This window comes from Enterobacter sp., from assembly GCF_977039595.1.
In genome coordinates this window covers 1-44,479 of sequence record NZ_CDRQYH010000032.1, presented here as the reverse complement: position 1 = coordinate 44,479, position 44,479 = coordinate 1, and the positions used below count along the sequence as shown (strand labels likewise).

The window sequence follows — 44,479 nt, the reverse complement described above, 5'->3', positions numbered from 1 at the left end:
GGTTGACATCACCATGTCCCAGAACCAGCTGACCTATAACCGTCTGAACGTCACCCTGACCCGCGATGACGTAATGGGTGAAAGCCTGTACAACCCAATGCTGCCCGGCATTGTGGCTGACCTGAAAGCGAAAAACCTGGCGGTGGAGAGCGAAGGCGCAACGGTTGTGTTCCTTGATGAGTACAAAAACAAGGAAGGCGAACCGATGGGCGTGATCATCCAGAAAAAGGATGGCGGCTATCTCTACACCACGACCGACATTGCCTGCGCGAAATACCGTTACGAAACGCTGCATGCCGACCGCGTGCTGTACTACATCGACTCCCGTCAGCACCAGCACCTGATGCAGGCGTGGACCATCGTGCGTAAAGCCGGTTACGTGCCGGACAGCGTTCCGCTGGAACACCACATGTTCGGCATGATGCTGGGTAAAGACGGCAAGCCGTTCAAAACCCGTGCGGGCGGTACGGTGAAGCTGTCCGACCTGCTGGACGAAGCGCTGGAACGCGCCCGTCGTCTGGTGGCCGAGAAGAACCCGGACATGCCGGCCGACGAGCTGGAAAAACTGGCCAACGCCGTGGGTATCGGTGCGGTGAAATACGCGGATCTCTCCAAAAACCGTACCACCGACTATATCTTCGACTGGGATAACATGCTGGCGTTTGAAGGTAACACGGCGCCATACATGCAGTACGCCTATACCCGCGTGCTCTCGGTATTCCGTAAAGCCAATATCGACGAAAGCGTGCTGGCGAATGCCACCGTGACCATCACCGAAGATCGTGAAGCACAGCTGGCGGCGCGTCTGCTGCAGTTCGAAGAGACGCTGACGGTTGTCGCGCGTGACGGCACGCCGCACGTAATGTGTGCTTACCTGTACGACCTGGCGGGTCTGTTCTCCGGCTTCTACGAGCACTGCCCTATTCTGTCTGCGGAAAACGAATCGGTTCGCAACAGCCGCCTGAAGCTGGCGCAGCTGACGGCGAAGACCCTGAAGCTGGGTCTGGATACCCTGGGTATCGAAACCGTAGAACGCATGTAATACAAAAAACCCGGCAATCGCCGGGTTTTTTTTTTGCAGTCCTGGTAATCCAACCGTCAGCGATAGTTCACGATGACGGAATTGCTTTGCACCTTCAGCGCCGGAATCAAACGCCCCCCACCCGGCACTTCCCAGATGAAACGCAAAGGTTCAATAGCCGGTACGCCGTTGAACGCCTGCGTTGTCCCATTTTCGCCGTCGATTTCGGTACAGCGCGTCTGAGAGCAGAGGCGCACCCGCAAGCCCGCTGGCGTAGGGCCAATCAGCCGATAGTTCCAGACCACAAGGCCCATCTGACCGGAGACCTCTTCTGAAGGCGCCAGCGGGTTAGACGACATAGCAACACCGCGATTGCTGAGGGTCACCCCCATGCTGCTCGCCTGCCAGGTGCCTCCCCCGGCAGCCTGCGCCGCCAGCGGGAAGAGCAACATCCAAAGCCATTTACGCATTATTTTCCTCCAATCGTCGCGGTCATGCGGATATGACGGTTATCCGACAGCTCCAGATTCGACAGCACGACCAGCTGGTTCAGGCTACGACGCAGGAAGCGGGACAGCAGCGGACGCAGCGCGTGGTTCACCAACAGCACCGGCGGCGCGCCGAGCATCTCCTGACGCGCCAGCGCCTCCTGCGTTTGCGCAAGCAGACGGTCCGCCAGGCCCGGCTCCAGACCGCCTCCGCCCTGCAGAGCCTGCAGCAGCAGACGCTCAAGCGGCGTATCGAGTCCGATCACCTGCACTTCCCCGGTTCCCGGGAACCACTGCTGGGTAATGGCGCGTCCCAGCGCCACGCGCACCACCGCCGTCAGCTCGTGCGGATCGCTTTGTATCGGCGCGTGTTCGGCAAGGGTTTCCAGAATGGTGCGCATATCGCGGATCGGCACCTTCTCGTCGAGCAGGTTTTGCAGCACCTTGTGCAGCGTGGTTAAGGTCAGCACGCCCGGGACCAGATCTTCCGTCAGCTTCGGCATCTCCTGCGTGACGCGGTCCAGCAGCTGCTGCGCTTCCTGACGGCCAAACAGCTCCGCCGAGAATTGCCCAATCAGGTGATTAAGATGGGTCGCCACCACGGTACTGGCTTCAACAACCGTATACCCTTGGATCTGCGCCTGCTCTTTCAGGGCGCTTTCAATCCAGATAGCGGCCAGGCCAAAGGCCGGATCGATAGTTTGCTCGCCCGGCAGCGTGCCTGCGGCGGTGCCGGGGTTAATCGCCAGCCAGCGGCCCGGATAGGCATCACCGCTGCCAATTTCGACACCTTTCATCAGGATGCGATAGCGCGCGGGCGGCAGGTCCATATTGTCGCGGATGTGTACCACCGGCGGCAGGAAGCCCATATCCTGCGCGAATTTTTTACGGATACTGCGGATACGGCCGAGCAGCTCGCCGTCCTGCTGGAAATCGACCATCGGGATCAGGCGATACCCGACTTCCATTCCCAGGGAATCTTCCAGCTGAACGTCGTTCCAGGTCGCTTCGACGGCCTGGGTATTCTCCGGCATTTTGACCTGAACAGGTTCCGCTGCCGGTTTGGTTTCACGGCCACGCATCCACCAGGCAAGCCCCAGCAGCCCCGCCGTAAACAGCAGGAAGACGAGGTTTGGCATCCCCGGCACCAGGCCGAGCAACCCGAGAACCGCAGCGGCCAGCAGCATCACGCGCGGGTTGCTGAACAGCTGGCCCACCATCTGCTCGCCAACGTCCTGATCGGTGCTCACGCGGGTCACAATCACACCCGCCGCAGTGGAGATAACCAGAGCCGGGATCTGCGCGACCAGACCGTCACCGATAGTCAGCAGCGTATAGCTTTCCGCCGCGTGGCCCATGTCCATCCCATGCTGCAGCACGCCCACCAGCAGGCCGCCGACCACGTTAATCACCATGATCAGAATGCCCGCGATGGCGTCACCGCGCACAAACTTACTCGCACCGTCCATTGAGCCGTAGAAGTCCGCCTCCTGCGTCACCTCCGCACGGCGTTTTTTGGCTTCATCTTCGGCGATAAGACCGGCATTCAGGTCGGCGTCGATCGCCATCTGCTTGCCCGGCATTCCGTCGAGCACAAAGCGCGCGCCCACTTCCGCAATACGCCCTGCACCTTTGGTGATGACCATAAAGTTGATGATCACGAGGATGACGAACACCACGATACCGATAGCGAAATTGCCACCCACCAGGAAGTGGCCGAACGCCTCCACCACTTTACCTGCTGCTGCCGCCCCGGTGTGACCTTCCATCAGGATGATACGCGTGGACGCCACGTTCAGCGCCAGTCGCAGCAGGGTGGTAAACAGCAGAATGGTCGGGAACGCGGCGAACTCCAGGGTACGCTGGGTGAACATCGCCACCAGCAGCACCATAATGGACAGCGCAATATTGAAAGTGAAAAGCAGATCGAGTATGAACGCCGGAAGCGGCAGTACCATCATCGACAGAATTAGCAGGATCAGAATCGGCCCGGCCAGAATCTGCCATTGGGTCGATTTCAGGTTGCCGGGCAGGCGCAACATTGCCACCAGATTAGCCATCAGTGTCCTTCTCGTTCATAAAATCCAGCGCGGCAGGCACCGGAAGGTTCTCAGGTTTCACAGGCCGTTGACCGCCGGCCAGACGCCAGCGCTTCAACTGCCATACCCAGGCCAGCACTTCCGCCACGGCGGCGTAGAGTTGTCCCGGGATCTGTTGTCCAATATCCGCATGGCGGTAAAGGGCACGCGCCAGCGGAGGGGCTTCCAGGATCGGCACGCGGTGTTCCGTGCCAATTTCCCGGATGCGCAGCGCGATCAGCCCTGCCCCTTTTGCCACCACTTTCGGCGCGCTCATTTTGTTTTCGTCATAGCGCAGGGCAACGGAATAGTGCGTCGGGTTGGTGACGATGACGTCGGCCTTCGGCACATCTTCCATCATGCGGCGACGGGCGGCGGCACGCTGCATCTGGCGGATACGCCCCTTCACGTGCGGGTCACCTTCCATCTGCTTATATTCGTCACGGATGTCCTGACGTGACATGCGCAGCTTTTTGAAGTGGGTATAAAGCTGGAAGATCACGTCAAAACCCACCATCGGGATAATGCTGAGCACCACCAGCAGTGCGCAAAGCCCGACAAGATTCAGCGCGTTGCTCATCGCGGTGAGAGGCGATTCGCTGATGAGACGCATCATTTCCGGCCAGTGGTACCAGAGGTAAAACCCCGCGGAACTGCCCATCAGCACCGATTTGAGAATGGCTTTGAGCAGCTCCGCCCCGGTCTGAGCAGAGAACATTTTCGCAATGCCCGGCAGCGGGTTGAGTTTGGAAAATTTCGGCTGCAGCGATTTGGCACTAAAAACCAGACCGCCGAGCATCACCGGCGAGACCAGCGCGACCAGCACGACCCCGGTAATCAGCGGCAGCAACGCGACCATCGCCCCTTTTATCAGCTGAATAATCTGGCTGAGGATCAGATTCGGATCGTTGACCATGCTGTGGTCAAAACGCAAGCCGGTTGACAGCATTCCCGCCAGCTTGCGGGCGAGCGACTCCCCGCCCCACCAGATAATGCACACGCCTACGATAAGGATCAGCAGGGAGGTCAATTCTCGGGATCGGGGGATTTGCCCTTCCTCACGCGCCTTTTCTAGTCGGTGGGGTGTGGGGGCTTCCGTTTTGTCGTCGTTCTCTTCTGCCACAGTGCATGCTCAGCCCATTACGTCACGGGTATCATGCCAGCGCAGCGGAAATCCAATGGCGGGAAAAGCCCGTTTATTCGGGCTCTTTTCGGTGATTTTGTCGCAAACCGCCTCAGGCGGCGTAACCTCCTGAGGCGGAAAGGACTATCAGAAGCCGAGGCTGTCCAGCAGGTCGTCTACCTGATCCTGGCTTGCCACAACGCCTGCCTTGGTGGCGTCGAGCTGTGGACCATTGAGCAGGCTTTCGTTCTCGCGTTTTGGACGGGCTGCCGGTTCCGGAATGTTCTCCAGCAGAACCATCAGCAGCTGGCGCTCAATCTCCTGGATAACATCCATCATGCGCTTGATGACCTGACCGGTCAGGTCCTGGAAATCCTGCGCCATCATGATGTCCAGTAGCTGGGCGTTGGTGAAGCTGGTGTGGCCCGGCACATCGCCAAGATACTGACGAGTATCCGTTACCAGCTCGCGGGCATCAGCCAGCTCGATAGGGTTTTCAAACCACTCGTCCCAGCGTTTGCTCAGGGCTTTCGCCCCCTTTTCCATCGCATCCTGGTGCGGCTGTGATGCTTCAACGCTGTTCAGCGCACGTTCCGCAGCCTGAGCGGTCATCTGCACGACATAGTCCAGACGATCGCGGGCATCAGGAATAGCTTCCGCCGCTTCGGCAATCGCCTGATCCAGACCCAGCTCGCGCAGGCTGTCACGCAGCATGCGCGTCAGGCTGCCGATGCGGACGATGATATCGCTCGGCGAGTGTTCTTCAACGGGTTTCATAGCAGGTTGCAACATTTCCATCACCTCACATGCCGAGTTTCTCGAAGATCTTACCGAGCTTCTCTTCCAGGGTTGCCGCGGTGAATGGCTTCACCACATAGCCGCTTGCGCCCGCCTGTGCAGCGGCAATGATGTTCTCTTTTTTCGCTTCTGCAGTGACCATCAGAACCGGCATAGAGGCCATTCCCGCATCGGCACGAATAGTTTTCAGCAGTTCCAGACCGTCCATGTTTGGCATGTTCCAGTCGGAGATAACAAAACCAAACCCGCCAGCCTGCAGTTTGTTCAGCGCATCAACGCCATCTTCTGCTTCTTCAACGTTGTTGAAGCCCAGCTCTTTCAGCAGGTTGCGTACGATGCGACGCATGGTGGAAAAGTCATCCACAACCAAAAACTTAAGCTCTTTATCCGCCATAAAATAATACTCCTGAGTCAAATACGTATTGCCTGTCCGGCACTGATTTTCGCCAGCATCTGCTGGCTTACCTGGCTAAGATCGACCACTTCGCTCACGCCACCCATATTGATGGCCTCGCGCGGCATGCCGAACACCACACAACTTGCTTCATTCTGCGCAATCGTCCAGGCGCCAGCCTGGTGCATTGCAAGCATTCCGGCGGCACCGTCGTTGCCCATCCCCGTCAGGATCACCCCTACGGCGTTGCGCCCCGCATGTTTCGCCACCGAATGAAACAGCACATCCACCGACGGACGGTGCCGGTTGACCGGCGGTCCGTCATGAATTTTGATTTGATAGTTAGCGCCGCTGCGCGCTAGCTCCATATGCTTGTCGCCCGGCGCGATATAGGCATGCCCCGGGAGCACGCGCTCGCCGTCTTCCGCCTCTTTCACGCTGATCTGGCACAGCTTGTTCAGGCGTTCGGCGAACGAACGGGTAAAGCCTGGCGGCATATGCTGAGTGATCAGAATACCCGGACTTGAAAGCGGCAATGGCTGGAGTACATGACGAATTGCCTCTGTTCCTCCGGTTGACGCCCCAATGACCAGCAGTTTTTCCGAGCTGAGTAATGGACCGGCCTTCAGGGTCGCCGGCGCGGCCATCGGCGTGTGCGCGGCAAGCTTCGCACGCGACGCGGTGCGGATCTTCTCGGCGATCATCTCGCTGTAGGCCAGCATCCCTTCGCGAATGCCAAGCTGCGGCTTGGTGACAAAATCCACCGCCCCCAGCTCCAGCGCGCGCAGGGTGATTTCAGATCCTTTCCCGGTCAGGGAGGAGACCATCACCACCGGCATAGGCCGCAGCCGCATTAATTTTTCGAGGAAATCGATGCCATCCATGCGCGGCATCTCGACATCCAGCGTTAGCACATCGGGGTTATATTTTTTAATTAAATCCCGCGCTACCAGCGGATCGGGCGCGGTTGCCACCATCTCCATGTCGCTGTGGCTATTGATAATTTCAGTCATGATCTGACGCATCAGCGCTGAATCATCGACAGACAACACCCTGATTTTACTCATGCTTTTTCCTTACTCAGCGCATATACCGTTTGCCCACGCAGGCTAAACTCACGCACGAGGTTGCTGAAGTTTTCCGAGTGCCCGGCAAACAGTAAACCGTCAGGCTTGAGCAACGGAACAAACCGACGCAGAATGTCCTGTTGCGTCGTTTTATCAAAATAGATCATGACGTTACGGCAAAAAATGGCGTCGAACGGCCCCGGCACGTTGTACTGCTTATCCAGCAGGTTAACGGGCGCGAATTCGACGCAGTTCGCCAGCTCCTGGCGTACGCGCACCAGGCCTTCATGCGGGCCTGTCCCGCGCATGAAATAACGCTGCAGCTGCTGCGGCGACAGCGTTTTCAGTTCATCCTGGCGATAAACGCCGTTACGCGCCTTCTCCAGCACTTCAGTATCGATATCGCTGGCGTAGACCTTCCAGCGTCCCGGCGTCATTCCCAGCGTATCGGCAAGGGTGATCGCCAGCGAGTATGGCTCTTCACCCGTCGAGGCGGCCGCACTCCAGACGCGATACTCCCCGGTGCGACGGCGCGCATGCTCGGCCAGAACCGGGAAGTGGTGAGCTTCACGGAAAAACGCCGTCAGGTTGGTGGTTAACGAGTTAATAAAAGCCTGCCACTCGGCGCTGTTCTGGTTCGCCTCGAGCATGCTCAGATAGCGGCCAAAATCATCCAACCCCAGCGTACGCAAGCGCCGCACCAGACGGTTGTAGACCATGTCCCGCTTATGATCCGCAAGCACGATCCCCGCACGCTGGTAGATTAACTGACATATCCGACGAAAATGCGCGTCGGACAGCGCGAGGCGCTGTGTCATCTGCAACAATAATGACGTTTGCCCAGGGGGCATTGGTGATGTCATAGCGCCTTCTTAATTACATTCAGGATACAACTGGCACGGCCTGCGACCGCCCGACTTCTGTTACTGCTTCAACGTGCTCTTTCACATTAAATACCGCGACCAGTCCGGTAAGACGATCCGCCTGGCTGGCCAGCTGATCGGTTGCCGCTGCCGCTTCCTCAACTAACGAGGCGTTCTGTTGCGTCACCTGATCCATCTGGCTGACCGCCTGGGCAACCTGCTCAATGCCGCGACGCTGTTCATCCGACGCCGAGGCAATTTCGCCCATAATGTCGTTAACCCGCGTCACGGAGGTGACGATCTCGTGCATGGTTTTCGCCGCCGTATCCACAAGCGTTGAGCCCTGCTGAACGCGCGAGACCGACTCTTCGATCAGGACCTTGATTTCTTTCGCCGCGTTGGCGCTGCGGCTCGCCAGGTTACGTACTTCCCCCGCCACCACCGCAAACCCGCGCCCCTGCTCCCCGGCTCGCGCCGCTTCCACGGCGGCATTCAGCGCCAGAATGTTGGTCTGGAACGCGATACCGTCAATCACGCTGATGATGTCACCAATTTTCTGCGAGCTGGTGGCAATCTCCTGCATGGTGCTGGCGACATGGGACGCCTGGTCACCGCCTTTCTTCGCCGTCATCGCCGCCTGTTTTGACAGGTCAGACGCCTGACGCGCGTTATCCGCGTTCTGGCTTACCGTCGCCGTCAGCTGCTCCATGCTGGCCGCCGTCTGCGCCAGCGAGGCCGCCTGCTGCTCTGTGCGGGATGAGAGATCGTTGTTACCCGCAGCAATCTCTGAGATCCCGGTGTGCATGGCATAGCTGCCCTGCCGCACGTCGCTCACCGTTTCCCGCAGCGATCCCTGCATCGCCTTCAGGCTGGCAAAAATCGCCGAAATTTCGTTTTTGCCGAACACCGCCACCGGACGCGCCAGGTCGCCTTTTGCAATACTGTCGAAATGGCTGCTGACGATCGCCAGCGGCTGCACAATCATTCTGCGCGACCAGAGCAGCGCCCCGCCGGTCAGCAACCCTGCCAGAATCACCACCACGGCGAAGATGACGCCCGACATGTGATAGCTTTGACGGCTCTGGTCACCGGCACGCTGTACAGACTGGTTGATATCCTGCTGCCAGGCGTTAAAGCTGCCGTCAAACGCTGCCTGAGACGCCTGGACCGGTGCGGTCATAAAGTCCGACAGCTGGTTGTTCTCAAGCCACGTCGCCTGGTGGTCCAGATCGCTGTACCACTGCTCAAAGTTCGTCTTCATGGCGGCCTTCAGCGCTTTCTCTTTCTCGCTGTCGGCGGCCTGCGCCGTAAAGGCTTTAAACTGTGCGTCAGCCTGTTTCAGGCTGTCGCGCGCGGTTGCCATCAGCGCTTTAATGTCATCCGGCGGATAGCTCAGCGCGGTTAAGGTTCCCGCCTTGTTCAGCGCAGTGCTTGCCTGCAACAGCACGGCACGCGTTTGTGCCAGTGCGGAGCGCTGCTGATTACTCGCCTCAACTTCCTGCAAATTCTGATAGCCATCGCGAAACGCCCAAAAAGACAACCCGTTACTGCCAACCTGCAACACACCGCAAAGGATCAGAATCAAAAACAGTGTGGTCGAGATACGAATACGATTTAACATCCACGCTCCCATCAAGCGGCAAGCAGCCGCGGTTTAATTGTCAGTCAAAATGTTTCCCAGTTTTCATCTTGTCCGGTCGTCGCGGTACGCGTACGGAGTGCAGCCTGTTCAGCGGCTGGCGCGCGGTACGTCGCCTGCGGAGTGACCGTGTTTCCAGCGAGTGAAGCGAGACGAAACGCCGAGACGGCCATCTTCAGACGGCTCGCCTGGTCTTCCAGGGCAGCGGCCGCCGCAGCGGACTCCTGCACCAGCGCGGCGTTTTGCTGTGTCACGCGATCCATTTCCGATACCGCCAGGGCAACCTGGTCGATACCACGACTCTGCTCATCAGACGCAGAGGCGATTTCCCCCATGATGTCCGTCACGCGGGTAACGGCATTCACGATGTCATTCATGGTCTCCCCGGCGCTTTCCACCAGCACGGAGCCGGTATCCACGCGGGAGACAGAGTCTTCAATCAGCGACTTGATCTCTTTTGCCGCGTTGGCGCTGCGGCTTGCCAGGTTGCGCACTTCCCCGGCCACCACGGCAAAACCGCGTCCCTGTTCGCCCGCTCGTGCCGCTTCCACGGCGGCGTTCAGCGCCAGAATGTTAGTCTGGAAGGCAATGCCGTCGATGACGCTGATGATGTCGGCGATTTTCTTCGAGCTGTCGGCGATTTCGTGCATGGTTTTCACTACGCCATCCACCACGCGTCCGCCGCGCTGCGCCGTCTCGGAGGCGCTTTCTGCCAGCTGAGACGCCTGGCGGGCGTTATCGGCGTTCTGCTTCACGGTCGCGGTGAGCTGCTCCATGCTGGCGGCCGTCTCTTCCAGGGCGGAAGCCTGCTGTTCGGTACGGGATGAGAGATCGTTATTCCCCATCGCAATTTCGCTGGTGCCGGTATAGATAGCCTCCGACCCGTTACGCACGTTGGCGACGGTTTCGATTAACGAACGCTGCATATGGTCAACGCTGTTTGCCAGCTCGGTGATCTCATTGCGCCCGGAAACGGTCAGCGTTTTAGTCAGATCGCCTCCGGCAATTTCACGAATGTGGGCAATGACGCGCCCAAGAGGATTCAGCAGGATATGGCGAATGCCGTACCAGACCGCGACCAGCACGATGACCAGCGCCAGCGCCATTACGGCCATCTGCCATTTCGCAAAGCGGTAGTCATTCTGACTTGCCGTAAAGGCCGAGTGATAGAGATCGCCACTGGCCTTCGCGTATTCCCCCCGCGCCGCGCCGAGTGCGTTTTGCATCCCCTGCGTCGGCTGCGCGAAATAGGCGTCCATATTTCCGCTCTCCAGGAACTGAATGAGCTTTGTCAGACCGGTATGGTAGGCATTGTATTTTTCATCGATATTCTGGCTCACCTGCTCCATAGCAGGCTGCGGGGCGATCTTTTTGAAGGCGTCGTAATGTTTCGCGGCGTCAGCGAGGGTGGCACGGGCATTTTTCAACAGATCGGTTTTCGCGCTGCTCTGCTGATTATTAGGGTCCATCATCATGCGCGCGGACGAGCGGCTCAGGTTGATACGCGTTTGCAGCATCAGATCCCACGTCGACGTGAGTTCACTCTGCTGCAGGCGGAGATCGTTCGAGGCCGCGAAGCTGTCCTGGTTCTGTTTTAATGACGAGAAAAAAAGCCCGCCGGAGATGAGCTGAAGAAGTGCGAAAATGACCAGCACCATCATGAGCATTGTGACAACGCGGATACGGTTCAACATACAACACCTTCTCATAGATTTATTAACGGTGTTATCGGCACAGCCCACAGGAACTTTACATTTGCGAAAGGGAAAAGCGCGGGGTTAAAACGCCACGTCGACAATAAGCGTGTCGGTGTAGGTTCCGGCAGGAGGCGTGGCCTGACTGGTCAGGACTTTCGCGGTGTAGTTGTAGGTGCGCAGTAAACCGTCGGCACTTACCTGCGACGACGTCGCGCTGGACCAGCGCTCGCTGCCGCTGCCGCCCCAGCGGTTACCGGTGGCTTCCTTATAGATGTCGTAGCTCATGGCGTTACTGCCGCTCACCATGCGCCGCACGTTGTTCAGCGCGTTGGCACCGTTATTAATGCCGATGGTATACGTACTGCCTTTGGTACAGGTGACGGCAATCGCCTGCGAGACGGTAGGGAAACTTTGCACCAGCGGCGCGCTGTTGAAGTTGACGTCCGGCGTGGTCATGGCGCTGCAGTCGTTGGTGACGGTCATATCTAACAGGATGGTGGTTGTCGCGGTACCCGTCTGATTGATTGAGCAAAGGCCGAGTGCGCCCACGGAGCAGACGCTGTAGTTAACGCTGAAGGTTAACTGCACCTGATATGGCCCGGCAGTCACGTTTTGCCCGGCGACGGTGCGGAAATAAAGCGGAATGTTGTACTGCTTTGATCCCAGTAACCCCAGCAGGGTATTCCCGCTCCAGGTATACGATTTACTTATCTGTACCTCGCTGCTGCTCGCGCACCCCGATAGCCCGCACAGCCGGGTGGGGATCACGTCGGTGATGGCCGCATTATCCGTGCGTTTCATCGTGGCCCGGCTGCTGCCCGAAACCGATGCCGCGGTGTAGGTCAGCGTTACCGAGTCGCTGGTCAGCAGATTCAACACGGCATCGCAGGCCACCACCAGCGTGCCGGTGGTTTGAACTTCCCCGGTTCCGCTGAGCGCGAACGAAGTGACGCTGCCAAACGACGCATTAACCGTACTGACGGTACACGCCGCCCAGCCGCCGCCGGAAAAAAGCAGCAGGATCAACAGCAGCAGGCGCGTCATGGCTCCTCCCGACAAATCAGCGGCCCGTAGGTTTTTAGCTTGTGCTCCGGATTGGCCCCCACGGTCAGAGTGGCCTTGCAGCGTTTTCCGTCAGGTGCGATCACCTCGAGCGGGTTCACATCGCTGAGATTTTCCAGCCATGCGATGCCGTCATACCCCACCACCGCATTGCTGCGCGAGACCTGTCGGACCTGGCTTCCCACCGGCAGCGCCTGGCCGCGCGCATCATGCAAAATGACGCTTGCCACCCGCTCCTGCTCCATCGGGAAATCGACCAGATAGCCGCTGTGGCGGCGGATCGCTATCCGCCGTTCGGTCTCTTTCAGACGGGTATCCGCCGGCAGATTCAGGGTATCAATCCGGTAGCTTGCCGGATAATACGCCGACACCCCGCTGATCAGCAGGTAGCCATTATTATTGGTTTTACCGACGGGCTGGTTCTCATAGCTGACGGGCACGTCTGGATGGCCGTCGGTACTGATAACCACAAATGCATCGTTGATCTTATTCGCCGCAAACAGCTCGCCGTCCATCAGCACAATTGCGCCCATCGCCTCGCCCCACCAGGTCATGGTGTCCCTTTCGCCATAGCCGCCGCCCTGCAGCTCTATGTTGTTATTGCGCCAGCCCAGCGTAGCCTGTTGATAATCGCTGGATCTTGACTGGTTGGCCCAGGCCATGTTCCAGCTGAAACCGCCGTCAGAAGGCATAGAGTGGTTGTAGTTAATGCGCTGGGTACTGCCGGCATCCGGGGTATTTTCAACGGTGACGGCAGCGCTGTCGCGTGCCCCCAGCGGCACCTGCAGCGACAGCGCGACCGTCCAGTCTCCCCGCTGCTGGTCCCGGCTGCCGGCCAGGTAAATGCTGCTCGCCCCCCACAGGTTGCGGCTCCAGGAGAGATTGAGCAGCTCGGTTTTTTGACTGTCAAAACTCTCCACCCCAATCCAGGCCGCGCCGATATTTCCATACCGTCCCAGATTGAAGGTCAGAGAATACTGATCCGTATTACGGCTAAAGCTGGCGATGGGCTTATCGTTTTCGTCATACACCGTCGGCTGGTCGTAGAGGGCCAGATTGCCAAAGCCGCGGTCGCGACGCGTGTGTTGAGTGGCGACGCTAAATTCGCTGGTACTGTACTGGTAACCCCAGTTGATTTGCCCGCCCGCATCCCCGCGCATGCGGCTCTGCGAGTAAGAGGTATTTACCACGCCAAACTGGCCGAGTTTTATTACCGTTCCCGCACCACCCAGCGCCAGCTCCTGCGCCCCTTCTGCATGCCCTTCCAGCGTTAGCCAGTCCGTCACCCCGTAGCGATACGAGCCGCTGCCTGCCGCCGAGCCGTAGTCAAAATTCTTGATACCGTAATTACGCCGCAGGCTGCCGAGCGTCACGGCGCCGTCGCTCAGCCCTTGTTTAAGTAAGTCACTGGTGACGTAAAACGGGAGCGTGGTGCTTACCTGGCGTCCCAGCGCATCCGTTGTGACCAGAACCGCATCCCCGGCGCCGTTGATATAGGGTAAATTAGTCAGGGTGAAGGGGCCGGGCTGAAGCTGGGTCGAACCGGAGCGATAGCCGTTGATAAAAAGATCGACCGAGGTGGGTACCGCGGCTTCCCCTGCGAACTCGGGCAGCGGCCATGTCACCAGGTCAGGTCGCAGGGAGAAATCCCGCCCTACGCTTACGCCCCCCATCCGCACGCTGGAGCTCCAGCTCAGGGCATCGCTGATCACGTCCCCGACGCTCCAGCTCATCGCGTCATCTTCGTGAGTGAACAGCAGGGTCGTATCATAGCGGACATACCCTTCCTGCTGGCCGTCATTACCGGTGAAATTTTCCCGCGCGTAACCGGTGGAGGAAAACGAGCCGTTCTCGTTGAAGTAGCGGAACTCATGCCAGAGCGACGCCTGACCGCCGATATGTTCCGTGTGGTTAGTGTAGAGATCGTAATTCAGCAGCGCCCCGCGGCCAAAGTGCGGTTTGGCCTGCGCCGTTTGACCGCTAAAAGACGTCACGCGGGCCGTCACCCAGTCACGGGGTACGGTCAGCAGCAGGCGCTGCGCGGCGCTGTCATACTCGACCCGAACCTGAGCAAGCGAGGAGAGATTCACCTCTCCGGTGGGAACATGCGCCGGGGGCAGCCCCGCGCGCAGCAAATCGGCGCTTGAGATAAAGAAAGCGCCTTTACGCTGCGTCACGGGCACGACCAGACCGGTATCGTAGTGGTTCAGCACGAGGGCAAGCTGGAAAACCGCTTCATCATTTATCGTCTGCGCCTGGGGAGGTGGCGGCAAACTGTCGTCGCCGGGCTCGGCCAGGGTCGCGGAACTGACGCAAAGCAGTATCATCATCGCCGGCTTCAGTTGACGGGCGTCGACTGCCATTGTGCGTCCCTGGCATTAATCTGTGCGCTCATCCGCTCTGGCTGACGAACGCCAGCGGGTATGGGCCAGCTGCGGCTGCTGCCCGGGAGGACGTAACCCAGTAGTCCTTCCGCTACCGTGCGTTTCTGCCCTCCCTGCTCCAGCGTCACCTGGCTCAGCCTGACATGGACATCCCCCCGATTTCTGACCTCCAGCACAGGCTGCCCCTCCGCGCGCGTCACACGCCAGCTCAGGTTTTGGGGTTCCGCCAGCGCGTGATGCGCGCCCTCTTTCATGGTTCGGATCCCCTGTCCATACACGAACAGAGGGATGGAGTAACGCATCTGCAATTTGAGGCCGATGGCAGGTTCGGCTTTTGCATCAGGCTGGGGGATTTCATCCACGATAATGCGGTAAGCCTGTTCGACGCCCGCGGGAACCGCAGCCTGTTTGATAAGGCGAATAAGCTGCTTGCTGCCTGTGCCAATCGTGACGATGGGCGGGCTGGCGACCACGTCCTGCTGCGAGGTATATCGCTCGTGTCCGTCCTCCTGCTTCCAGCGCACGATGCGGACCTGCATCGTCGTGGCGCTGTTTCCCTGGTTCTGGATCCACAGTTCAGTGGCGTTGGCGTCCGCAGCAAGCCACGGGTCGATAGGCCAGAGCAGAATGGTGGCTGCCGCCTGCGCCTGGCCGGCAACCGCCATTCCCAACGCGCCCGCCAGACAAACGGGTCTGAAAAATGGCTTCATCAACACTCTCCCTTTATTACCATGACAAGGTCACGGTGAGCTGATCGGAATAGGTTCCCGCCGAGCTAAACCCGGTCAGTAGCGCTACGCCAAAAAGCGGTAGCGCGATGTTATTGCTGTTGGTATAGGTCACCGGTATCGCCTGGTTGACGCCAATTTCACTGTTTGCGGCCAGCGAGCTGCTGCTGTAGAGCCGGTATGGCACCAGCTCTGTTCCACCGGACCGCTTCATGCGGCGAACGGATGAATAATTCTGGCCGCCATTAATGCTCATGCTCAGCGACACGCCCGGCGTACAGGCGATAGACAACGCCCCGTTTGGCACAAAGCTGGTGCTGACCGGCGCGCTCTCAACGCCGTTATGGCTGCCAAAATCCAGCGTACCGAGAAGCCCTCCGCTACCGGTGGCCACCGCGCACCCTGGAACAATCGTCGCGCTGACCTTAAAGGACTGGGATGTCACCGCATCCGCTGCGGGCATCATGAGCAATCCGGCGATCAGCGCGAAAAAAGGCTGCACGATTCCCTCTGCGCGATTGCGCAGACCAGTAAGAGTTGCCTTCATGGCGGTGCAGGACTAATAGGTTACGCTGACGTTTATCGTGTCGGTGTAGGTGCCCGGGACGACCGTCACGCTGTTACCGCCGCCGGTAATCCGTCCGTAGAGGGTGTAACTGTCCACCCCTCCGGCCGTTGAGGCGATCGGCAGCGCGGCATTATTGGCAATCACGCTGTTAAACCCGCTGTCGCTGTACAGGCTGTATGCCACACCCTGAGCCGCGTTGGCGGTGTTAACCAGATAGCGCGCAGGTGTTCCCGGGGTGCCGACAACGGTGCCGGGGGCGGTAGAGTTGGTGTTGCCGGTGATCGCCACCGTATAGCTGGCGGTTGTACATTGAATGGTGAAGGTGTTTCCGCCGCTGGCGCCGGTTAGCTGCGTGGTCAGAGTGGAAAACGTTGCGGGATGGGTACCGAAATCCAGTGTCCCGAAGTTAATGCCGTTTTGCGTGGGCGATCCGTTTATCAGACAACCATTCGTGAGCGTCAGCGTCGCCCCGATGGTGCCGCTGCTGGTGACGGCCAGCGCCTGATGGACCGTTGCCGCAGTCAGTAAGGTGCCTGCGCAGATCAAAAGGAGTTTTCTTTTCATTTACCACCCTCCAGAAGACGTCTCCGTTCCCTTGCCACGTTTTATTTTTGTCGTTCAAGATGTTAGCCCCGCTTAATGTTCCTCTGAGGGGGGTTATTGAGAATTTAGTTTACGGATATCGCTTCGACCACCTGCCACACAACGCATAAGCCATATGTCTTATTGACTAATTTTCCCTATAAATAACAGAGAGTTAAATTAAAATAAGCAGCAATTTTATTATATCTGAAGAGAATATATCCATTAAAGTGTGACGACGATCACAATATATCGTCTGCACATTAACAACAAAATTAATAAAACTTAAAAAGGAGTTGTATCCCCCTACACTTTGCGTCAATTTATGTGCCGAATAATTTCCTGCATCGTAATAAAAAATTTATATGTATCGACGCGGGCTACATCTGAAGCGCATAGAGGGTCTTTTTTCGTGGCAAGTGCAAACAAACTCACACTCTTCATCGTGATATTCATGCTGGCGGGTATTCTTTCAGGGGCAGCAATTCATGAGTATGCATCTGCGGATGCCATCAAAGCCTGGTCGGATAATATTACCCTTCTGACCGATATTTTCCTCCGTCTGATCAAAATGGTCATTGCACCGTTGGTCTTTAGTACGCTCACCGTTGGCATTATGAAGCTGGGCGAAACTTCCACCATTGGCCGCGTCGGCGGTAAAGCGATGGTGTGGTTTATCAGCTCATCCGTGCTCTCAATTCTGGTCGGACTGTTTATCGTCACGCTGGAGCATCCGGGAAGCGGTCTGAACCTGACGATCCCAACCGAGGCGGTAGATACCGGTCTGGCCGTTGGAGGCATGACGCTGAAAGCGTTCCTGTCGCACACCATTCCAACCAGTATCGCAGGGGCGATGTCAAACAATGAGATCCTGCAGATTGTGGTGTTCTCGATGTTCTTCGGCATCGGCGGCGCGTCGCTGGGACAGAAATTCAACGCTCCGCTGGTAGCCGCGCTGGATGTGGTTTCCCATATCATGCTGAAGGTAACAGGTTACGTGATGTACGTTGCGCCGCTGGCCATTTTCGCGGCGATTTCCTCCGTCATTGCCACGCAGGGTCTGGGCATTCTGCTGAACTACGCCTCGTTTATTGGTGGCTACTATGTTGCCATTCTTCTTACCTGCATGGTGCTGCTGGCCGTGGGTTACATGGTGCTGAAAAAAGAGGTGTTTCGCCTGGTCAGCATGCTGAAAGACCCTGTTCTGGTGGCGTTTACCACCAGCAGCTCTGAAGCCGCCTACCCTAAAACGCTGGAACAGCTGGAGCGCTTTGGCTGCTCGCGCAACATCGCCTCTTTCGTTCTGCCGATTGGCTACTCCTTCAACCTGGTGGGTTCGATGGTGTACTGCTCATTCGCGTCGATGTTTATCGCGCAGGCATACAACATTCACCTGAGCTTCTCTGAAGTGACGGTGCTGATGCTGACCCTGATGCTGGCGTCGAAAGGGATTGCAGGCGTACCGCGTTCTTCCCTGGTGGTGCTGGCAGCAACCATTCCGAGCTTTAATATTCCGGTGGCGGGTATTCTGCTCCTCATGGGGATCGACCACTTCCTGGATATGGGCCGTTCCGCAATTAACGTTCTGGGGAATGGTATTGCGACCGCGATGCTGTCGCAGAATGAAGGTGCGCGGGAAGCGGACGCTGAAGCTGAACTGGTAAAGCAGGAAGCGTAAGGTGAAAAAAAGGGTGAGGCCTGATGCCCTCACCCCAGCCCTCACTCTGTGGGTGAGGGAGCAAATACAAAAAACGGCAACCTCGGTTGCCGTTTTGCATTTACTTACGCGACGTGACTCGCGGCGATGTCCAGCAGCGCCATCTCATCGCTGTTCAGCAGCTTCTCAATGTTCACCAGAATCAGCATACGCTCGCCGAGCGCGCCCAGTCCGGTCAGATATTCGGTCGACAGCGTGACCGCAAACTCCGGTGCAGGACGAATTTGGTCAGAGGTCAGGGAAAGCACATCAGATACGCCATCCACCACGATACCTACCACGCGCTGCCCCAGATTCAGAACGATCACCACGGTGTTGTCGTCGTAGTCAACGTCGCCCTGGCTGAACTTCACGCGCAGGTCCACGATTGGCACAATGACGCCACGCAGGTTGGTGACACCTTTAATAAACGCAGGCGTGTTAGCGATGCGGGTAACCTGGTCGTAACCACGGATTTCCTGCACTTTAAGGATATCGATGCCGTACTCCTCATCGCCTAAAGTGAATACCAGGAATTCCTGCCCTGATGGCTCGCCCGCCAGTTTCGTTACATTACTCATACCGGTCATGTTATTACCTTCTACTTAATCAGGCGGCTGTGTACGCCACACGTTGTTCACGATTTAATCCCTGAAGCGCCGACACGTCGACGATCAGCGCCACGCTACCATCACCCAGAATGGTGGCGGCAGAAATACCCGGCACTTTGCGGTAGTTGCTTTCGAGGTTCTTCACCACCACCTGGTGCTGACCAATCAGCTGATCGACCAGCAGCGCGTAGCGGCGCCCCGCGCTTTGCAGGATCACAACGATGCCCTGCGTGGCCTCGGTCTTCGCCCCGTCCACTTCGAACACTTTCCACAGTTCCACCAGCGGCAGGTACTCACCGCGCACTTCGAGGACGCGCTCGCCGCCCGCCAGCGGATGCAGATCTTCTTCACGCGGCTGCAGGGATTCCATCACGGCGTTCAGCGGCAGGATAAAGACTTCGTCCGCCACTTTAACGGACATGCCGTCGAGGATCGCCAGCGTCAGCGGCAGTAGGATGCGAATGGTGGTGCCGGAACCCTGTTTAGACTGGATCTCAACGTGGCCGCCCATCTCCTGGATGTTACGTTTCACCACGTCCATGCCAACACCGCGTCCGGAGACGTCGGTCACCTGCTCCGCGGTAGAGAAGCCCGGCGCGAAGATCAGCATGCCCACTTCTTCGTCGGTCATGTTTTCATTGACCGCCATCCCCTGCGAAATCGCTTTTGCCAGGATGCGCTCGCGGTTAAGACCCGCGCCGTCGTCGGTCACTTCGATGCAGATGTTTCCGCCCTGGTGTTCCGCAGAGAGGATCAGGTTGCCGACCGGGGATTTACCGGCGGCAATGCGGTTTTCCGGCAGTTCGATCCCGTGGTCGAGGCTGTTACGCACCAGGTGCGTTAAAGGGTCAATAATGCGCTCGATCAGGCTCTTATCCAGTTCGGTTGAGCTGCCCATCAGGGTCAGTTCAATTTGTTTGTTCAGCTTGCTGGCAAGATCGCGGACCAGACGCGGGAAGCGGCTGAAGACATATTCCATCGGCATCATACGGATGGACATGACCGATTCCTGCAGGTCGCGGGCGTTACGCTGCAGCTGACCCATGCTGGTAATCAGGTCGCCGTGCGTGACCGGATCCAGTTCGTTAGAACGTTGCGCCAGCATCGACTGGGTGATCACCAGTTCGCCAACCAGGTTAATCAGCTGGTCAACCTTCTCAACGGCAACGCGGATACTGGTTGACTCGCTGGAGCGAGCGGCAGGTTTCTCACCACGTCCACCTGGTGCCGCAGCCTCTTTTGGTACGGCCTTCAGCGCCGGGGCCGCAGGTGCCACAGCCGGTGCGGCAGCCTGAGCCACAACAGCCACCTCTTCCGCAGCGGCAGGGGCGTCAACCGCAGCAGTTTCGGTTTCGAAGGCAATCTGGTCAGCTTCAATCACGAAGCACAACACCGCTACGATATCGTCCTGGCCAATACCGTCATCAAGCGTCGCGGCCAGGCTGTCTTTGCCTTTTACCACGTTGCTTAACTTCGCCAGGTTGCCCAGCTCTTCTTCCAGCAGGTTAACTTCATTCTCTTTGAGGCGTGACAGCACAACGCGCAGTTTTCCCGTCTGTGCAGCGGCTGGCGCGGCCTCATCGACAGCAACCGCATCGACAACGCTCAGTTTCGCCGCAGGGACAACGGCTGCAGCGACCTCACCTTTTGCTTCCAGGGCGAGCTGGCGCAGCGCATTGCAGATGTATTCAAAGCTGGCGGCATCAGGCTCTGCCGAACTTTTATAGGCGTCGAGCTGTTCCTGCATAATATCTTTGGTTTCCAAAAACAGGTTGATAATGTCGGTATTGAGCTGCATCTCACCGCGTCGTGCTTCATCAAGCAGGTTTTCCATTAAATGGGTCGTTTCCTGCAGGATGGTAAATCCAAACGTTCCGGCTCCGCCTTTAATAGAGTGCGCCGCACGGAAGATGGCATTGAGCTGCTCGGAGTCCGGTGCTTCGGGCACCAAATCGAGCAAGTGTTGCTCCATATCGGCCAACAATTCGTCGGCTTCATCAAAGAATGTCTGGTAAAAATCGCTAATATCCATGCTCACGCTATCACCTCGGATTGGCTGGTGGCGATGTTGGAACGGCAGCCGAAGGAACGGCCCCAGGCTGTTTTAAATCGTCCAGTGACTCATTCTGACTTTCGGCGTTTTCATGCAGGATGGCCTGCTCCGCCTGCTGGTTCAGCACTAAAAGACTGATACGACGGTTGATGGCATCATCCGGCCCGCGGTCGGAAACGCGCATGGTTGCGGCCATGCCGACTACGCGCAGTACCTTGCCATCATCAAGCCCACCTACCACCAACTCGCGACGCGAGGCGTTGGCACGATCGGCAGAAAGCTCCCAGTTGCTGTATCCCTTCTCCCCACTGGCGTACGGGAAATCATCCGTGTGTCCTGACAGGCTGATTCGGTTAGGAATGCCGTTCAGCACCGGTGCAATGGCACGCAGAATGTCGCGCATATACGGTTCGACTTCCGCACTCCCGGTTTTAAACATTGGGCGGTTCTGGCTGTCGATAATCTGAATACGCAGCCCTTCCTGCACCAGGTCGATCTTCAGATGCGGGCGCAGCGCGCGCAGTTTCGGATCTGCTTCAATCAGCTGATCGAGATCGCCACGCAGTTTCTTCAGGCGCGCCTGCTCCATCTTTCTTTTCAGCTCGTCGATGTTCGGCTCTTTTTTAACCTCACCCTTCTGCTGGGTGTAATCATCGCCGCCGCCGGGGATCGGGCTGTCGCTGTTAGAGATACGCGGCCCGCCGGCTACCGCCGTTGCCAGCGGCGTGCGGAAATATTCGGCAATCTGGATCAGTTCTTTTGGGCTGGAGATGGAGATCAGCCACATCACCAGAAAGAACGCCATCATTGCCGTCATAAAGTCGGCGTACGCAATTTTCCACGAGCCGTGTGCGCCATGCCCGCCGCCCTTGTGCTTGCGTTTTTTTACGATGACGATCGGATGGGACTGGTTTTTCATGCGTCCTCAGTTGTCGTCTGTTGGTTTGGGTTTTTCACCGCACGCACGTGTTCTTCAAGCTCGATAAACGACGGACGCTCGCTGGAGTAAAGCGTTTTACGGCCAAACTCAACCGCGATCGGTGGCGCGTAACCGTTGAGGTTAGAGAGCAGCGTAATCTTCACGCACTGCATCATTTTGGTGGTTTCGGCGCTCTTCTGGCGCAGAACGCTTGCCAGCGGAGAGATGAAGCCGTACGCCAGCAAAATACCGAGGAAGGTTCCCACCATCGCGTGGGCAATCAGCGCACCGAGCTCGGCTGCCGGACGGTCTGCCGAGGCCAGGGCGTGAACCACCCCCATCACCGCTGCAACGATACCGAATGCAGGAAGCGAGTCGCCCACCAGCGCCAGGCTATTGGCCGGCACTTCTGATTCGCTTTCGTGGGTTTCGATCTCTTCGTCCATCAGCGCTTCGATTTCGAAGGTATTCATGTTGCCGCTGATGATCAGTCGCAGATAGTCGACGATGAAATCCAGCATCATCGCGTCAGCAAGAATACGGGGATAGCTGGCAAAAATTTCGCTCTCTTTCGGGTTTTCGATATCCCGTTCAAGCGAGAACATGCCCTGCTGACGCGACTTCGCCATCAGGCGATAGAGCAGTGCCAGCAGATCCATATACATGCTTTTCGTGTATTTCGAGCGACGGAACAGCAACGGAATTGCTTTCAGCGTGCCCTTGATCGATTTACCGTTGTTACCAACGATAAAAGCCCCTACCCCTGCGCCGCCGATGATAATAAGTTCAGCCGGTTGATAGAGTGCTCCAAGGTGCCCGCCGGTCATCATGTAACCGCCGAAAACTGTACCGAGAACTACCAGGTAACCTAATAAGATAAGCACGACATCATCCTTCCGCTAGTGACTATGGCAAGGATGTCCAGCTCGCAGCGTTGACCGATTGCGGGGTAAAAAAAAGCAGCGGTAATTGCTTACCGCTGCTGGAATCTTTCCCACACGTTCGGGTTAAACAGCCTGTTCGATCTGTTCATCCAGCAGTTGTGGAATAATATCGGCAGCATCCCGGGAAAGTTTACGTCTTTTTACTGCGCGGGATGGAGGCTGACATAAACTACAGGCGAAGCTGCCTGCAGGTTGATGAGCATGGGTAATAAAATTGCCATCGCAGCAGTTGCAGCGCGACAGCTCAAGCATTCCGCTCTCAACAAAACGCACCAGCGTCCATGCGCGGGTCAGCGCCAGCAGAGGGCCTTCTTCCTGCTGTGGGCATTGTTCAAGGTAAAGTTTGTACGCTTTGATCACGGCGTCAACGCCGCTACACAAACCGGTTTTGAGAAGATACTGCCAGGCATTACAGAACATGGAAGCGTGAATATTCTGCTCCCACGTCATAAACCAGTCGGTAGAAAACGGCAGCATGCCTTTCGGCGGGGGACTACCACGTAACTCTTTGTACAGTTTGATGAGACGACCACGGCTCAGCTGAGTCTCGCTTTCCAGCATTTGTAAACGAGCACCCAGTGTAATCAGCTCCATGGCCAACTGTATGTCACGCGCTTCCTGAACAATGCTTTTCTCGCTCATTGCTAGGCCCTTTTCTTACGGGCTACGTCATCAGGCTGGCTGATTTCGTTAAGCAAGCGAGTGGAGAGAAGAATACCGGTATGGATCTGTTGAAGATCGTCCACACGGGACTCCTGCGTCAGACGCGTTATTGTCTGTGAATCATCGAAACGGAACTGGCAAACCAGTTGATTCGTTTCAGCCAGTTTAACCATCTGCGGGAGGGTTAAGCCGCCCAGCATGGTTGCCATTTCTTCGTTAATACCCAGACGAAACATCGCGGACGCCTTGTCCTGACTAATCAAACGCTGCGCGAGCAGTAAATACGACAAATTGATGTCATAGATATGTTTTAGCAACTCGGATGTATGCATTGTTCCCATCCCGAATAACCAACTATTATTTTTATGCGGAAAGACCGCACCCCGTGATGTCGCCGGGAAATCACCCGGTATAAAAAAGAAAAGGCTAAATGCATAGTTGAATTTAGGTTTGTATTCACTGAAACCGTAAGAGAGAAACCGCGAATGCGTCTCTTACATGATTTATCATTTCTTACAAATAACTAAGATTTTTCCTAATTCGACGCAAACTCTACTCGTCAGTTTTGCCACATACAATCCAGCTACCCTCAAATTTAAAAAAATGTGATCTGCGTCACACAATTTAAGTGAATATTACCCATAAATCCATCAGTATGACTTGTAATTTGTTCAATATTTCGCCAATCAGTACTGTTTTGTATTCTTAATTGACGAATACTCATGCAGACGGGTGATCCAAACTGGCATACAGCGTGCTTTTCCTGCCTTAAGCGACACGCTGAAACATTTACAACAACCCCCTCTTCGGTAAACATTTTTCTTACCGTGAAAAAACATATAGTTATGCAGGAAGTACAAAAAAGATGTTTCAGGACGTGATCATTCGAAATGAGTTTGTAACGCATCAAAACGATTTAACAGTGAAAGCGCGAATTTGTGTGATTTACGTTAAGTTGTTAATTTTTTTTCATTTAGACACATTTTTCAGTTATTCTTCTTATAAGAATAATTAATGAATAATTATGATAAGCTTCACACTAATGTCGTATTCAGCTCTTGCAGAAGTGGAGATTTCGCGGTAAAGGTGGTTAAACGCTGTCTTTCAGACATCTAAGGAGTGCGCCATGAGTTACTCCCATCTTCTTGTTTCCGTAGCAGTTTCCCCCGAAAGTCATCAACTCGTCGCCAGAGCCGTTTCCATTGCCAGGCCCCACAATGCCCGCATCAGCCTTGTTACACTGGCCGCAGAGCCTGAGATGTATAATCAGCTGGCCGCCCCCATGCTGGAGGATATTCGTGAGGTTCTTCAGGAAGAAACGCAGCAATTTATGCGTGAATTAGTGGAAAAAGCACAATATCCGATTTATGAGACAATTATTGCGACCGGGGAGCTTAACGCCCATATTCTCGACATGTGTCGCAAACAAAATATTGATTTAGTGATTTGCGGGAATCATAACCACAGCTTTTTTTCGCGCGCAGCCTGCGCGGCGAAATCTATTGTCGCATCAAGCCAGGTCGATGTGCTGTTAGTGCCGCTTGGGGGGGTAATTAACCCCCCAGCGGAAAATCAGGCAAGTTTAGGGAAGGTCGCGATCTTTTTTTGCAGATCGCCTTCATGGCTTTGCGGGGCGATATCCCGGAGATCCTGAATAAAACGCGCCTGCCAGTGGTTAATGTCGTTCTTCCGGATCGTCTCCATCATGTCGGCATGGCGGGAAATACGTTCCGTGAGCGGCATTGTCAGGGCACGATTCAGCGCGTTAGCCACGTCATCCCTGTCGTAAGGATTAACAATAAGCGCAGACGTGAGCTCATTTGCAGCCCCGGCAAACTGGGAAAGCACCAGAACACCCGGGTCGGCAGGATCCTGGGCCGCCACATACTCTTTCGCCACCAGGTTCATCCCGTCGCGCAGCGGCGTGACCAGCCCAACGTCCGCATAGCGGAAAACCTTCATCAGGATCTTACGATCAAAATGCTGATTCAGGTAAAAGAGCGGCGTCCAGCCCAGCTGCCCGTAGCGGCCATTAATGCGCCCTGCCTCTGTTTCCAGCTGGTGGCGAATATCCTGATAGGCCTGAACCTCACCGCGCGACGTCGGCGCGATCTGGGTATAGCGGATTTTACCGTGATGCTGCGGATATTTATCCAGCAGCGTTTCATACGCCAGGAAGCGTTCCGGCAGCCCTTTGGAATAATCAAGGCGCTCAACCGAGAAGATATTTTTCACGTGCTTAAGTTCATTCTTAAGCTGCGCAAGCTTCGGCGGCAGCGGACCGGAGGCCTGCTCCGCGATCTCGTCTGGTTCAATTCCTATTGGATACACCTCGGTGTGGAAGGTTTTCCCCCAGGCCGTGTGAGTTTTCCCGCCTTTTGTCACCAGACGGGCTTTCCCTGACACGGAGTCAAGGAATGCCAGGCGGTCATTTTCGGTCTGAAAGCCCAGCAAATCGTAATCACACAGCGCCTCCAGCAGCTCTTCATGCGGCGGCAGCGCGGTAAAAATTTCCGGCGTCGGAAAAGGAATGTGCAGGAAGAAGCCAATCCGGTTATTCACCCCCCTCTTTCGCAGCTCTCTCGCGAAGGGCAGCAGGTGATAATCGTGGATCCATAAAATATCGTCTTCTTCTATTAAAGGCAGCAGTTTATCCGCCAGCAGCGCATTCACGCGCGCGTAGCCTTCGAAGGATTCACGCTGGAATTTGACCAGGTCAAGACGATAGTGAAACGCAGGCCACAGGACGGCATTCGAGAACTGCGAGTAATACTCGTCATAGTCTTTCTCTTTTAATGCAAATGAAGCCCACGTAATGTTACCGCGCGTCACCTTTTTAAGCGGCTTCTCTTCTTCACTGATTTCCCCACTCCAGCCAAACCACAGCCCGCCAGCGGCTTTCAAGGCACCTAACACCCCTACCGCCAGGCCACCTGCACTGGCTTTTTTGTCATCAGGCGGTGCGATTCGGTTAGAGACGACGACTAAGCGACCCATAATAGTTTCCCCCTTTGCTTTGCGCTATTTGTTGTTGTTGCTGGTTAGCGATGTCAGATATCCACTGCCAGACGCTGGCGACATCCGCCAGTCGCCATTCGGCAACGGTGTCACCAGGCCCCACCTTGACGGCGATACCTCCGGCCTGATTCACCACGCGAAACCCGGCCTCATCGGTCAGGTCATCCCCTAAGAAAACAGGCGTCCGGCCCTTAAATGGTGCCTCCGCCATAAATGCGGCGATGGCTGCACCTTTATTAATCCCCTTCGGTTTTAACTCGACTACGCATTTGCCCGGCTGCAGCGCCAGCTGTGGATGCGCATCCGCAACCGTATGAGCAAGCGCGAGCACGGCATCTTCGTGCTGCGGCGCCTGACGATAATGCAGGGCAAAGGCCATGCCTTTGGCTTCCAGCTCGGTGCCGGGCAGTACGGCCAGCGCTGCAGAGAGCTGCTTATGCAGCGTTTGCGTGAGTGCGTCGGGGAGTGAAACGATATGCGTGTGATCATGGATGTCGCGGCGCTCCGCTCCGTGTACACCGGCCAGCGGAAAGTGGTAAGGACTGGCGAGCATATCCAGCTCGGCCATTGAGCGCCCTGATATCAATGCCAGTGCTCCCTCGTTCATGAGCGAGAGCTGATGCAAATTCTGTAACACCGCCTCCGGAATAGACACCTGATCGGGGTGCGGTTTTATCCCGGCGAGCGTGCCGTCGAGATCAAAAAAGAAAGCATAATGTCCGGGCAGTACAGGCGGTGCGGTTAACATGTCAGCCACCCTTTTCCTCCTTACGGTTTACGAGAGGTAAACGCCTTTACCTCTTTCATAGCCATGTAAGTATAGACAGTGTGACGTGGCTCGCCATTTGACAACCGCCCCGCCAGTTTTACTGGCGGGGCGGTTCAGGGGTCAACTATGGTTATAAGTTGAGCAATAAAAGACGGGAAAAGGGTTACACGGTACGCTTCGCTTTTTGCTTGTAACGGTCGAAAATCACCGCTGCCAGCAGGATCAGGCCACGTACCACGTACTGAGAGAACGGCGAAATATTCAGCAGGTTCATGGCGTTCTCCACCGTGCCTAAAATCAGGATACCGGCCACAACATATGAGATTTTTCCGATGCCGCCCTTGAGGGAAACGCCCCCTAAAACGCAGGCTGAAATGACGATCAGCTCATAACCGATAGAGGTCATCGGCTGGCCGCTAGTCATACGCGAAGCCAGAATAATCCCCGCGGCGGCAGAAACCAGCCCTGAGAGCACAAAGATAATAATCTTGGTTCGCACCACCGGCACCCCTGCCAGACGAGCGGCCTCTTCGTTACCGCCAATCGCCAGCGTGTTACGGCCAAAGGTGGTCCGGTTAAGCAGGAAGCCGAACAGGATCAGGCAGGCCACGGTCAGCCAGATAGGCGCGGGCAGACCCAGCCAGTTGGCGTAACCCAGGGTAAAGAAGCGCTCGTCTTCAATCCCCACGGCTTTACCGTCGGAGATGATATAGGCCAGCCCGCGGACAATTTGCATTGTCGCAAGCGTGGTTATCAGGGCGTTAATCTTCAGGCGAGCGATAACAAAACCGTTCACCAGACCGCTGATGACGCCGAGCAGCAGTCCGGCCAGGACGCCAATCCACAGGCTCTCCGTCATGTTGATTACCACGGCCGTCGTGACGCCCGCACAGGCAATCACCGACGCCACCGACAGGTCAAAATCGCCGGAGGCCAGACAGAACAGCATACCGCAGGCCACCATCCCGGACATGGAAATAGCCAGCCCCAGCCCCTTCATATTAATGAAGGTGGCAAAATTAGGGACGAAAATAGCACAGGCGAGGAACAGCGCGGCAAAGACGACCAGCATGCCGTACTGATCCCAGATACGCCCAAAACTCAGCGCCGATTTCGATTTCGGCGCCCCGGATGTAGTAACAGAGGACATCATTAACTCCTTACTCAGGCGACAGCCTGGCTGACTTTAGGCATGGCGAGATTCAACGCCTGTTGTTCATTCGCCTGTTCATGAAGTAATTCACCGGCAATTTCGCCTTCACGCATCACCACAATGCGGTCGGCCACGCCAAGCACCTCCGGCAGATCGCTGGAGGCGAAGAGCACCGCCACGCCGCGTTTTGCCAGTTCATAGATCACGTTATAGATCTCGTGTTTTGCCCCCACATCGATACCGCGCGTCGGCTCGTCCAGCAAAATCACCTTCATATCCTCTGACAGCCAGCGGCCTAAAATGGCTTTCTGCTGATTTCCGCCGGAAAGATTCATGATCAGCTGTTCCGGACCCGGCGTTTTGATATTCAGCGAGCGAATATGGTGGTCGGCGTTGCTCGACTCCCAGCTTTCGTTTATCAGGCAGCCTGCGCGAATAAACTTGCGGCGAGCGGAAATATTGATGTTGTCGCGTACCGAATGCACCGGAATGATCCCCTCTGCTTTACGGTCCTCCGGGCAGAGCATCATGCCCGCCCTGATCGCGTGGGCCGGTTTCTGAATATCTATCCGCTCGCCGTCAATGGAGACCTGCCCATCGGTAATACGAGTGCCGCCGAACAAGCCTTTCATTAATTCACTACGCCCCGCGCCCACCAGACCAAACAGGCCGACGATTTCGCCGCTACGAACCGATAACGAAATCGGCGTTCTGACGCCCGGTGCTTTTACGCTATCCAGGCGCAGGCGTTCCGGACCGTACTGGCGCGGCTGCCAGTGATAGATGTCACCCAGCTCGCGTCCGACCATTGCCTGAACCAGCTGGTCATGGTTCACCTGCGCCATGTCGGTAAAGGTGCGCACATAGCGTCCATCTTTAAACACGGTGATGGCATCGCTCAGGGCAAAAATCTCTTCCATTCGGTGCGAAACGTACAGGATCGTACGGCCTTCCTGACGCAATTCGCGGATCACGCGGAACAGATTTTCGATTTCACGCTTAGAGAGCGAACTGGTGGGTTCATCAAAGGCAATAATTCTGGCGTTACGCGCCAGCGCCTTGGCAATTTCAACCATCTGCCACTGGCCGATGGAGAGATATTTCAGCGGCGTCTGGGGATCGACGTCCAGACCCAGGTGTTTAAGCTGCAGCCCCGCCTCATAATTAAGTAGCGAACGATTCACCACGCCGCCTTTATGCGGGAGCTGTCCTAGATAGATATTTTCCGCCACGGTCATCTCAGGGATGAGGTGCAGCTCCTGATAGATAATGGCAACCCCTGCATTGAGCGCCGCCGTGGTATCGGCAAACGCCACCTCTTCGCCGCGAATGGCCAGCGTGCCGGTCGTGGGCGCGTAGTTGCCGCTGAGGATCTTCAACAGCGTGGATTTACCCGCGCCGTTTTCCCCCATCAGGGCGTGAACCTGGCCGGCATAGCAGTCGAAGCTGATATCGGTCAGCGCGTTAACACCGGGGAAGGTTTTCCCGATGCCGCGAAAAGAGAGATACGGATCAGACTGTCGCATAACGTCTCCGTGATTCCTGTAGTGTGCACGTCTGGCCCCTCACGATGTATGAGGGGCGCAATCACAGCGTATTACTTACCGCCCAGTCCTTTTTTCGCCAGCTCCTCTTTGAAGTTGTCGCGGGTGATCAGCACCACGTCGGTCACTTCGGTAAATTTCGGCGGTTCGGCCCCTTTGGTGACCCAGTTGTAGAGCATCTCACTGGATTTGTAGCCGTGAACGTCCGGGCTTGGCAGCAGAGAACCGTAGAAACCGGTAGCCTGCGCTTTGGACAGCTCGCTGACGGCGTCAACGCCGTTGATGCCAATCCCGATCACGTCAGGCGCTTTGAAGCCCTGGCCTTCCGTCGCGCGTACCCCGCCCAGCACGGTGTTGTCGTTCATGCCGACCACCAGCCAGTGTTTGACCTCCGGATGCTGGACGAGCATAGAGTTCGCGGCGTCGAAAGCGCCTGGGATATCGTTGGATTTGGTTGGGACCTTATAGATCTGTTTTTCCGGGAAGCCGGCTGCTTTTAGCGCATCCATTGAACCGGTAGTACGACGACGTGCGGTGTCCAGCTCGTCAGCCGTGATAGCCATCACCGCGGTCTCTTTGACATCCCAGCCGCGCTTTTGCATCTCTTTATAGAGCTCCTGGCCCTGGCGTTCGCCAATTTTTGTCGCCGCCATCATGACCAGCGGGACGGTATCCATCGGCTTGCCTTTAGCGTTGACGAACTGATCGTCAACCGCGATGACCTTCATGTCGTAACCGCGCGCCTTCGCCGCAATCGCCGATCCCAGCTTTGGATCAGGGGTACAGATAACGAAACCTTTTGCACCGCTGGCCGCAAGGCTGTCGATGGCGTTCAGGGTTTTTTCGCCGTCAGGCACGGCGATTTTAATGACTTCAAAACCTAAATCTTTCCCGGCTTTATCTGCGAATTTCCACTCAGTCTGGAACCAGGGCTCTTCGGGCTGTTTTACCAAAAAACCGAGTTTTAAATTCTCAGCGATAGCGGATTGTGACATAACGGCAGCCAGACCGATGGCCGCCAGCGCTTTAGTAAATTTGTGCATGGTAAACTCCAGCTTTAGCATTCTTTTCTGTAGGGAATATGTGCGTGCTTCTAATTTAATCGGACTTAAAACAAGGCATTAGCGCTTACCTCGTCATAAGCGTTATTGCTGGTGATAGTTTTAGCGGGAAATTAATCATCCATAAGAGAGCCCCATCACACCGCAGAATTACAGTAATTGCGTACATAAATTCAGCGAAAAATGACATAAAAAAGGCAGGATTTGTCAGACAAATGGAAGGGGGTTAAGCAGAATTATCCATAAGATTAGCTAAGATATCCCTGATGCTCCTCAGCGGGCAAAACGGCGCCTGGCATTAAACGGGTTCACATGCTGTTTTATCAAGAATGTATAACGCACCAGGGAAAACGTTATTCCGCAGAATTTGATTTAGCGCAATTTTATTGGCACATCATATATTCGAAACGATTAAGCCGTATTTCTCTTTTTCACGGAGCATTATTCCAACTTAATATTTTCGAAAGAGTAACAGTGTGTCACCTCAGTAAAAAACCTTAATATTTAGACACTTAAAAAGCACTCACTTCATGTCGAGCTAATTGCTTTTCTGTACTATATTAAGCTTTGTAATGTATGGTAAACACAGCCTAATTAAGAGTTTTCTTAGACCACAGACAAGGGTATGCTTATTTATATCGAACACAGGAAGTGTATTTCGGTCGACTTCGGTCACGGCAGAATGTGTATTTCTGCTCTTTTCTTCATATTTGCCTGGCGCTCAGGTTAAGCAACGGACATCACGTCCCACAGTCAATAAGGATATGAGTATGGCTACCCAAACGATGATGCAAAAACTTAACGCGCAGATGAACCTTGAGTTCTACGCCTCGAATCTGCACCTTCACTTAAGTGCATGGTGTGCCGAGAATAGCCTCACGGGATCTGCCACATTCTTTCGCTCTCAGGCGCAAAGTAACGTCACTCATATGATGCGTGTCTTTAACTTCCTGAAAGCCGCAGGGGCAAATCCTGTCGTTAAAGCTCTTGATGGGATCAACGAGAACTACTCTTGCCTGGAAGAACTGTTTCAGAAAACGCTTGAAGAGTATGAACAACGCTGCAGCACCCTCAGCAAACTGGCCGATGAAGCCAAAGCGCAGCAGGACATTACGACGCTCAGATTCTTACGCGATATGGATAAAGAGCAGCAGCAGGATGGCCTTCTGCTGAAGACGCTGGCGGATGAGATCCATAATGCGCAGCAGGCGGGTTTATGTCCTGAGCAAACCGACCGTCATCTGCTCGACATCGTGGCGGTGCAGCACCACTGAGTTTTTTGGCCTGCTCCCATCCGGAGGAGCAGGCTCCCTTCCCCTCTCCAACCTTCTGCTTTTGCTGAAATTTAACAAATCAGATCTGGCTCCCAATGATTAACCACACAACGTGTGATGATTTATTTAGTTACATAATCATTGACGAGGGAGCATCATGATCACCATTGAGTTTGTTGTCATTCTCCTCTGCCTGCTGACGGGTACGCGTTTCGGCGGAATGGGGCTTGGGTTAATCAGCGGTATTGGTCTTTTTATTTTATGTTTTGTCTTTGGTCTGCAGCCGGGTAAACCGCCGGTTGACGTTATGCTGACCATCCTTGCGGTGATTGGCTGTGCCGCTACCCTGCAAACGGCGGGTGGTCTCAACGTCATGATGCAGTTTGCTGAACGTCTTCTGCGCAAACACCCGCAGCACATCACCCTGCTCGCCCCTTTCACCACCTGGATGCTGACCTTTCTGTGCGGCACCGGGCATGTGGTCTACACGATGTTCCCCATCATTGCGGATATCGCCCTGAAGAAAGGGATCCGCCCGGAGCGTCCTATGGCCGTGGCATCGGTCGCGTCGCAGATGGCGATCACGGCTTCCCCCGTTTCCGTGGCCGTTGTGTCGCTGGTGTCCATCCTCGCAGCCCAGCATGGGATCGGCCACGCGTGGGGGATCCTGGAAATACTCGCCGTCTCGGTTCCCGCTTCACTTTTTGGCGTGGCCATTGCGGCCCTGTGGAGCTTACGCCGTGGGAAAGATTTGGCAGACGACATGGAGTTTCAGGAAAAGCTGAAAGATCCTAAGCAGCGCGAATTTATCTACGGCGGAACGGAGACGTTAATGAATCAACGTTTTCCTAAACAGGCCTACTGGTCCACGTGGATTTTCTTTGCCGGTATTGCCGTGGTCGTTCTGTTGGGTGCATTCCCTGAACTACGCCCCGCCTTTGAAGTGAAAGGCAAAATGACGGCGCTGTCGATGAACCTTGTCATTCAGATGATGATGTTAATTGCGGGCGCGGTGATGCTGATGGCCTGCAAGGTTAATGCGTCGGCCATTTCCAACGGCGCGGTATTCAAAGCCGGTATGGTCGCGATCTTCTCTGTGTTCGGCGTGGCGTGGATGAGCGATACCTATTTTCAGGCACATCTCGAGGAGTTAAAGCTGGCGCTGGAAGGCGTGGTGAAAAGCCACCCGTGGACGTATGCCATTGTACTGTTTCTGGTGTCGAAACTGGTGAACAGCCAGGCGGCGGCGCTGACGGCCGTTGCGCCTATGGGCCTCATGCTGGGCATCGACCCGAAAATGCTGATCGCCTTTTTCCCGGCATCATACGGCTATTTTGTGCTGCCAACCTATCCAAGTGATTTGGCCTGCATCGGTTTTGACCGGTCAGGCACGACCCGCATCGGGAAATTTATCATCAACCACAGCTTCATTTTGCCAGGGCTGATTGGCGTGAGCTGCGCGTGCGCGGCGAGCTACCTGCTGGTCCAGACGTTCTTCTGACAGCATCAAAGGGCGACACGTACCGTCGCCCATTTCCCTGCTTTAGTGGGATTCACCCTGCGGCGTGAATCGCAGTTCGATCAGCGCGATGGCTTTCTGGATCGCACGAAGCGTTACCGGATCTGCGGCAGCAGGATGGCTGGCGAAATCGATGTTTTTGAGCTGGGTAGACATCTTCTCGCGCACTTCGACCGGCGCAATCACGTCCAGAACATCAAGGATTTGTTTGATAACCAGCTGACAGGCGACAACGTCAGAGACAAGTTCCTGATCGGCGCTCAGGTTTTGTGACATGGGGGCTTTCTCCTTATTTAAAGGCCGCCATAGTACCAAAACACGCCCCCTGACATCTTCCCTTCAACGCCTGCAGGTATAAAAAAACCTGCCGAAGCAGGTTTTTTTATCAGAACATGGCGCCCGGCGGCACGTCTTTGAACGTGCGGCAGTAATTGGCCCACATGCTTTTCAGGATTTTGCGCAGTTTCACGATGAGGCTCCATTAACTTGTTATACAACTTTATTGTCAATGCGCCTATAATATGACCATTGTCTCAAAAATCAATATTTTTGTGATTCACATCACAATTTTCTTAGCGTGTGGCCTGACAGCGTTCATCCCGGACCCGTTGCAAAGAGTGAGGGCAGATTGTCCGGCTATTCCAGGCATTGCAGCGGACATCTGCGGGTACGATAACGTATTTCCATCCACTCAGAGCGAACCATGAAAAGAGTCATTGTAGCCGGCACACTCCTGCTGCTCGCGGGGTGCAGTATTAACCGCCAGGCTGAAGTCAGCAGCCTCGACGCGCCGAACGGCATCGTCCGCCTCGACTACGGCCAGGCAGCGCTGCAAAATGCGTATTCCGATGAGTATGTGAATAACGGCACGGCGGCAAAAGCGTGTCAGAGCATGGGGTATGCCACCGCCTCAGCCTATGGTCAGCCCATTAAAACCTGTACCCTGACAAGCGGTTCTCTGTGCCTGAACGAGAGCGTGACTATCCAGTACAAATGTATGGGTTACGCCGTTAATCCTAAGTCAAATAATCCGTGGTATTAATCGAAGCTGCCAGCGTGTGCTGGCAGTTTATTTCATTATGAACAAAAATAATTCTCATTAATACATTATAAAAATCGCCAATGCGTTTTATTCCCATTCGTATTTTGAATAAATAAAATAATAATTTTACGTTTTGCAAATAATTAAATAACAAATTATAGTGTCGCTCATTGTGGACCAGAAATAATAATCCGGAGCGTCAACATGCTGAAAACTGAAATGATCGACAAGCTCAACGCACAAATGAATCTTGAGCTTTTTTCATCCCTGCTCTACCAGCAGATGAGCGCCTGGTGCAGCTACCACAGCTTCGAAGGTGCGGCCGCGTTTCTGCGTCGTCACGCTCAGGAAGAGATGACCCACATGCAGCGTCTGTTTGATTATCTGACAGATACGGGCAGCCTGCCGCGCATTGACACCGTGGCCTCACCGTTTGCTGAGTATAATTCTCTCGATGAACTGTTCCGCGCCACCTACGAGCACGAGCAGCTGATCACCCAGAAAATTAACGAACTGGTTCATGCTGCGATGACCAGCCAGGATTATCCAACCTTTAATTTCCTGCAGTGGTACGTCGCTGAACAACACGAAGAAGAGAAGCTGTTTAAATCCGTGCTGGATAAATTATCTCTGGTGGGGAAATCTGGCGAAGGTCTTTACTTTATTGATAAAGAACTTTCCACGCTTGATACGCAGAATTAATATCAGCGCGGTGTCGGTTTCCGGCACCGCGTTAATTTACATACACCCCGCACAGCTGGTGCAGCGCCAGTCGTGGGGATTCACGGCCTGGTAAAAATAGCGGTAGCTGGCCGTCTCGAGCGGAATACCCACCTCGAAGAACATATCCGTTAACCAGTCGACATTCTCGATTATCCACTCATCTTCCTGTAAGCCTTGCGCAAAGGTTTCATCTTCAGGATCGATAACCGAATAGATCCCCCAGGTGCCCATATCCTTTTCGCAACGGGACTCGGGAAGATTCAGGGGCTGGTTCTGCCAGCTGATTATCCAGTGGCCATGGCACAACAGGTTACCTCCCCGACTCCACGCCGCGGTAAAAGGATTCTCACCTGCCATAAAACCCTCACTTAATTTGATAATTTATACTTATTGTTTACGTTACGCCGGAACGTCGCGCAGCAACATTGCCCTTATGAAGTAGGCAGAGGCCTATAAAGGATCAGAGGGTCATCATTTCGTAAACCATTCATTACACTAGTTGTAACGGTGATTTGACGAACTACGGCTTTTCCCTTACTCTGCGCCGCAGATTTTGTCGCGGTTAAGCATCGTTGTAGAGGAAAGCGTGAAAAACAGAACCCTGGGAAGTATTTTTATCGTCGCCGGAACGACGATTGGCGCAGGAATGCTGGCAATGCCACTGGCGGCCGCGGGCGTGGGATTTGGCATGACCCTGCTGCTGCTGGGAACGCTCTGGGCGCTGATGTGTTACACCGCCCTGCTGCTGCTTGAGGTTTACCAGCACGTGCCCGCTGACACCGGTCTGGGTTCGCTTGCGGCGCGCTATCTGGGACGCTACGGCCAGTGGATAACCGGCTTTAGCATGATGTTCCTGATGTACGCCCTGACCGCCGCTTACATTAGCGGCGCTGGGGAATTGATTGCCTCCAGCGTCAACGACTGGTTTGGCTCTGACATTACCCCTGCAACGGGCGCCATCTTCTTTGCACTCATCGGCGGCGGCGTGGTCTGCGTGGGAACGTCGCTGGTCGATCTGTTTAACCGCTTTCTGTTCAGCGCCAAAATTCTCTTCCTCATTATCATGCTGGTGCTGCTGGCCCCGCACGTGCACAAGGTCAACCTGCTTACGCTGCCGCTGGAAAAAGGTCTGGCGCTCTCCGCTATCCCGGTCATTTTCACCTCGTTTGGCTTCCACGGCAGCGTGCCGAGCATCGTCAGCTATATGAACGGCGATATCCGCAAGCTGCGCCGCGTTTTTGTTATCGGCAGCGCGATCCCGCTGATCGCCTATATTTTCTGGCAGTTGGTAACGCTGGGCAGCATTGACTCTTCAACCTTTATTGGGCTCATGGCGCAACACGCTGGCCTGAACGGTTTTCTGCTCGCCCTGCGCGAGGTCGTCACCTCCCCGCACGTTGAGCTGGCGGTACACCTGTTTGCCGACCTGGCGCTGGCAACCTCGTTCCTGGGCGTGGCGCTCGGCCTGTTTGATTACCTGGCCGACCTGTTCCAGCGTCGTAATACCGCCGCGGGACGGTTACAGACGGGCGCAATCACCTTCCTGCCGCCGCTGGCGTTCGCGCTGTTTTACCCACGCGGGTTTGTGATGGCGCTGGGGTACGCAGGGGTAGCGCTCTCGATCCTTGCCCTCCTCCTCCCCTCCCTGCTGGCATGGAAAAGCCGTCAGCAGCACTCTCAGCAGGGGTACCGCGTGGCGGGGGGAAAACCGCTGCTGTGCGTTGTGTTTGGCTGCGGGGTGGTGATTATTCTGGTGCAGGTGTTGATTGCAGCAGGGATGCTGCCGGAAGTGGGTTGAATAAAAGGGGCTGTCATCAGCCCCTTTTTTATCAGTGCAAACAGCAGCTCTTAAACTTCTTCCCGCTGCCGCAAGGACACGGATCGTTACGCCCGACTTTCGTGCCGTTCACAATCGGCTTCTTCGCTTCCGGCTGCTGCGGGTTGTTTACCCAGTAATTATACAGGCGCAGTGCCGCAGGCTGGATGCTCTCGATGCTTGCGATATATTCTTCTTCGGACAGTTCATCCAGCTTTTCGCTGTTCTCTTCCGTCCCGTGCAGCGCAATCACATCAAGATCGGCCTTCAGGGCTTCCGGCAAGGCAGACCAGTCCGTCAGCGCCACGCCGCGCATGTAGCCATAGCACCACTCTTCCACCACGGTATAGCTCTCGCCGTCCACGTCGTTATAGCCAAACATCGGTTCGAACTGATCCGGGTATTCGCTCAGACGCTCGGCAATATCGTTCATGTGCTTAAAGCAGAGATCGATAAAACGGTTCATCTCACGATCGTTTTTCCAGCGCGGAATGTACTTCTCGCCCCCCCACACCGCCACCAGCCAGGCATCTGGCTCAACGACAACAGGACCGGAAAGCACTGCGGTAAGCATGCCGTCCAGTTCGGACACGTCAATCACGGACGCGTCATCATGACCGTAAGACATTAACGTCTCTTCAAGCCACGCCATTTCGCTTTCATTCAATGGGCCTTCAGTCATCGCTGATACTCCTGCAAAAAAGGAAACGATCCTAACACATATCTCACCCCTCTCCGGGGTGAAGTTTAGGTCTTTATTGCTGCAAAAACGTGCAAACCGTGACCTTTGCACAACTTATGGGCTTTATTGTTAACGATATGTGATCTCCGCTGTAATTTCTTCTCCTCCCCTAAGGCGGCATAACGCGGCGCTCTATACTCAAACATGTCACATGCCCGTCAATGGGTTAGCCATTCTGGCAACGTTTTTGCTTAACGTTCTTCGCGCGTCTCTGCGCAGGGAAATCTCGCCGTAATATGCAGGATGCCGTCTGTATCTTGTTCGTTTAGTGCATTTTGTTCTTGCTCGTGTTTCGGATTGGCTGCGCCGTCGGGCGTTCGGGTTTACACCGTGGTGCAAAAACCTCTTTGCTAAGGAACATTATAATGTCGCTGAAATTTATCAGAACTCCTCTTTCTCTTGTGTTGGCCGGTTGCCTGGTGACGGCGTTTTCCGCCCGGGCAGATATTGTGATTGGCGTGGCCGGGCCGTTCACGGGTCCGAATGCCACCTATGGCGATCAGTACTGGCACGGCGCAACGCAGGCCGCTGAAGACATTAATGCCGCAGGCGGCATTAACGGCGAGAAGATCAAACTGGTTCAGGGGGATGATGCCTGCGAGCCCAAGCAGGCCGTGGCCGTCGCTAACCGTTTAGTTGACCAGGATAAAGTCAACGCCGTGGTCGGCCATTTCTGCTCCTCTTCCACCATGCCCGCCTCCGAGGTGTATAGCGACGCGGGCATTATTGCGATTACCCCCGGCTCCACTAACCCGCTGATTACCGAACGCGGTATGAGCGACATGTTCCGCATGTGCGGCCGCGACGACCAGCAGGGCCAGGTTGCCAGCGACTTCATCATCGACAAGCTGAAAGCCAAGCGCGTGGTGATTATTCACGACAAAGACACCTATGGTCAGGGTCTGGCTGACGCCACCAAAGCGGCGCTGGCGAAACGCGGGGTTCAGGATGTGATGTACGAAGGGTTATCCCGCGGTGAAAAAGACTTTAACGCGCTGGTCACCAAGATCGGCGCGCAAAAACCGGACGTCGTGTTCTTCGGGGGCTGTCATCCGGAAGCCGGCCCGCTGGTTCGCCAGATGCGTGAGCAGGGCGTGCAGGCGAAATTCTTCTCCGGGGACTGTATCGTCAACGAAGAGATGGTGACCGCGGCGGGCGGCCCGCAATATACCAATGGCATTTACATGACCTTCGGTAAAGATCCGCGCCTGATCCCGGACGGCAAAGCGGTAATCGAGAAATTCCGCGCCGGTAAATTCGAGCCGGAAGGTTACACCCTGTACTCCTACGCCTCGGTACAGGCGATTGCCGCGGCCTTCAAGGCCACCGGCGGCAAGGACTCTGCCAAAGCCAGCGAGTGGCTGAAGGCCAATTCCGTTGACACGGTGATGGGCAAAAAAGCCTGGGACAGCAAAGGCGATCTGAAAGTCTCTGACTACGTGGTTTACCAGTGGGACGACAAAGGAAAATATAAGGAAGTGGAGTAACGGGACGGAGTCACGCTCAACGTCGATGGGCTCGCCCGTCGGCGCGTAATAAACATCAGGCTGCGCGGCTCGCGCAGCCTATAAAACGAGCGCGCTAAGATGAGTACATTCTTCCTGCAACAGTTAATCAATGGCTTAACGCTGGGTTCCGTCTACGGCCTGATCGCCATCGGCTACACCATGGTGTACGGCATTATCGGCATGATTAATTTCGCCCACGGCGAAGTGTATATGATTTCCGCCTATCTCTGCGCCATTGGCCTGGCGCTGCTCTCATTCTTCGGCCTGCAGTCCTTCCCGCTGCTGATCCTCGGCACGCTGGTGTTCACCATTGTGGTCACCGGGGTGTACGGCTGGACCATCGAGCGTATCGCCTATAAGCCGCTGCGCAACTCCACGCGCCTGGCACCGCTGATCTCCGCCATCGGGATATCGCTTATCCTGCAAAACTACGCGCAGCTGAGCCAGGGCCCGCGCCAGCAAGGGGTGCCGACCATGCTGGACGGCGTGATTCGCCTGCATCTGGGCGACGGGTTCGTGCAGATAACCTACACCAAAGTGTTTATTCTGGTGGCCTCGTTTGCCGGCATGCTGGTGCTCACCTGGATAATCAATCGTACCCGGCTGGGGCGAATGTGCCGCGCGGTCCAGCAGGATCGTAAGATGGCCTCCATTCTGGGGATTAACACCGACCGGATTATTTCGCTTGTCTTTGTTATCGGCGCAGCGATGGCGGGCCTGGCGGGGGTGCTGATCACCATGAACTACGGCACCTTTGATTTCTACGTCGGGTTCGTGATCGGTATAAAAGCCTTTACGGCGGCGGTACTCGGCGGCATCGGCTCCCTCCCTGGCGCCATGCTCGGTGGCCTTATCCTGGGCGTGGCGGAAGCCCAGTTTTCGGGCATGGTGAACTCGGACTATAAAGACGTCTTCTCGTTCGGCCTGCTGGTCATGATCCTTATTTTCCGTCCCCAGGGACTGCTCGGGCGCCCGGTTGTGGCCAAGGTGTGAAGGAGAGAATGATGACATCACACGGCTTTTCACTTAAACGCTGCATGTTGGACGCGATCTTTTCCGGGCTGGTTGCGCTGATTATCTTCGGCCCCATTGCGGGCGTGGTGCTGGACGGGTACAGCTTTACCTTCGCCGGGCAGCGCCTGGCCTGGATGGTGGGCACCGTAATGCTCGGACGTTTTCTGTTGAGCGCCTTTTTAGGTACCGCCGCGGGCGCCCGTTTCCAGGCACGCTTCGAAGCCGATAGCGCAGGCGTATATGTCCGGCCACCGGAATACAAAAGCCGCATGCGCTGGATTATTCCTCTGGTGATTGCTCTTGCGATTTGCTTTCCGTTTGTTGCCACTAAATATGTGCTGACCGTCGCCATTCTCGGGCTGATCTACGTGCTTCTCGGTCTGGGGCTGAACATCGTCGTGGGTCTGGCCGGTCTGCTGGATCTGGGATATGTCGCGTTCTACGCGATTGGGGCGTACGGTCTGGCGCTGGGGTACCAGTATCTCGGCTTAGGCTTCTGGAGCATGCTGCCGCTGGCGGCGATCATGGCCGCCGCCGCAGGCGCCCTGCTCGGTTTCCCGGTACTGCGCATGCACGGTGACTATCTGGCCATCGTCACCCTCGGGTTCGGGGAGATTATTCGCCTGATACTGAACAACTGGCTGACCTTCACCGGCGGCCCAAACGGCGTGTCGGCCCCTCCCCCCACTTTTTTCGGCCTGGAATTTGGACGACGCGCGAAAGAAGGCGGCGTGCCCTTCCACGAATTTTTCCACCTGACCTACAACCCGAACATGAAGTTTATTTTTATCTACGCGGTGCTGTTCCTGGTGGTGATGCTGGTGCTCTACATTAAGCACCGCCTGACGCGAATGCCGATTGGTCGGGCGTGGGAAGCGCTGCGTGAAGACGAAATTGCCTGCCGCTCAATGGGGCTGAATCATGTTCTGGTTAAGCTTTCCGCCTTTACGCTGGGCGCGTCGACCGCGGGCATTGCCGGGGTGTTCTTCGCCACCTATCAGGGGTTCGTGAATCCTACCTCGTTTACCTTCTTTGAATCGGCACTGATCCTCGCCATTGTGGTGCTGGGCGGTATGGGCTCTACGCTTGGCGTGGTGCTGGCCGCCTTTGTGCTCACGGTAACGCCGGAACTGCTGCGCAGTTTTGCCGAGTACCGCGTCCTGCTGTTTGGCATGCTGATGGTGGTGATGATGATCTGGCGTCCACGCGGTTTGATCCGCATCAACCGCAACGGGTTTGCCGTGCGTAAGGGCGTCGCACCATGAACGGAACGATACTGCGCGTTGAACATCTGATGATGCACTTCGGCGGGATTAAAGCGCTAAACGACGTCAACCTGGACGTGAAGCGTGGCTCCATTACCGCCCTGATTGGGCCAAACGGAGCGGGAAAAACAACTGTGTTTAACTGCCTGACGGGCTTCTACAGAGCCTCCGGCGGCAACATTTTATTTAATACCCGCCATAAAACGACCAACGTCATTCAGGTCCTCGGACAAAAATTCCAGCCCGGCGACTGGATTAACCCCGCGCAGTTCGGGCAGCGTCTGTTCTACAAAATGTTCGGCGGCACGCATCTGGTTAACCGAGCCGGGCTGGCACGCACGTTTCAAAATATCCGTCTTTTTCGTGAGATGTCGGTCGTTGAAAACCTGCTGGTCGCGCAGCATATGCGCGTTAACCGCAATCTGCTTGCCGGGATCCTGAATACGCCGTCCTACCGGCGGGCAGAAAGCGACGCCCTGGATAGAGCCTTTTACTGGCTGGAAGTGGTGGATCTGGTGGAGTGCGCCAATCGCCTGGCGGGAGAGATGTCCTACGGCCAGCAGCGGCGACTGGAAATCGCGCGGGCAATGTGTACCGGGCCGGAAATGTTCTGTCTGGATGAACCCGCAGCCGGACTGAACCCGGTTGAAACGCATAAGCTAAGCAGCATTATTCGCTTTCTGCGGGATCATCATGACATCACGGTATTGCTGATTGAGCATGATATGGGGATGGTGATGGAAATTTCGGACGACATTATCGTGCTCGACCACGGCGATGTGATTGCCAGGGGGAAACCCGAGCAGATCCAGCATGATGAAAAGGTCATTGCCGCCTACCTGGGCACGGATGAAAGCGAGGTCTCCCTATGAGCGAACCGCTGCTGGCTTTTCGCGAAGTGGATGTGTTTTACGGCGTCATTCAGGCGCTGAAGCAGGTCTCTCTTGAGGTGAATAAGGGGGAAACCGTGGCGCTGATTGGCGCAAACGGCGCGGGTAAATCGACATTGCTGATGTCCATCTTTGGTCAACCCCGTATCCGCAGCGGGCAGATCCTGTTCTGTGGTGAAGACATCAGCCATCAATCCACCCACTACGTCGCGTCCGGCGGCATTGCGCAGGCGCCGGAAGGCAGACGAATTTTTCCGGATATGACCGTTGAAGAGAATCTGCTGATGGGGACCATCCCCATCGGCAGCCAGTTTGCGGCTGAAGATATGCAAACCATGTTTGACCTTTTCCCTCGCCTGAAAGAGCGGCGCAAGCAGCGCGCGATGACCATGTCCGGTGGCGAACAGCAGATGCTGGCGATCGCCCGGGCGCTGATGAGCCGTCCGAAGCTGCTGCTGCTGGATGAACCGAGCCTCGGTCTGGCGCCGATTGTGGTGAAACAGATCTTCCAGACCCTGCGCGAGCTGGCCCGTAACGGCATGACCATTTTTCTGGTGGAGCAAAATGCGCATCACGCTCTGAAGCTCTCTGACCGCGGGTATGTGATGGTAAACGGACAGATCAGGTTGACCGGCAGCGGTGAAGAGCTGCTGGGGAATCAGGAGGTGAGGAAGGCGTATTTGGGCGGGGTGTGATTTGATACCTGCCTAATGCGCTTATACAGTGATGGACCATTTCGGCACATACGGAATAGAAGAATTAGAGGATATCTTAGTCGATATCGCCTCTTTATTTAGATTGCTTCCGGCAATTCTTACAGGTTTGCTAGTAAGGAAAGTAGTAAAACGAATCTAATTTATGAGCCTTCAGGGGTAGCGTCGAAGGATTCTTTTGACCCGGAAACGCAAAACCCCTAATCGTTGGATGTCCAACTTTCGGGGTTCACTTCATTTCGGTGGTCACACGATAACGTCGTTAAATAAAACTGTCGTCGTCATTGCTGTAGTCGTCATCTACATCGTCGTTCAGCCAGGCGTCGTTATTATTGCCGAGCGGATCGTTCTGGTTGAGGAAACGGGTGTCAGAGACGTTATTGAAGTCGCCGTATTGATTACCGACAAACGGTTCACCACCGACGGGTATTGTCGGTTCTTCGATGATGTTCACTATCTCTTCCGGCCGCGACTGATGGAACATGCTGGTAAGCATCTCGGCCAGCGCGATGCCACCGGCCACGCCAGCCGCTGTCTGGAGCGCGCCAGCCATAAAACCGCCGCCGCGAGTAGCCGGCGCTGGCGCCCGAGAGTAATCCTGCGCCGGCGGCTGTTGCGGCTGGGCATTCCAGCTGTTGTCAGGCTGCGGGTTACTTTTCCCGCCACCAAACAGGCCGCCGAGGAAACTGCCGCCCGTCGAGGGTTTGCTTTTTTGCGCGGCTAATTCGCTTTCCAGCTCCTGAACCCTGGACTGCAGGCGTTTCAGCGCCGCTTCCTGAATCAAAATCGATTGCGCCATATAGTAGGGGGCCGCAGGCTGCTGTCTGACGAATTCAGCGATCTGACGCTCCGCATCTGCATCCCGTTGGCTGTTTTGTTGTCCGGCCTGTTTAAGACGCTCGAAAAGGCCGTTGATAAGCTGCTGTTCTTCATATTGCATGACAATAACCTTCCGCTCTCCGGGGTGGATACCAACCAGTTTATCAGCGGCGGCAACCTGTGTCTGACCAGTGAAATGTTTGTTTAAGATTGGTTGCAGGTTATCTGAAA

At 55.6% G+C, this 44,479-nt stretch carries 42 protein-coding genes and 1 pseudogene; 13 read left to right on the top strand and 30 right to left on the bottom strand.

The features are described from left to right. On the top strand, nt 1–1,042 hold a 1,042-nt coding region (argS, locus tag ACWYRJ_RS11830), incomplete at its 5' end, for an arginine--tRNA ligase (protein ID WP_455507935.1). A gap of 56 nt (nt 1,043–1,098) precedes the next feature. Here argS and flhE read toward each other — a convergent pair. The 14 genes from flhE to ACWYRJ_RS11760 all read right to left on the bottom strand — a co-directional run bounded on the left by flhE (nt 1,099) and on the right by ACWYRJ_RS11760 (nt 16,474). After that, complete coding sequence (gene flhE / locus ACWYRJ_RS11825) at nt 1,099–1,491, bottom strand: flagellar protein FlhE (protein WP_111964826.1); 393 nt, start codon at nt 1,489–1,491, stop codon at nt 1,099–1,101. Next, a complete protein-coding gene (gene flhA, locus ACWYRJ_RS11820; protein ID WP_111964827.1) occupies nt 1,491–3,569 on the bottom strand; it encodes a flagellar biosynthesis protein FlhA in 2,079 nt (692 codons plus the stop codon). Before flhA ends, flhE begins: the two co-directional genes overlap by 1 nt. Beyond that, nucleotides 3,562–4,710: a flagellar biosynthesis protein FlhB gene (flhB, locus tag ACWYRJ_RS11815; RefSeq protein ID WP_048992249.1), complete on the bottom strand. Its 1,149-nt coding sequence runs from the start codon at nt 4,708–4,710 to the stop codon at nt 3,562–3,564. The genes flhA and flhB overlap by 8 nt, the downstream gene beginning before the upstream one ends. A 147-nt stretch (nt 4,711–4,857) precedes the next feature. Then, nucleotides 4,858–5,502, bottom strand: a complete 645-nt coding sequence (gene cheZ / locus ACWYRJ_RS11810) for a protein phosphatase CheZ (RefSeq protein WP_111964828.1) — start codon at nt 5,500–5,502, stop codon at nt 4,858–4,860. A 10-nt stretch (nt 5,503–5,512) separates the two neighbouring features. Then, nucleotides 5,513–5,902: a chemotaxis response regulator CheY gene (gene cheY / locus ACWYRJ_RS11805; RefSeq protein WP_008500431.1), complete on the bottom strand. Its 390-nt coding sequence runs from the start codon at nt 5,900–5,902 to the stop codon at nt 5,513–5,515. 17 nt (nt 5,903–5,919) lie between these two features. Further along, nucleotides 5,920–6,969, bottom strand: a complete 1,050-nt coding sequence (locus tag ACWYRJ_RS11800; RefSeq protein WP_008500430.1) for a protein-glutamate methylesterase/protein-glutamine glutaminase — start codon at nt 6,967–6,969, stop codon at nt 5,920–5,922. Then, nucleotides 6,966–7,832, bottom strand: coding sequence for a protein-glutamate O-methyltransferase CheR (gene cheR / locus ACWYRJ_RS11795; RefSeq protein ID WP_111964829.1), 867 nt, complete (start codon nt 7,830–7,832; stop codon nt 6,966–6,968). The genes ACWYRJ_RS11800 and cheR overlap by 4 nt, the downstream gene beginning before the upstream one ends. Before the next feature lie 19 nt (nt 7,833–7,851). Then, complete coding sequence (gene tap / locus ACWYRJ_RS11790) at nt 7,852–9,453, bottom strand: methyl-accepting chemotaxis protein IV (protein WP_133294695.1); 1,602 nt, start codon at nt 9,451–9,453, stop codon at nt 7,852–7,854. Between the two features lie 44 nt (nt 9,454–9,497). Then, nucleotides 9,498–11,165, bottom strand: a complete 1,668-nt coding sequence (tar, locus tag ACWYRJ_RS11785; protein ID WP_455507934.1) for a methyl-accepting chemotaxis protein II — start codon at nt 11,163–11,165, stop codon at nt 9,498–9,500. Nucleotides 11,166–11,249: 84 nt separating this feature from the next. After that, complete coding sequence (locus ACWYRJ_RS11780; protein ID WP_455507933.1) at nt 11,250–12,212, bottom strand: Csu type fimbrial protein; 963 nt, start codon at nt 12,210–12,212, stop codon at nt 11,250–11,252. Continuing rightward, nucleotides 12,209–14,593, bottom strand: coding sequence for a fimbria/pilus outer membrane usher protein (locus ACWYRJ_RS11775; RefSeq protein WP_455507932.1), 2,385 nt, complete (start codon nt 14,591–14,593; stop codon nt 12,209–12,211). The genes ACWYRJ_RS11780 and ACWYRJ_RS11775 overlap by 4 nt, the downstream gene beginning before the upstream one ends. Next, nucleotides 14,569–15,324, bottom strand: coding sequence for a fimbrial biogenesis chaperone (locus tag ACWYRJ_RS11770; RefSeq protein WP_223579426.1), 756 nt, complete (start codon nt 15,322–15,324; stop codon nt 14,569–14,571). Before ACWYRJ_RS11770 ends, ACWYRJ_RS11775 begins: the two co-directional genes overlap by 25 nt. A gap of 16 nt (nt 15,325–15,340) precedes the next feature. Continuing rightward, the gene (locus ACWYRJ_RS11765) at nt 15,341–15,889 is read right to left on the bottom strand and encodes a Csu type fimbrial protein (RefSeq protein ID WP_455507931.1); all 549 of its coding nucleotides are present in this window, start codon (nt 15,887–15,889) and stop codon (nt 15,341–15,343) included. A 12-nt stretch (nt 15,890–15,901) separates the two neighbouring features. Continuing rightward, on the bottom strand, nt 15,902–16,474 hold the full coding sequence (locus ACWYRJ_RS11760; protein ID WP_115875706.1) for a Csu type fimbrial protein: 573 nt from the start codon (nt 16,472–16,474) through the stop codon (nt 15,902–15,904). 430 nt (nt 16,475–16,904) lie between these two features. On the opposite strand from ACWYRJ_RS11760, the gene ACWYRJ_RS11755 reads away from it, so the two are divergent. After that, entirely contained in the window at nt 16,905–18,170 is a 1,266-nt protein-coding gene (locus ACWYRJ_RS11755) for a dicarboxylate/amino acid:cation symporter (protein WP_111964836.1), read from the top strand. 104 nt (nt 18,171–18,274) lie between these two features. Here ACWYRJ_RS11755 and cheW read toward each other — a convergent pair whose 3' ends face one another. The 6 genes from cheW to flhD form a co-directional block, all read right to left on the bottom strand. Then, nucleotides 18,275–18,778 carry a chemotaxis protein CheW gene (gene cheW, locus ACWYRJ_RS11750; RefSeq protein WP_023312262.1) on the bottom strand — a complete coding sequence of 168 codons (504 nt, stop codon included), beginning with the start codon at nt 18,776–18,778 and terminating at the stop codon, nt 18,275–18,277. Between the two features lie 19 nt (nt 18,779–18,797). Next, nucleotides 18,798–20,837 carry a chemotaxis protein CheA gene (cheA, locus tag ACWYRJ_RS11745; protein WP_111964837.1) on the bottom strand — a complete coding sequence of 680 codons (2,040 nt, stop codon included), beginning with the start codon at nt 20,835–20,837 and terminating at the stop codon, nt 18,798–18,800. Nucleotides 20,838–20,841: 4 nt separating this feature from the next. Next, nucleotides 20,842–21,771: a flagellar motor protein MotB gene (motB, locus tag ACWYRJ_RS11740; RefSeq protein WP_109845187.1), complete on the bottom strand. Its 930-nt coding sequence runs from the start codon at nt 21,769–21,771 to the stop codon at nt 20,842–20,844. Then, a complete protein-coding gene (motA, locus tag ACWYRJ_RS11735) occupies nt 21,768–22,655 on the bottom strand; it encodes a flagellar motor stator protein MotA (protein ID WP_008500417.1) in 888 nt (295 codons plus the stop codon). The genes motB and motA overlap by 4 nt, the downstream gene beginning before the upstream one ends. A gap of 123 nt (nt 22,656–22,778) precedes the next feature. Continuing rightward, nucleotides 22,779–23,357 (bottom strand): flagellar transcriptional regulator FlhC, encoded by a 579-nt coding sequence (gene flhC / locus ACWYRJ_RS11730; protein ID WP_013096051.1) that lies wholly within the window; start codon nt 23,355–23,357, stop codon nt 22,779–22,781. A gap of 2 nt (nt 23,358–23,359) precedes the next feature. Next, entirely contained in the window at nt 23,360–23,710 is a 351-nt protein-coding gene (gene flhD / locus ACWYRJ_RS11725) for a flagellar transcriptional regulator FlhD (RefSeq protein ID WP_008500415.1), read from the bottom strand. 794 nt (nt 23,711–24,504) lie between these two features. Here flhD and uspC point away from each other — a divergent pair. Continuing rightward, a pseudogene (gene uspC, locus ACWYRJ_RS11720) lies at nt 24,505–24,927 on the top strand (universal stress protein UspC); the annotation flags it as partial. A gap of 23 nt (nt 24,928–24,950) precedes the next feature. On the opposite strand, the gene otsA reads toward uspC, so the two are convergent. The 5 genes from otsA to araF form a co-directional block, all read right to left on the bottom strand. Continuing rightward, entirely contained in the window at nt 24,951–26,375 is a 1,425-nt protein-coding gene (gene otsA, locus ACWYRJ_RS11715) for an alpha,alpha-trehalose-phosphate synthase (RefSeq protein ID WP_111964839.1), read from the bottom strand. Then, nucleotides 26,350–27,153 (bottom strand): trehalose-phosphatase, encoded by an 804-nt coding sequence (gene otsB / locus ACWYRJ_RS11710; protein WP_149366567.1) that lies wholly within the window; start codon nt 27,151–27,153, stop codon nt 26,350–26,352. The genes otsA and otsB overlap by 26 nt, the downstream gene beginning before the upstream one ends. Before the next feature lie 175 nt (nt 27,154–27,328). Further along, complete coding sequence (gene araH / locus ACWYRJ_RS11705; RefSeq protein ID WP_023312268.1) at nt 27,329–28,315, bottom strand: L-arabinose ABC transporter permease AraH; 987 nt, start codon at nt 28,313–28,315, stop codon at nt 27,329–27,331. 14 nt (nt 28,316–28,329) lie between these two features. Further along, complete coding sequence (gene araG / locus ACWYRJ_RS11700; protein WP_455507930.1) at nt 28,330–29,844, bottom strand: L-arabinose ABC transporter ATP-binding protein AraG; 1,515 nt, start codon at nt 29,842–29,844, stop codon at nt 28,330–28,332. A 71-nt stretch (nt 29,845–29,915) separates the two neighbouring features. After that, the gene (araF, locus tag ACWYRJ_RS11695) at nt 29,916–30,905 is read right to left on the bottom strand and encodes an arabinose ABC transporter substrate-binding protein AraF (RefSeq protein WP_003859687.1); all 990 of its coding nucleotides are present in this window, start codon (nt 30,903–30,905) and stop codon (nt 29,916–29,918) included. Between the two features lie 788 nt (nt 30,906–31,693). Between araF and ACWYRJ_RS11690 the strand changes: the two genes are divergently transcribed. Beyond that, nucleotides 31,694–32,197, top strand: coding sequence for a non-heme ferritin-like protein (locus ACWYRJ_RS11690; protein ID WP_111964842.1), 504 nt, complete (start codon nt 31,694–31,696; stop codon nt 32,195–32,197). A 157-nt stretch (nt 32,198–32,354) separates the two neighbouring features. Beyond that, entirely contained in the window at nt 32,355–33,698 is a 1,344-nt protein-coding gene (locus ACWYRJ_RS11685; protein WP_455507929.1) for an anaerobic C4-dicarboxylate transporter, read from the top strand. Between the two features lie 42 nt (nt 33,699–33,740). Here the strand turns inward: ACWYRJ_RS11685 and ACWYRJ_RS11680 are convergent, their stop codons facing one another. Next, nucleotides 33,741–33,992 (bottom strand): DUF2766 family protein, encoded by a 252-nt coding sequence (locus ACWYRJ_RS11680; RefSeq protein WP_008500405.1) that lies wholly within the window; start codon nt 33,990–33,992, stop codon nt 33,741–33,743. Nucleotides 33,993–34,101: 109 nt separating this feature from the next. Further along, complete coding sequence (gene azuC / locus ACWYRJ_RS11675) at nt 34,102–34,185, bottom strand: stress response protein AzuC (RefSeq protein ID WP_014884364.1); 84 nt, start codon at nt 34,183–34,185, stop codon at nt 34,102–34,104. Between the two features lie 234 nt (nt 34,186–34,419). Between azuC and yecR the strand changes: the two genes are divergently transcribed. Both yecR and ftnA read left to right on the top strand, forming a co-directional pair. Further along, entirely contained in the window at nt 34,420–34,758 is a 339-nt protein-coding gene (yecR, locus tag ACWYRJ_RS11670) for a YecR family lipoprotein (protein WP_111964844.1), read from the top strand. Nucleotides 34,759–34,962: 204 nt separating this feature from the next. Further along, nucleotides 34,963–35,460, top strand: coding sequence for a non-heme ferritin (gene ftnA / locus ACWYRJ_RS11665; protein WP_111964846.1), 498 nt, complete (start codon nt 34,963–34,965; stop codon nt 35,458–35,460). 36 nt (nt 35,461–35,496) lie between these two features. On the opposite strand, the gene ACWYRJ_RS11660 is transcribed toward ftnA, so the two are convergent. Continuing rightward, nucleotides 35,497–35,838: a hypothetical protein gene (locus ACWYRJ_RS11660; protein WP_111964847.1), complete on the bottom strand. Its 342-nt coding sequence runs from the start codon at nt 35,836–35,838 to the stop codon at nt 35,497–35,499. Nucleotides 35,839–36,067: 229 nt separating this feature from the next. Here ACWYRJ_RS11660 and tyrP point away from each other — a divergent pair, with 229 nt between their 5' ends. Continuing rightward, entirely contained in the window at nt 36,068–37,279 is a 1,212-nt protein-coding gene (gene tyrP, locus ACWYRJ_RS11655) for a tyrosine transporter TyrP (RefSeq protein WP_111964848.1), read from the top strand. A gap of 31 nt (nt 37,280–37,310) precedes the next feature. Here the strand turns inward: tyrP and ACWYRJ_RS11650 are convergent, their stop codons facing one another. Next, the gene (locus ACWYRJ_RS11650; RefSeq protein ID WP_111964849.1) at nt 37,311–37,979 is read right to left on the bottom strand and encodes a YecA/YgfB family protein; all 669 of its coding nucleotides are present in this window, start codon (nt 37,977–37,979) and stop codon (nt 37,311–37,313) included. Nucleotides 37,980–38,404: 425 nt separating this feature from the next. Here ACWYRJ_RS11650 and ACWYRJ_RS11645 point away from each other — a divergent pair, with 425 nt between their 5' ends. The 5 genes from ACWYRJ_RS11645 (at nt 38,405) to ACWYRJ_RS11625 (ending at nt 43,411) form a co-directional block, all read left to right on the top strand. Next, a complete protein-coding gene (locus ACWYRJ_RS11645) occupies nt 38,405–39,526 on the top strand; it encodes a branched-chain amino acid ABC transporter substrate-binding protein (RefSeq protein WP_008500398.1) in 1,122 nt (373 codons plus the stop codon). A 99-nt stretch (nt 39,527–39,625) separates the two neighbouring features. Further along, nucleotides 39,626–40,540, top strand: a complete 915-nt coding sequence (locus ACWYRJ_RS11640) for an ABC transporter permease subunit (RefSeq protein ID WP_455507928.1) — start codon at nt 39,626–39,628, stop codon at nt 40,538–40,540. Between the two features lie 11 nt (nt 40,541–40,551). Then, on the top strand, nt 40,552–41,826 hold the full coding sequence (gene livM / locus ACWYRJ_RS11635; protein ID WP_455507936.1) for a high-affinity branched-chain amino acid ABC transporter permease LivM: 1,275 nt from the start codon (nt 40,552–40,554) through the stop codon (nt 41,824–41,826). Beyond that, nucleotides 41,823–42,698: an ATP-binding cassette domain-containing protein gene (locus ACWYRJ_RS11630; RefSeq protein ID WP_455507927.1), complete on the top strand. Its 876-nt coding sequence runs from the start codon at nt 41,823–41,825 to the stop codon at nt 42,696–42,698. Before livM ends, ACWYRJ_RS11630 begins: the two co-directional genes overlap by 4 nt. Continuing rightward, nucleotides 42,695–43,411 carry an ABC transporter ATP-binding protein gene (locus ACWYRJ_RS11625; protein WP_302235223.1) on the top strand — a complete coding sequence of 239 codons (717 nt, stop codon included), beginning with the start codon at nt 42,695–42,697 and terminating at the stop codon, nt 43,409–43,411. The genes ACWYRJ_RS11630 and ACWYRJ_RS11625 overlap by 4 nt, the downstream gene beginning before the upstream one ends. Nucleotides 43,412–43,691: 280 nt before the next feature. Here the strand turns inward: ACWYRJ_RS11625 and ACWYRJ_RS11620 are convergent, their stop codons facing one another. Then, entirely contained in the window at nt 43,692–44,369 is a 678-nt protein-coding gene (locus ACWYRJ_RS11620; protein ID WP_455507926.1) for a DUF2076 domain-containing protein, read from the bottom strand. Nucleotides 44,370–44,479: the final 110 nt, after the last annotated feature.

Coding starts and splice junctions, on each gene's coding strand:
- flhE (WP_111964826.1), bottom strand. CDS start 1,491: ATGCGTAAATGGCTTTGGATGTTGCTCTTCCCGCTGGCGGCGCAGGCT.
- flhA (WP_111964827.1), bottom strand. CDS start 3,569: ATGGCTAATCTGGTGGCAATGTTGCGCCTGCCCGGCAACCTGAAATCG.
- cheZ (WP_111964828.1), bottom strand. CDS start 5,502: ATGTTGCAACCTGCTATGAAACCCGTTGAAGAACACTCGCCGAGCGAT.
- cheY (WP_008500431.1), bottom strand. CDS start 5,902: ATGGCGGATAAAGAGCTTAAGTTTTTGGTTGTGGATGACTTTTCCACC.
- ACWYRJ_RS11800 (WP_008500430.1), bottom strand. CDS start 6,969: ATGAGTAAAATCAGGGTGTTGTCTGTCGATGATTCAGCGCTGATGCGT.
- cheR (WP_111964829.1), bottom strand. CDS start 7,832: ATGACATCACCAATGCCCCCTGGGCAAACGTCATTATTGTTGCAGATG.
- tap (WP_133294695.1), bottom strand. CDS start 9,453: ATGTTAAATCGTATTCGTATCTCGACCACACTGTTTTTGATTCTGATC.
- tar (WP_455507934.1), bottom strand. CDS start 11,165: ATGTTGAACCGTATCCGCGTTGTCACAATGCTCATGATGGTGCTGGTC.
- ACWYRJ_RS11780 (WP_455507933.1), bottom strand. CDS start 12,212: ATGACGCGCCTGCTGCTGTTGATCCTGCTGCTTTTTTCCGGCGGCGGC.
- ACWYRJ_RS11775 (WP_455507932.1), bottom strand. CDS start 14,593: ATGGCAGTCGACGCCCGTCAACTGAAGCCGGCGATGATGATACTGCTT.
- ACWYRJ_RS11770 (WP_223579426.1), bottom strand. CDS start 15,324: ATGAAGCCATTTTTCAGACCCGTTTGTCTGGCGGGCGCGTTGGGAATG.
- ACWYRJ_RS11765 (WP_455507931.1), bottom strand. CDS start 15,889: ATGAAGGCAACTCTTACTGGTCTGCGCAATCGCGCAGAGGGAATCGTG.
- ACWYRJ_RS11760 (WP_115875706.1), bottom strand. CDS start 16,474: ATGAAAAGAAAACTCCTTTTGATCTGCGCAGGCACCTTACTGACTGCG.
- cheW (WP_023312262.1), bottom strand. CDS start 18,778: ATGACCGGTATGAGTAATGTAACGAAACTGGCGGGCGAGCCATCAGGG.
- motB (WP_109845187.1), bottom strand. CDS start 21,771: ATGAAAAACCAGTCCCATCCGATCGTCATCGTAAAAAAACGCAAGCAC.
- flhC (WP_013096051.1), bottom strand. CDS start 23,357: ATGAGCGAGAAAAGCATTGTTCAGGAAGCGCGTGACATACAGTTGGCC.
- flhD (WP_008500415.1), bottom strand. CDS start 23,710: ATGCATACATCCGAGTTGCTAAAACATATCTATGACATCAATTTGTCG.
- otsA (WP_111964839.1), bottom strand. CDS start 26,375: ATGGGTCGCTTAGTCGTCGTCTCTAACCGAATCGCACCGCCTGATGAC.
- araH (WP_023312268.1), bottom strand. CDS start 28,315: ATGTCCTCTGTTACTACATCCGGGGCGCCGAAATCGAAATCGGCGCTG.
- araG (WP_455507930.1), bottom strand. CDS start 29,844: ATGCGACAGTCTGATCCGTATCTCTCTTTTCGCGGCATCGGGAAAACC.
- araF (WP_003859687.1), bottom strand. CDS start 30,905: ATGCACAAATTTACTAAAGCGCTGGCGGCCATCGGTCTGGCTGCCGTT.
- ACWYRJ_RS11690 (WP_111964842.1), top strand. CDS start 31,694: ATGGCTACCCAAACGATGATGCAAAAACTTAACGCGCAGATGAACCTT.
- ACWYRJ_RS11685 (WP_455507929.1), top strand. CDS start 32,355: ATGATCACCATTGAGTTTGTTGTCATTCTCCTCTGCCTGCTGACGGGT.
- ACWYRJ_RS11680 (WP_008500405.1), bottom strand. CDS start 33,992: ATGTCACAAAACCTGAGCGCCGATCAGGAACTTGTCTCTGACGTTGTC.
- yecR (WP_111964844.1), top strand. CDS start 34,420: ATGAAAAGAGTCATTGTAGCCGGCACACTCCTGCTGCTCGCGGGGTGC.
- ftnA (WP_111964846.1), top strand. CDS start 34,963: ATGCTGAAAACTGAAATGATCGACAAGCTCAACGCACAAATGAATCTT.
- ACWYRJ_RS11660 (WP_111964847.1), bottom strand. CDS start 35,838: ATGGCAGGTGAGAATCCTTTTACCGCGGCGTGGAGTCGGGGAGGTAAC.
- ACWYRJ_RS11650 (WP_111964849.1), bottom strand. CDS start 37,979: ATGACTGAAGGCCCATTGAATGAAAGCGAAATGGCGTGGCTTGAAGAG.
- ACWYRJ_RS11645 (WP_008500398.1), top strand. CDS start 38,405: ATGTCGCTGAAATTTATCAGAACTCCTCTTTCTCTTGTGTTGGCCGGT.
- ACWYRJ_RS11640 (WP_455507928.1), top strand. CDS start 39,626: ATGAGTACATTCTTCCTGCAACAGTTAATCAATGGCTTAACGCTGGGT.
- livM (WP_455507936.1), top strand. CDS start 40,552: ATGACATCACACGGCTTTTCACTTAAACGCTGCATGTTGGACGCGATC.
- ACWYRJ_RS11630 (WP_455507927.1), top strand. CDS start 41,823: ATGAACGGAACGATACTGCGCGTTGAACATCTGATGATGCACTTCGGC.
- ACWYRJ_RS11625 (WP_302235223.1), top strand. CDS start 42,695: ATGAGCGAACCGCTGCTGGCTTTTCGCGAAGTGGATGTGTTTTACGGC.
- ACWYRJ_RS11620 (WP_455507926.1), bottom strand. CDS start 44,369: ATGCAATATGAAGAACAGCAGCTTATCAACGGCCTTTTCGAGCGTCTT.